General features: G+C 40.9%; 52 protein-coding genes (1 of these 52 running past the window's edge). 24 read left to right on the top strand and 28 right to left on the bottom strand.

Annotation, left to right across the window (positions count from 1 at the left end; genetic code table 11):
• From cpdA to gluQRS, 3 genes are all read left to right on the top strand, one after another.
• On the top strand, positions 1-670 hold the 3' portion of the coding sequence (cpdA, locus tag IAE19_RS13630; protein WP_200461462.1) for a 3',5'-cyclic-AMP phosphodiesterase. 143 nt of this gene lie to the left of the window's left edge; only the last 670 of its 813 coding nucleotides appear in the window; its start codon lies beyond the left edge, outside the window; the stop codon is at positions 668-670.
• Between the two features lie 211 nt (positions 671-881).
• Positions 882-1,415 carry an RNA polymerase-binding protein DksA gene (gene dksA, locus IAE19_RS13625; RefSeq protein ID WP_200461461.1) on the top strand — a complete coding sequence of 178 codons (534 nt, stop codon included), beginning with the start codon at positions 882-884 and terminating at the stop codon, positions 1,413-1,415.
• 2 nt (positions 1,416-1,417) lie between these two features.
• Positions 1,418-2,350, top strand: a complete 933-nt coding sequence (gene gluQRS / locus IAE19_RS13620; RefSeq protein WP_200461460.1) for a tRNA glutamyl-Q(34) synthetase GluQRS — start codon at positions 1,418-1,420, stop codon at positions 2,348-2,350.
• A 54-nt stretch (positions 2,351-2,404) separates the two neighbouring features.
• On the opposite strand, the gene ftsW is transcribed toward gluQRS, so the two are convergent.
• The 5 genes from ftsW to IAE19_RS13595 all read right to left on the bottom strand — a co-directional run bounded on the left by ftsW (position 2,405) and on the right by IAE19_RS13595 (position 7,532).
• The gene (gene ftsW, locus IAE19_RS13615; RefSeq protein WP_200461459.1) at positions 2,405-3,601 is read right to left on the bottom strand and encodes a putative lipid II flippase FtsW; all 1,197 of its coding nucleotides are present in this window, start codon (positions 3,599-3,601) and stop codon (positions 2,405-2,407) included.
• A gap of 26 nt (positions 3,602-3,627) precedes the next feature.
• A complete protein-coding gene (gene murD, locus IAE19_RS13610) occupies positions 3,628-4,974 on the bottom strand; it encodes a UDP-N-acetylmuramoyl-L-alanine--D-glutamate ligase (protein ID WP_200461458.1) in 1,347 nt (448 codons plus the stop codon).
• A gap of 160 nt (positions 4,975-5,134) precedes the next feature.
• Positions 5,135-5,386 (bottom strand): DUF6587 family protein, encoded by a 252-nt coding sequence (locus IAE19_RS13605; RefSeq protein WP_200461457.1) that lies wholly within the window; start codon positions 5,384-5,386, stop codon positions 5,135-5,137.
• Between the two features lie 26 nt (positions 5,387-5,412).
• Positions 5,413-7,269 carry a ferrous iron transporter B gene (gene feoB, locus IAE19_RS13600; RefSeq protein WP_200461456.1) on the bottom strand — a complete coding sequence of 619 codons (1,857 nt, stop codon included), beginning with the start codon at positions 7,267-7,269 and terminating at the stop codon, positions 5,413-5,415.
• Complete coding sequence (locus tag IAE19_RS13595) at positions 7,266-7,532, bottom strand: FeoA family protein (protein WP_120370626.1); 267 nt, start codon at positions 7,530-7,532, stop codon at positions 7,266-7,268. The genes feoB and IAE19_RS13595 overlap by 4 nt, the downstream gene beginning before the upstream one ends.
• Positions 7,533-7,680: 148 nt before the next feature.
• Here IAE19_RS13595 and xerD point away from each other — a divergent pair, with 148 nt between their 5' ends.
• The 4 genes from xerD (at position 7,681) to thrC (ending at position 12,194) form a co-directional block, all read left to right on the top strand.
• The gene (xerD, locus tag IAE19_RS13590) at positions 7,681-8,601 is read left to right on the top strand and encodes a site-specific tyrosine recombinase XerD (RefSeq protein WP_200461485.1); all 921 of its coding nucleotides are present in this window, start codon (positions 7,681-7,683) and stop codon (positions 8,599-8,601) included.
• Positions 8,602-8,740: 139 nt separating this feature from the next.
• Positions 8,741-9,556 (top strand): DsbC family protein, encoded by an 816-nt coding sequence (locus tag IAE19_RS13585; protein ID WP_200461455.1) that lies wholly within the window; start codon positions 8,741-8,743, stop codon positions 9,554-9,556.
• Between the two features lie 136 nt (positions 9,557-9,692).
• Entirely contained in the window at positions 9,693-10,994 is a 1,302-nt protein-coding gene (locus tag IAE19_RS13580; protein ID WP_200461454.1) for a homoserine dehydrogenase, read from the top strand.
• Positions 10,995-11,054: 60 nt separating this feature from the next.
• A complete protein-coding gene (gene thrC / locus IAE19_RS13575) occupies positions 11,055-12,194 on the top strand; it encodes a threonine synthase (RefSeq protein WP_200461453.1) in 1,140 nt (379 codons plus the stop codon).
• Between the two features lie 97 nt (positions 12,195-12,291).
• Here the strand turns inward: thrC and pbpG are convergent, their stop codons facing one another.
• Positions 12,292-13,356 (bottom strand): D-alanyl-D-alanine endopeptidase PBP7/8, encoded by a 1,065-nt coding sequence (pbpG, locus tag IAE19_RS13570; protein WP_200461452.1) that lies wholly within the window; start codon positions 13,354-13,356, stop codon positions 12,292-12,294.
• Positions 13,357-13,568: 212 nt separating this feature from the next.
• Between pbpG and IAE19_RS13565 the strand changes: the two genes are divergently transcribed.
• From IAE19_RS13565 to IAE19_RS13555, 3 genes are read left to right on the top strand one after another with little or no spacing between them, the layout of a single operon-like run.
• On the top strand, positions 13,569-14,204 hold the full coding sequence (locus tag IAE19_RS13565) for a response regulator (protein ID WP_200461451.1): 636 nt from the start codon (positions 13,569-13,571) through the stop codon (positions 14,202-14,204).
• Between the two features lie 28 nt (positions 14,205-14,232).
• On the top strand, positions 14,233-15,801 hold the full coding sequence (locus tag IAE19_RS13560; RefSeq protein WP_200461450.1) for an ATP-binding protein: 1,569 nt from the start codon (positions 14,233-14,235) through the stop codon (positions 15,799-15,801).
• A gap of 19 nt (positions 15,802-15,820) precedes the next feature.
• The gene (locus IAE19_RS13555; protein ID WP_200461484.1) at positions 15,821-17,251 is read left to right on the top strand and encodes a sigma-54-dependent transcriptional regulator; all 1,431 of its coding nucleotides are present in this window, start codon (positions 15,821-15,823) and stop codon (positions 17,249-17,251) included.
• Between the two features lie 19 nt (positions 17,252-17,270).
• On the opposite strand, the gene IAE19_RS13550 is transcribed toward IAE19_RS13555, so the two are convergent.
• The 4 genes from IAE19_RS13550 to lptF form a co-directional block, all read right to left on the bottom strand.
• Positions 17,271-18,449, bottom strand: coding sequence for a S41 family peptidase (locus IAE19_RS13550; protein ID WP_200461449.1), 1,179 nt, complete (start codon positions 18,447-18,449; stop codon positions 17,271-17,273).
• A gap of 19 nt (positions 18,450-18,468) precedes the next feature.
• Positions 18,469-20,016, bottom strand: coding sequence for a 2,3-bisphosphoglycerate-independent phosphoglycerate mutase (gpmI, locus tag IAE19_RS13545; protein ID WP_200461448.1), 1,548 nt, complete (start codon positions 20,014-20,016; stop codon positions 18,469-18,471).
• A gap of 131 nt (positions 20,017-20,147) precedes the next feature.
• On the bottom strand, positions 20,148-21,218 hold the full coding sequence (gene lptG / locus IAE19_RS13540; protein WP_200461447.1) for an LPS export ABC transporter permease LptG: 1,071 nt from the start codon (positions 21,216-21,218) through the stop codon (positions 20,148-20,150).
• Positions 21,218-22,321 carry an LPS export ABC transporter permease LptF gene (gene lptF, locus IAE19_RS13535; RefSeq protein ID WP_200461483.1) on the bottom strand — a complete coding sequence of 368 codons (1,104 nt, stop codon included), beginning with the start codon at positions 22,319-22,321 and terminating at the stop codon, positions 21,218-21,220. The genes lptG and lptF overlap by 1 nt, the downstream gene beginning before the upstream one ends.
• A gap of 159 nt (positions 22,322-22,480) precedes the next feature.
• Here lptF and IAE19_RS13530 point away from each other — a divergent pair, with 159 nt between their 5' ends.
• From IAE19_RS13530 to IAE19_RS13515, 4 genes are all read left to right on the top strand, one after another.
• The gene (locus IAE19_RS13530; protein WP_200461446.1) at positions 22,481-23,929 is read left to right on the top strand and encodes a leucyl aminopeptidase; all 1,449 of its coding nucleotides are present in this window, start codon (positions 22,481-22,483) and stop codon (positions 23,927-23,929) included.
• Complete coding sequence (locus IAE19_RS13525) at positions 23,922-24,329, top strand: DNA polymerase III subunit chi (protein WP_200461445.1); 408 nt, start codon at positions 23,922-23,924, stop codon at positions 24,327-24,329. The genes IAE19_RS13530 and IAE19_RS13525 overlap by 8 nt, the downstream gene beginning before the upstream one ends.
• 29 nt (positions 24,330-24,358) lie before the next feature.
• Positions 24,359-24,970, top strand: coding sequence for a hypothetical protein (locus IAE19_RS13520; protein ID WP_200461444.1), 612 nt, complete (start codon positions 24,359-24,361; stop codon positions 24,968-24,970).
• 138 nt (positions 24,971-25,108) lie between these two features.
• Positions 25,109-25,327, top strand: coding sequence for a hypothetical protein (locus tag IAE19_RS13515; RefSeq protein WP_200461443.1), 219 nt, complete (start codon positions 25,109-25,111; stop codon positions 25,325-25,327).
• A 53-nt stretch (positions 25,328-25,380) separates the two neighbouring features.
• Here IAE19_RS13515 and IAE19_RS13510 read toward each other — a convergent pair whose 3' ends face one another.
• The 6 genes from IAE19_RS13510 to glnK all read right to left on the bottom strand — a co-directional run bounded on the left by IAE19_RS13510 (position 25,381) and on the right by glnK (position 30,845).
• Positions 25,381-26,040: a riboflavin synthase gene (locus tag IAE19_RS13510; protein ID WP_200461442.1), complete on the bottom strand. Its 660-nt coding sequence runs from the start codon at positions 26,038-26,040 to the stop codon at positions 25,381-25,383.
• Between the two features lie 39 nt (positions 26,041-26,079).
• Positions 26,080-27,372, bottom strand: a complete 1,293-nt coding sequence (locus tag IAE19_RS13505) for a DNA adenine methylase (protein ID WP_200461441.1) — start codon at positions 27,370-27,372, stop codon at positions 26,080-26,082.
• The gene (ribD, locus tag IAE19_RS13500; protein WP_200461440.1) at positions 27,369-28,469 is read right to left on the bottom strand and encodes a bifunctional diaminohydroxyphosphoribosylaminopyrimidine deaminase/5-amino-6-(5-phosphoribosylamino)uracil reductase RibD; all 1,101 of its coding nucleotides are present in this window, start codon (positions 28,467-28,469) and stop codon (positions 27,369-27,371) included. Before ribD ends, IAE19_RS13505 begins: the two co-directional genes overlap by 4 nt.
• Complete coding sequence (gene nrdR / locus IAE19_RS13495; protein WP_200461439.1) at positions 28,462-28,929, bottom strand: transcriptional regulator NrdR; 468 nt, start codon at positions 28,927-28,929, stop codon at positions 28,462-28,464. Before nrdR ends, ribD begins: the two co-directional genes overlap by 8 nt.
• 121 nt (positions 28,930-29,050) lie before the next feature.
• Positions 29,051-30,445, bottom strand: a complete 1,395-nt coding sequence (locus IAE19_RS13490) for an ammonium transporter (RefSeq protein ID WP_200461438.1) — start codon at positions 30,443-30,445, stop codon at positions 29,051-29,053.
• A gap of 61 nt (positions 30,446-30,506) precedes the next feature.
• Entirely contained in the window at positions 30,507-30,845 is a 339-nt protein-coding gene (gene glnK, locus IAE19_RS13485) for a P-II family nitrogen regulator (protein WP_004656379.1), read from the bottom strand.
• Between the two features lie 277 nt (positions 30,846-31,122).
• Here glnK and IAE19_RS13480 point away from each other — a divergent pair, with 277 nt between their 5' ends.
• Positions 31,123-31,350 carry an accessory factor UbiK family protein gene (locus IAE19_RS13480; protein ID WP_200461437.1) on the top strand — a complete coding sequence of 76 codons (228 nt, stop codon included), beginning with the start codon at positions 31,123-31,125 and terminating at the stop codon, positions 31,348-31,350.
• 68 nt (positions 31,351-31,418) lie between these two features.
• A complete protein-coding gene (locus IAE19_RS13475) occupies positions 31,419-32,903 on the top strand; it encodes a YifB family Mg chelatase-like AAA ATPase (RefSeq protein ID WP_200461436.1) in 1,485 nt (494 codons plus the stop codon).
• A 50-nt stretch (positions 32,904-32,953) separates the two neighbouring features.
• Here the strand turns inward: IAE19_RS13475 and IAE19_RS13470 are convergent, their stop codons facing one another.
• Positions 32,954-33,766, bottom strand: a complete 813-nt coding sequence (locus tag IAE19_RS13470; protein ID WP_200461435.1) for a TorF family putative porin — start codon at positions 33,764-33,766, stop codon at positions 32,954-32,956.
• A 642-nt stretch (positions 33,767-34,408) separates the two neighbouring features.
• On the opposite strand from IAE19_RS13470, the gene IAE19_RS13465 reads away from it, so the two are divergent.
• Positions 34,409-35,704 carry an OprD family outer membrane porin gene (locus IAE19_RS13465; protein WP_200461434.1) on the top strand — a complete coding sequence of 432 codons (1,296 nt, stop codon included), beginning with the start codon at positions 34,409-34,411 and terminating at the stop codon, positions 35,702-35,704.
• A gap of 76 nt (positions 35,705-35,780) precedes the next feature.
• Here the strand turns inward: IAE19_RS13465 and ppa are convergent, their stop codons facing one another.
• Both ppa and IAE19_RS13455 read right to left on the bottom strand, forming a co-directional pair.
• Positions 35,781-36,308, bottom strand: a complete 528-nt coding sequence (ppa, locus tag IAE19_RS13460; RefSeq protein ID WP_004995387.1) for an inorganic diphosphatase — start codon at positions 36,306-36,308, stop codon at positions 35,781-35,783.
• Between the two features lie 156 nt (positions 36,309-36,464).
• Entirely contained in the window at positions 36,465-36,863 is a 399-nt protein-coding gene (locus IAE19_RS13455) for an MAPEG family protein (RefSeq protein WP_200461433.1), read from the bottom strand.
• 116 nt (positions 36,864-36,979) lie between these two features.
• Between IAE19_RS13455 and IAE19_RS13450 the strand changes: the two genes are divergently transcribed.
• Positions 36,980-37,366: a hypothetical protein gene (locus IAE19_RS13450; protein ID WP_200461432.1), complete on the top strand. Its 387-nt coding sequence runs from the start codon at positions 36,980-36,982 to the stop codon at positions 37,364-37,366.
• Between the two features lie 53 nt (positions 37,367-37,419).
• Here IAE19_RS13450 and IAE19_RS13445 read toward each other — a convergent pair whose 3' ends face one another.
• The 6 genes from IAE19_RS13445 to IAE19_RS13420 form a co-directional block, all read right to left on the bottom strand.
• Positions 37,420-39,099 carry a long-chain-fatty-acid--CoA ligase gene (locus tag IAE19_RS13445; RefSeq protein WP_200461431.1) on the bottom strand — a complete coding sequence of 560 codons (1,680 nt, stop codon included), beginning with the start codon at positions 39,097-39,099 and terminating at the stop codon, positions 37,420-37,422.
• A 144-nt stretch (positions 39,100-39,243) separates the two neighbouring features.
• The gene (gene parC / locus IAE19_RS13440) at positions 39,244-41,463 is read right to left on the bottom strand and encodes a DNA topoisomerase IV subunit A (RefSeq protein WP_200461430.1); all 2,220 of its coding nucleotides are present in this window, start codon (positions 41,461-41,463) and stop codon (positions 39,244-39,246) included.
• 154 nt (positions 41,464-41,617) lie between these two features.
• Entirely contained in the window at positions 41,618-42,937 is a 1,320-nt protein-coding gene (locus IAE19_RS13435) for an MFS transporter (RefSeq protein ID WP_200461429.1), read from the bottom strand.
• Positions 42,938-43,302: 365 nt separating this feature from the next.
• The gene (locus tag IAE19_RS13430; RefSeq protein ID WP_200461428.1) at positions 43,303-43,947 is read right to left on the bottom strand and encodes a trimeric intracellular cation channel family protein; all 645 of its coding nucleotides are present in this window, start codon (positions 43,945-43,947) and stop codon (positions 43,303-43,305) included.
• Positions 43,948-43,996: 49 nt separating this feature from the next.
• Positions 43,997-44,467 carry a YchJ family protein gene (locus IAE19_RS13425; protein WP_200461427.1) on the bottom strand — a complete coding sequence of 157 codons (471 nt, stop codon included), beginning with the start codon at positions 44,465-44,467 and terminating at the stop codon, positions 43,997-43,999.
• 67 nt (positions 44,468-44,534) lie between these two features.
• The gene (locus IAE19_RS13420) at positions 44,535-46,130 is read right to left on the bottom strand and encodes a TerC family protein (protein ID WP_200461426.1); all 1,596 of its coding nucleotides are present in this window, start codon (positions 46,128-46,130) and stop codon (positions 44,535-44,537) included.
• 324 nt (positions 46,131-46,454) lie between these two features.
• Between IAE19_RS13420 and IAE19_RS13415 the strand changes: the two genes are divergently transcribed.
• The 6 genes from IAE19_RS13415 (at position 46,455) to IAE19_RS13390 (ending at position 52,422) form a co-directional block, all read left to right on the top strand.
• On the top strand, positions 46,455-47,072 hold the full coding sequence (locus IAE19_RS13415; RefSeq protein WP_200461425.1) for a TIGR00730 family Rossman fold protein: 618 nt from the start codon (positions 46,455-46,457) through the stop codon (positions 47,070-47,072).
• 165 nt (positions 47,073-47,237) lie between these two features.
• Positions 47,238-48,629, top strand: coding sequence for a multidrug transporter subunit MdtD (gene mdtD / locus IAE19_RS13410; protein ID WP_200461424.1), 1,392 nt, complete (start codon positions 47,238-47,240; stop codon positions 48,627-48,629).
• A gap of 87 nt (positions 48,630-48,716) precedes the next feature.
• A complete protein-coding gene (locus IAE19_RS13405) occupies positions 48,717-49,463 on the top strand; it encodes a GH25 family lysozyme (protein ID WP_200461423.1) in 747 nt (248 codons plus the stop codon).
• A gap of 2 nt (positions 49,464-49,465) precedes the next feature.
• Positions 49,466-50,521: a DNA polymerase IV gene (gene dinB / locus IAE19_RS13400; RefSeq protein WP_200461422.1), complete on the top strand. Its 1,056-nt coding sequence runs from the start codon at positions 49,466-49,468 to the stop codon at positions 50,519-50,521.
• 221 nt (positions 50,522-50,742) lie between these two features.
• Positions 50,743-52,068: a shikimate transporter gene (gene shiA, locus IAE19_RS13395; protein ID WP_200461421.1), complete on the top strand. Its 1,326-nt coding sequence runs from the start codon at positions 50,743-50,745 to the stop codon at positions 52,066-52,068.
• Positions 52,069-52,422 (top strand): RidA family protein, encoded by a 354-nt coding sequence (locus IAE19_RS13390; RefSeq protein ID WP_200461420.1) that lies wholly within the window; start codon positions 52,069-52,071, stop codon positions 52,420-52,422.
• Here IAE19_RS13390 and IAE19_RS13385 read toward each other — a convergent pair.
• From IAE19_RS13385 to IAE19_RS13375, 3 genes are all read right to left on the bottom strand, one after another.
• Positions 52,412-52,939 carry a DUF2726 domain-containing protein gene (locus IAE19_RS13385; protein WP_200461419.1) on the bottom strand — a complete coding sequence of 176 codons (528 nt, stop codon included), beginning with the start codon at positions 52,937-52,939 and terminating at the stop codon, positions 52,412-52,414. The two genes, IAE19_RS13390 and IAE19_RS13385, sit on opposite strands and share 11 nt — an antisense overlap.
• 457 nt (positions 52,940-53,396) lie before the next feature.
• Positions 53,397-55,775, bottom strand: coding sequence for a YgiQ family radical SAM protein (locus IAE19_RS13380; protein WP_200461418.1), 2,379 nt, complete (start codon positions 55,773-55,775; stop codon positions 53,397-53,399).
• Positions 55,776-56,362: 587 nt separating this feature from the next.
• Complete coding sequence (locus IAE19_RS13375) at positions 56,363-57,487, bottom strand: PepSY-associated TM helix domain-containing protein (RefSeq protein ID WP_200461417.1); 1,125 nt, start codon at positions 57,485-57,487, stop codon at positions 56,363-56,365.
• Positions 57,488-57,671 lie beyond the last annotated feature (184 nt).

Below are 57,671 nucleotides of genomic sequence, written 5' to 3'. Positions count from 1 at the left end.
AAAACACTATCCGCATGTCGATACGATTATTCATACTGGTGATCTGGCACAAGCGCCTAAAACTAAAACCTATCAACGTTACCTGCAATTTATGCAGCAGTTCGGGATACCTTTTTTTCAGACACCGGGAAATCATGATGATGAAAAATACTTCCCTTTCCACGAAGAACATCCCCAGCAACCGGTTCTAATTGAGCTAGGCAATTGGCGTATTATTTTACTTAATAGTGCCGTCAGCAATCGAGTCGACGGCTTTATATCGGCACAGCAACTTGAACAATTAGCGCATTTGCTTGAACAACATCAAGCTTATCCCACTATTTTGGCTTGTCACCATCACCCATTTGAAATGCATTCTAAATGGATCGATCAACATAAACTTAAAAACAGTCAAGCGATCTTTGAACTACTAGAACGCTTTAAACAGGTTAAAGCCATTTTGTATGGTCATGTTCACCAAAATTCGAGTAATTTTTGGCAGCATGTTGAATGTCTATCTACGCCATCCACAAGTGTGCAATTTAAACCCTGTAGTGATCAATTTGCACTCGATGCAGTCGCACCTGGGTATCGAGTTCTCAAGCTTAAAATAAATGGTGAGTTTGAAACTCAAGTGCAACGTCTGGAACATATGACTCACCACATAAATACTGAAATATCAGGATACTAACTGTCTCTTTTTTGGGTTTTTCTTTATGCTCATCCTCCTTTAGAAAATCTTTGCAACGAAAAGCCGTCAAAGATGACTATCATCTTGCAAAAAAAATCTATATGATGACGACCCCGATCGAAAATACGCCGACGGGATGGAATAAAAAACACTTGCATACCACCATATTTTTTGCGTATAGATAGTACGTGTATGATGAGGAATGCCCTATATGGCGAATGACAACCAAAACCAGGTCTTGGACGAAAACACCGATGTTTTAGACGGTGATAAAACCGCAGTAAAACGTGCGCGTAAAGCAAAGCCAAAGGCTGCTGACGGGGGCACTACTGCAAGTTTATTTGGTATTGAGCCTTATCAGCCAAAGAAAAACGAAGAATATATGTCGGATGGCCAACTTGAGCACTTCCGTAAAATTCTACAGGCATGGAAAGCTGAATTGATGTCTGAAGTAGATCGCACCCTCAACACTATGCAGGATGAATCTACAGCTTTACCAGACGTAAATGATCGTGCGACACAGGAAGAAGAGTTTGCAATCGAACTGCGTACCCGTGACCGCGAACGTAAATTGATTCGTAAAATCGAGCAATCGCTAGAAGACATCAAATCAGGTGATTACGGTTACTGTGAAACCTGCGGTATTGAAATTGGCTTGCGTCGTCTAGAAGCACGTCCAACTGCAACTCAATGTATTGACTGCAAAACACTTGCTGAAATCAAAGAGAAGCAAAACAACGGTTAATTGTGACTGTTAAGCACTTATCAGCCAAGAATTGCTTGGCTGTTACGCAGCAGCGAAGCGATGTTTCGCTGTCTCGTTATTCAGGTCGTTTTGCGCCCTCTCCTACAGGCCCATTGCATTTTGGCTCACTAATTACTGCTGTCGCCAGTTATTGTGATGCAAAATCACAACAGGGAAGCTGGCGGGTTCGTATCGAAGATACTGATATTCCTCGCATCTATCCAGACAGTGAAGCGCATATTTTAAATAGCATTGCTGCATTTGGTTTTGAAGTAGATGATGAAATCATTTTCCAACGTCAACGTTTATCTATTTATGAAGATGTAATTGAAGAACTCAGACAAAAACATCTGGTTTATGCCTGCCAATGTACCCGAAAAATGCTGGGTTCCAATGCTATTTATCAAGGAACTTGTCGTAATCTCGATCTAGACTTTAACGATCAAGCAATTCGGGTAAAAGTCAGCAATGAACTTATTTGCTTTGAAGACCGTTTACAGGCCCAACATTGTAGTCACCTCCAGCAAGATTTAGGTGATTTTGTTCTAAAACGTCGTGATGGCATTATTAATTATCAGCTTGCGGTTGTGGTAGACGACTATTTGCAAGGCATTACGCATGTAGTACGTGGTTCAGATTTACTCGATAATACTGAGCGTCAAATCTGGTTAGGCCATTTGCTTGGCTATCCGCCTTTAAGTTATATGCATTTGCCTTTGGCAATGAACGCAAATGGTCAAAAGCTTTCCAAACAAAATCTGGCACACGCATTGGATTTAAAACAAGCCCCACTGTTATTGGCCAATGCACTCACTGCGTTACATCAAACTTCCGTTGAACTTGATCTACCACAGAACATGTTAAAACAAGCAATTGCCCAATGGGATATCAATAAAATTCCACATCAAACCGAATTAAATGGCTCTTTTTTCTAATCAATAAAAAACCCAGAGTTTTCATCTGGGTTGATTCATATCGATCTTAGATGTTTAGAAATTTGATTCTTCTCGATCTGGGTTAACTTCTTGAGTAGAAGAGTCAATCTTAAGCACTAAACTAATCATGGCGGCGCACATCATTAACGATGTTCCTCCATAACTAATAAAAGGTAAGGTTAAACCTTTGGTCGGCATCAAACCCATGTTCATGCCTGCATTTACCAGAATTTGAAGCAGAAAAATAATACTAATGCCGTAAGCCAGATAGCCTGCACGCAAAAAGTTATGTTTTAAAGCACGATGACCGATCTTGATACAACACGCCAACATACCAAAAGACAAAATCAAAACTAAAGAAATTCCAACAAAACCAAATTCCTCACCCAACACAGCCAGCATGAAGTCGGTGTGTGCTTCAGGTAAATACGAAAGTTTTTGTACACTATGGCCAAGACCGGTTCCAAACCATTCACCACGCCCAAAAGCCATCAATGCATTAGAAAGCTGATAACCCGTTCCCAATGGATCTGCCCATGGATTAGTGAATGATAAGGCCCGTGCCATTCGATAAGGTTCAAATACAATCAGGAAACCAATACCCATGAGCACTGCACCCAGCATAATCGCAAACTGGGTTGGCGGCGCACCTGCCAAAAAGAAAATTCCGACCATCATGAGAACAATCACTACGGTCGCCCCTAAATCAGGCTCGGCAATAATCAATCCCACAGTAATCGCCATAACACCACTTAGACGTAATAAACCTTTCCAGTGTGTGCGAACTTCTTTGGCACGACGTACCACATAATCTGCGGTAAAAATCGCCATCATCACTTTCGCTACTTCGGTCGGCTGCAAGGTAAATCCTGCCAGTCGAATCCAGCGCTTAGAACCATTTACCTCTGCACCAATGACCAGTACAGCTAGTAACAGTACAATGGTAATTAGCCATAAAGGAAAGGTATTTCTAAACCAAAGATTCAACGGAACTTTGTACACCAGATAGGCGATCACAGCCGCACTGGCAATCGAAATCGCATGACGCACCACATAGTGAAATGGATTTTCATGCATATATTCAGCATAAGGCATGGAAGCTGAGGCCACCATGACCGAACCAATACACAGCAAACAAACCACACAGAAAATTAGCAGATTTCTTGCCGTCATTTCAGCAGGGAACTTGGGTATCCAGCGCTCATAGAGCTGGTTAATTTTTGTTATGGTTGTCTGAGCAAAGCCAGCCATCGCATATTCCTTATTTTTTGTTCTGATTAAACCAGTGCATTAACACAAGCAACAAACTGATGCCCGCGATCTGGATAGCCTTTAAACATATCAAAACTCGCACATGCTGGAGATAATAATACCACGTCATGTTCAGTGGTTTTTTCCTGAGCGAGTTCGACCGCCTGTTTCAAGCTTTGTGCATGGATCAATTCTGTAGCCCCTTGCAAAGCAGTATCCAGTATCGGCGCATCTTCACCAATCAGGATTGCGGCTTTGACATATTTAGCAACTGAATCTTTAAGTAAACTGAAATCCTGACCTTTACCCTGCCCACCTAAAATCACCACGACCTTAGCGTGTTGTGGCTCAATTGCTGCACCTAAGCCATCAATCGCGGCTAGCGTAGCACCTACATTTGTACCTTTGGAATCATTATAATAACGCACTCCATGCACGGTTTTGACATATTCGCAACGATGTTCCAGCCCCTTAAATTGCTTTAAAGTCTCTAACATTGAATCTCGTGGCAAACCAAGGGCTTCGCCTAACGCCAGACAAGCCAAAGCATTAGCAACATTATGTGTGCCTTGAATATAAAGCTCTGAACTTTTGATTAAGCGTTCACGACCTCGTGCTAACCACAAAGTTCCATTGTCTTCACGCAAAATACCATACTGATTGAGATCAGGTGCACTTAAGCCAAAACTTTGCATCGGTGTTTGATCAGGAACCAATGGTCGGGTCAAACTATCATCACGGTTATAAACGACTTTTTTTACACCCTGAAAAATACGATGCTTGGCTTTATGATAACCAAACATATCGCCATGACGATCCAAATGATCTTCACTCATATTCAACACAACGGCTACGGCTGCATTCAGATTAGATGTAGTTTCAAGCTGAAAACTGGATAATTCCAATACAATTAATTCAGGCTGATCTTTCAGTAAATCCAAGGCAGGACGACCTAAATTTCCCCCAACAGCGACTTTTCGACCAGCATCTTGTGCCATTTGTCCAATCAATGTCGTTACAGTACTTTTTGCATTTGAACCCGTAATTGCAACAATCGGTACATCCGTAGCACGGCGAAGCAGTTGAATATCACTGACAACGGGAATCCCTTTATCAATAGCTTGTTGAATCTCGGAAAGTTGTGGAGCTAATCCCGGACTGAGGATGATTTCTTCAGCTTGTAAAAGCAAATCCTGATCCAATTGACCAAAACTTGTTTTGACATCTGATGGAATCTGGTCACAGCCCGGAGGAGTTTCACGTGAATCAGTTACCGCAACCCGATAACCCTGTTCATGTAGAAAATTCACAGCAGAAACACCTGAAACTCCAAGTCCTGCCACGACTTTTAAACCACCCCGTTGTATTAGCATATTTGCCCCGCATTTTACTGCCTGAATCGAATGGCAAAATGTTAGCACTTTCGGGTTTTGAATACTTTTTCTGTTTGCACCTTATTCATCGTTTTTTGTGTCAGCGCGTAAAAAAGCCATCAAATTGATGGCTTTTTAGACAAAACAACTAAAAACAAATTTAATGCCATTTCACCGGCTTTACTTCATTATTTTTTGCTATCGGCTTGTCATCTACTGAACAGCCACAGCCTCCTGCACAACCCACTGACATTTTTGGTTTTAGCCATTTTGCCAATGCTTTCCAGCCCTGTCGCTCGCAAAAGGCCGACAAGGCAACAAATGTCGCATTGGCAGTTTTTGGAAATACTTTTTTGAATACAACTACGGTACTCCAAATTACTAACACCGCAATAATCAAATATTCAATCATTTCAGCCTCCTTAAGCTTTTAAGAGCTTAAACGAAAATACGGGATGCTAACTGATACGTGAAGAACGACATTAAATACGCCAATCCAAACAGATATGCTGTCATAACCGCTACACTTTTCCATGAACCCGTTTCACGACGTACAGTTGCAAGCGTTGCTAAACAGTGAGGTGCATAAATAAACCAAACCAGTAAAGACAGACCTGTTGCCAATGACCAACCTGTATCAGGCGCACTGATTAGCTGAGTCAGGCTTTGCGCTACCGCATCATCTCCACCTGTCGCAGACAGCGCATAAACTGTTCCTAATGCCGCAACCACGACTTCACGTGCCGCCATCGCTGGAATTAGAGCGATACAGATTTGCCAACTAAAGCCTATCGGAGCGAAAATTGGTTGAATCAGATGGCCCAGCATTCCTGCAAAACTATAGTCAATGTCTGGTAGAGTTGCACCTTCTGGCGGTTGTGGAAAAGTACACAAGAACCATAACAACACTGACAACGCGAAAATAATACCACCAACACGTTTCAGGAAAATCTTGGCTCGATCCAGCAAGCCAATACCCACACTCTTAAAGTTTGGGAAACGATAACTTGGTAATTCCATCAGTAAAGCATGCTGTGACTTGTCTTTCTGTAGGAATTTCATCACAAAAGAAACCACCAATGCACTCAAGATTCCCGCCATATAGAGACCAAATAATACCAGCCCCTGCAGGTTAAAAATTCCCCACACCGTCTGACTTGGAATAAATGCTCCAATCAATAAGGCATAAACAGGCAACCGTGCCGAACAAGTCATCAGTGGCGCAACCATAATTGTGGTAAACCGATCACGCGGATCACTAATACTACGTGTCGCCATAATGCCAGGAATAGCGCAGGCAAAACTTGATAAGAGTGGAATAAAAGCTCGTCCACTTAAGCCAGCTTTAAACATAAGTTTATCCAGCAAGAAAGCAGCTCGAGGCAAATATCCAGACTCTTCCAATACCAGAATAAAAAAGAACAGAATTAGAATTTGCGGCAAGAACACTGCAACCGCGCCTGCCCCTGCAATAATTCCATCTACCACCAGACTATGTAGTAAGGGCTGTGAAATAAAGCCCCCTAATGCTTCACCCAACCAACCAAAGAAAGTTTCGATACCATCCATAAATGGTGCAGCCCAAGCAAATACAGCTTGAAATACCACAAACATTAAAATGGCAAGACTGAGTAAACCAAGTACAGGATGTAAAAAGATTTTATCCAGAAAATCTGAACGTTTATCTTCTTGTTCAACATAATGTACAACATCATTCAAAATGGTTTCAATTTTCTGATGATGACTGCCTTTTAGTCCACTTAACTCGGTATGTGGTACACTAAATTTATTCTGATCCAATGCAATTTTGAGCGTTTCAACTCCAGCATTTCGTACAGCAACGGTTTCAACTACAGGGACACCTAAACGCTCAGAGAGTTTTTGGGCATTGACCTGAATCCCGCGACGACGTGCTTCGTCCATCATGTTCAGTACGACTAGCACTGGACGACCAAGTTCCAAAACTTCAAGCACCAAACCCAAATGAAGTTTTAGGTTAGTTGCATCGACTACACATAAAAATGCGTCCTGTTGTTCTTCACCCTCGATTTTACCCACGCAGACATCACGGGTAATGGCTTCATCAGGACTGGTGGCATTTAAACTATAAGTTCCAGGCAAATCAAGTACACGTACTGATCTTTTAGAAGGCAACTCAAAGAAACCAACTTTGCGCTCAACCGTCACTCCTGCGTAGTTGGCCACTTTTTGACGAGTGCCTGTCAACTGGTTGAATAAAGAAGTCTTACCACAGTTCGGATTTCCAACAAGGGCTATACGAAGAGCTTCACTCATGCTGGAACTCCATCGTTCTGGCTAATTTCAATTTTTTCGGCTTCAATTTTACGCAGCGCAAAGCGCGTAAAACCCAACTGAACGAGAATAGGATCCCCTCCAAATACGCCTTTGGTAATGACTTCAACTTTCTCACCGGGAACAAAACCGAGGGTTTCCAAGCGACTTGCGACAAGGTCTTGCTGATCTGCATTGCCATCTACGGTACGATTGACCTTGGTGATGATGGCAGTTTGCTTAACTTTTAACTGTGATAAACGCACCGCATCTGATCCTGAACTCTTTTATATAGTATAACGTCAAATGAGAATAATTAACAAATAAGGAAGAATTACAATTCTCATCACCTAACTGGTCTCGACAGCTCCTTGATTTTCACCTAAAGTGCTGATCATGCAAGAGATAAACAAAATGACCATCACCAAGAAACCACGTATTCCTGCGGCCGTACACATCCCTGAACAATTTAGTTTTTTACAAGGTTTTCGTGATTATCTAGTGGCTCAGAGTGTGAGCCCACATACCCGTAATGCGTATTTGAGTGATTTAATCCAATGTGGCGATTTATCTGCTGTTAATTTGACCGACTGGTCAAGTAATGACGTTTCGGATGTCATGATTGAATTGACTAAGCTCGGTAAAAGCCCGCGTTCTATTGCACGTTGTCTGTCTGCCTTACGTCAATTTTATAAATTTATGCGCGAACAAAAGCTTAGAACCGATAACCCCATGGCAAATCATAAAAGCCCAAAACTTGGGCGAGCTTTACCGAAAGATTTATCCGAACAAGATGTAGAGGCCCTGCTTAATGCACCAGATACCCGCGCTGCATTGGGTTTACGTGACCGTGCCATGCTAGAAGTTTTGTATGCTTGTGGTTTACGTGTATCTGAGTTACTTAATCTACGACTGGATTTAATTAATTTAAAACAGGGTTATTTACGCATTACAGGTAAAGGCAATAAAGAGCGTTTAGTTCCGATGGGACAGTTTGCGACAGATTGGATTGAGCGTTATCTGGAACAATCTCGTCCTGATTTATATAAAAGTAGTACCGACTATCTATTTCTTACTCAACATGGCGGAATTATGAGTCGACAAAACTTTTGGTATGCCATTAAGCGCTATGCGTTACAGGCTAATATTCAAGCAGATTTATCACCTCATACCCTACGCCATGCCTTTGCTACACATTTACTCAATCATGGTGCCGACCTACGTGTAGTACAAATGTTGCTAGGGCACAGTGATTTATCTACCACTCAAATCTATACTCATGTAGCACAAGTTCGTATGCAACAATTACATGCCCAGCATCACCCACGTGGCTAGACAACAACCAAAATAATGTGATCAACTCTACAAAAATACTGATTATTTTTTACAGTTCATCTTGAATAACACACATAGCCCATTCTTTTTTTTGTTATTCTTAGCCCTTTCCACATAGAATTTTAATTAAGGGTTGTCTATGTTGTTTACCCGATCTCATCTTTTTTTAGCATGTACTGTGGCAATGAGTCTCGCCCTTTCCGCCTGCTCTAAAGAAAACTCAGCACAAAAACAAGATACGTTAACGGCCAGTGCGCCTGCGACTGGGGAAGCATCTACCCTAACTGAACGAAATGCCCAGCAGCGTTTAGCAACCACCCTACAACAACAGTTTCAAAAGTCCAATATCAATGCCAAAGTAATAGATATTAAACCAACTGAAGTTCCAAATTTATATTGGGTGAATCTGGAAGGCATGAGTTCGGTCTATGCCACTAGCGATGGCAAATATATCATTCAGGGTGAAGTGATCCGTTTGGGCGATAAAGAACTGACGAATGTCGGTGATGCCCTGCAATCGGCAGAAAATAAAAAGTTATTTGCTGCCCTTAAAACGGAAGATTTGATTGTATACCCTGCAAGCAACGGTAAAGCTAAACATGTGATTTATGTATTTACTGACTCAAGTTGTCCGTATTGTCATAAATTACATGAACATATCAGTGAAATTACCAGCAAAAGCATTGAAGTCCGTTATATCGCTTGGCCACGTGGTGAACAGTTTATGCCGACGATGCAAGCAATCTGGTGTAGTGAAGACCGTAAAGCCGCATTTGACCAATCTGTTCAAGGTTTACCCGTACAGGCACCCCAATGTAAAAATCCCGTTCATGAACAATATCAACTTGGTCTAAATATTGGAGTCAATGGAACACCTGCTATATATAATAGTGAAGGTCAATATCTAGGTGGATATCTCACTCCTGATGAGTTAGTAAAACGACTGGAAAAATAAATATTTCGCTCCATCCTCATAATTTATAAAAATTTGACACTGGGCGAAGATAAAGCACACTTCGCCCTAGAGTCTGACGCTTTTTTTAGCTATGATCTAATCTTGTTTACTTTTTAACGCATGTATGGAGTGTGACGTGAAACCAGTTCGTCTGGCAATACTCGGTCTTGGAACCGTTGGTGGTGGTGCCCTTAAACTATTACAAGAAAACGCTGCTGAAATTAAACGTCGCACCGGTCGTGAAATTCAAATTACCTACGTTGGTACCCGCCGTCTCCGTCCTGATCTTGAGTTAGAAGGCATTAAACAAAGTGCCGACCTACTGGAAATCGTGCGTCAGCCTGATGTCGATATTGTGGTTGAAGTAATGGGTGGCATCCACCCTGCATATGAAGTGATTATGGAAGCCATCAAACATGGCAAACAAGTGGTTACTGCTAATAAAGCACTTCTAGCTGAGCATGGCAACGAGCTCTTTAAAGCTGCTGAAGATAACGCGGTTCAAATCGCTTATGAAGCAGCAGTTGCAGGTGGGATTCCAATTATCAAAGTCATTCGTGAAGGTTTGGCAGCCAATCGAATTGAATGGCTTGCAGGCATCATCAATGGCACAGGCAACTTTATCCTCACCGAAATGCGCGATAAAGGTCGTACCTTTATTGATGTCCTAAAAGAAGCACAGGAATTAGGCTATGCTGAAGCAGATCCTACCTTTGATGTAGAAGGTATTGATGCCGCACACAAACTGACGATTTTGGCCTCCTGCGCATTTGGTATTCCTCTACAATTTGACAAAGTCTATACCGAAGGAATTAGTAAAATTACCGCTCAGGATGTTAAATACGCAGAAGAACTTGGCTTCCGTATCAAACATCTGGGCATTGCACGTCGTGCTGAACACGGCATTGAGCTTCGTGTCCATCCAACGCTTATTCCCGAAGAAGAATTGATTGCAAATGTGAATGGGGTCAAAAATGCAGTGCTGGTACAGGCACATGCAGTTGGCCCAACATTGTATTATGGTGCGGGTGCGGGTGCGGGTCCAACCGCTTCTGCTGTAGTGGCAGATATCGTCGATATCGTACGTGACATTTCCTATACTGAAGATGGCGCAGGAACAATTCCTCAACTCGCGTTTGAAGCATTAACCGACTTACCTATTTTGAAACGCGAAGAGATGACAACAGGTTACTATCTGCGTGTCGATGCCGAAGACCAGACAGGTGTACTTGCAGATATCACTACAATTCTGAGCCGTGCAGGAATCAGTATTGATGCCATCATGCAACAATCTCGTTTGAAAGACTTAATTCCGATCGTAATCTTAACTGATCCAGTGGTGGAGTCAAAAATGGACGAAGCCATTGCTAAAATTCAGGCTTTGCCTGCAATTCGTGGCGAAATCGTACGAATTCGTTTAGAATCGCTGGATAGTTAATCGGGTGGAGAGGGTTACTGCCCTCTCGCCAGCTCTACCTCACACTTGGAACATCATCTCATGTCTAATGCCAATCTTTATACCGGTCTAGTTGATCGTTATCGTGACCGTTTGCCAGTTTCAGCAACGACGCGTGCTATTTCTTTAGGAGAAGGGAACACCCCACTAATTAAACTAGAGAATATTCCACGTCTGATTGGCAAAAATGTTGAAATCTATGTGAAGTACGAAGGTTTAAACCCAACAGGTTCATTCAAAGACCGCGGCATGACTATGGCCGTAACGAAAGCGGTTGAAGAAGGCTCTAAAGCCATTATCTGTGCATCTACAGGTAATACCTCTGCTGCTGCTGCTGCGTATGCGGCACGTGCAGGAATTAAAGCTTTTGTTTTAATTCCAGAAGGCAAAATTGCGATGGGTAAAATGGCACAAGCCATGATGTATGGAGCAATTACCATGCAAATCCGCGGCAACTTTGATGATGGTATGCGTCTAGTTAAAGAAGTAGCAGATCAAGCACCTGTAACCATTGTTAACTCTATCAACCCTTATCGTTTGCAAGGTCAAAAAACTATTGCTTATGAAATTGTAGAAGCTTTAGGCCGTGCACCAGATTATCATTGCTTACCAGTAGGTAATGCTGGAAACATTACTGCACACTGGATGGGTTATACGGAAGCTGTTGCCAATCAAGCAGCTGATCAATTTGAACAGGTCATTTATGATGCTGCAACAGATCAATTTACGGGCCCTAAACCAGAAGGCTTACCGACAATGGTCGGGTATCAAGCGTCTGGTGCTGCTCCTTTCTTGCGTGGTGCACCTGTTGAACAACCTGAAACCATAGCAACTGCGATTCGTATTGGGAATCCACAAAGCTGGAACCATGCTAAAGCAGTCGTTCGAGATTCTAAGGGTTGGTTTGATGAACTTGCTGATGCTGAGATCCTAGAAGCTCAACGTTTGCTTTCTATGTATGAAGGTGTATTTGTAGAACCTGCTTCTGCAGCATCGATTGGTGGTGCCATCCGTGATATCAAAGCGGGTAAAATTGCAGAAGGTTCAGTGATTGTATGTACTGTAACAGGCAATGGCTTAAAAGATCCTGATACTGCAATCAAACAATGTGCCGATGCAGTTATGCTTTCGATCGATGCAACCATGACTCAAGTCAAAGATTCTATTCTGTCAAATATGTAAGTCTAGAACTCACATAAAAAACCAGTTGCTTGCAACTGGTTTTTTTATTGAAATATTGATCGTAAATCTAATCCAATACTGCAATTTTTAAAAATATTTAAAGACGTTTTGGCTGCTGAGATAACCATGTCAATAAATTAGTCGCATCATTCGTACGCGCCTGTGAACTAGAAGCTCCCAATAAAACGACAACTGCGGGACGTGAATTCACTGTAGTATGCATCACCACACAACGCCCTGCTTCATTAATATAACCTGTTTTTGACAGATTGATATTCCAGCCACCGTTTCGTACCAAGGCATTGGTATTGTTTGATTTTAAAACGCGATAGCCTAAATTAAAGTCATACGTCGGCGTGGTTGAAAACTGACGAATCAAACCATACTGTGAGGCTGCACTGACTAAAATTCCAAGATCACGCGCAGAGGCAACATTGTGCGGATCTAAGCCTGTAGATTCCACATAATGTGTAGAGTTCATTCCTAATTGACGTGCTTTAGCATTCATAGCCGCCACAAATGCACTGCGCCCACCTGGATAAGTTCGCGCTAATGCAGCTGCTGCCGGGTTTTCTGATTTCATCAGCGCAAATAACAGCACCTCAGCACGATTCATTGTGTCGCCAGCACGTAACGTCGAGCTTGAATTTTTGCCCCCTGCTCCAGCGAAATCAATCTGCTGTAAGGTGATTTCTTCAGACATATCCAAACGCGCATCGGAGGTCACAACCGCTGTCATAAGCTTAGTCAAAGACGCAATCGGAAAAGCAGTATTGGTATTTTTACTGTATAGCACTTCACCTGTCTGGGCATCCATGACTAGAGCCGCACGAGCATTTACAGACGGCTGCGAACCATAGCCTCCTGTATCACGAATAACGACTTTCGGTGTAGACGAAATTGACGCATTCGTGCTTGGTGCAGTGGCAGCAGCACTACCACTACGCACGGTTGTACTAATACTGGTTGAACCTTGCGGACTGGGTTCAAGCTCGCCATCATCATTTAGAAGTTGGCTGGCTTGATCAGATGACCAATTTAATGATGCAGATCCGTTACCCGTTGAAGGATTAACAATAATCTCAGCATGGCCTGCCGAGCTTAGTGCAAATAAAACAGACATGCTCAAGACATGCATTAATGATTTTTTAGAATTTTTCACGATCAATTACTCAACTCAAGGTATACACAGATTTGCTTATTACCTACATTATGCCTTACATTTGAGATAACGGCATGCAGATAATGACGGCAGCAGTGTGTACAACTATTCTCTCAACTTATGTGAATAGGATTGCTAATTTTGTCATTACAATGCAAGTAAATTTTGCTTTATGTAACAAAAAACATCTTTTTTAGTCCAAGGAGGCCAGCGTGATCACAGTATTAGTGGTTGATGATCATGAATTAGTACGTACAGGGATCTGTCGTATGCTTGAAGATCAAACTGGTGTTGAAGTGATTGGACAGGCAGAATCTGGCGAAGAAGCAATCGCCATTGTACGCCAGCAACATCCACAAGTGGTGTTATTGGATGTCAATATGCCCGGCATAGGTGGAGTAGAAACTACACGACGCTTATTACAGACCGCACCTGAGACCAAAGTCATCGCGGTGAGTGGTCTGGCAGAAGAACCCTATCCTTCTTTGTTATTAAAAGCAGGAGCCAAAGGGTATATCACGAAAGGGGCTCCCATTACGGAGATGGTTAGAGCGATTAATAAAGTTATGCAAGGCGGTAAATATTTTAGTGCTGATATTGCTGAACAACTGGCGAGCTCTTATTTATCCGACACTCAACAATCGCCTTTTGATGCACTTTCAGAACGTGAAATGCAAGTTGCTATGATGGTGGTAAATTGTATTAGCGCACAGGAAATTGCCGATAAACTTTTTGTGAGTGTCAAAACCGTAAATACCTATCGCTATCGTATATTTGAAAAATTAGATATTGATAGTGATGTTAAACTCACTCACCTTGCCATTCGTTATGGATTAATTAAACCTTAATTATTATTCACAAGAGTTCAATACGACAATGCAGGCGCAAACTTCTACGCCACTCGCCTATACGATTTACCGTTTAGGTTTGTGGTATACCCTCTATCGCCTGCTTATTATCACAGGTTTAATTATTATTTTTCAGCTCATTTCTGAGCAACTCAATAACGACTATAATCAACCCGTTTTATATTTTTATACGCTGATTGGATACTGTGTTATTAATCTAATCCAGTTTTTGATCTTTAAGTTTTATCCGCAATACATCAATCGACAGTTGGTTGTACTATTTGTCGTTGATGTAATTGCTCTGGGGTTATTGACTTTTTCTTTGGGTGCACCAAATTTAAATATCAGTTTACTCTACGTGATCACTGTCTTTTCTGCTACGATTTTACTGCCACGTAAAGCATCTTTAGTCATCACGTTATTTGCAGTCATTTCTCTTATTTACCAACAATTTTTTTCAAGCTTTTTTGACTACAATAATTTAAATACGATTGGTAATAGCGCCTTATTGGCCTTTATATTCTTTGTGATTTATGGCATCGGACAAATTGCCGTACAACACTTCAAAATTCTGGAAAATATCAGCTTTCGTCAATCACAGGCACTTTATCAACTTCAAAATATTAATCGTTATATTTTGGAGCAAATTGATGATGGCTATCTGGTAGTGGATGAAAATTACCATGTGGTTCTGAGTAATCCAGCCGCCTGCACTTTGCTAGGGATTCCTCCATTATTTGCCTATGAACACCTTCCTTTGGCAAAAGCTCAGCCTGATCTATTTGAGTTATTACGCTTTGCCCCATTAGATGACGGCGAACAATTTATTTTTGAGTCCCAACTTTCTACTTACAATGTACATATCAAAGTGCAACGTTTAATCGTTCCGCAACAAGCGTTGATTCTATTAAAGTTACAAGACGTTCAAGAGCTTAACCAACAAGTACAACAACTCAAGCTTGCAGCTTTAGGTCAACTTTCTGCCAGTATCGCACATGAAATTCGTAACCCATTGGCAGCGATAGTACAAGCGAATGAATTATATATGGGCAGCGAATCTGAACAGCAACATTTGCTGCAAAAAATGATCAATAAACAATCTCAGCGGATTAATGACATTATTGAAGATACTTTGCGTATGGCGCGCAATGACACTACACATCCACTACTAATCGAACTAGATAGTTTCTTACATCATTTAATGACTGAGGATTTGTCAGATGTTCAGCATCAAATCCAGTTAGACCTAGTTGAGAATATTACAATTCTGTTTGACCCTAAACAATTAACTCAAGTTTTAATCAATCTAATTCGCAATGCGCTGCGTCACAATGACCCGTCTGTAAATCATATTATTTTGTCGGTTAAATTAGTGCGCCCATTTGTGTTTATTGATGTGATTGATTTCGGCAATGGCGTTGAAAAACGTGATATATCGCAACTATTTAAACCATTTTTTAGTACCGAAATCAAAGGAACTGGTTTAGGATTATATTTGTCCCATAGCCTGTGTGAAGCGAATCATGCCAAGCTCAGTTATGTGGAACAAGAAAAAGGGGCATGCTTTAGAATTCAATGCTCAACAAAAGATAAATAATATTGGGTTTCATGGGGTTATGGTGAATAAACAACCGCTAGTTTTACTGGTTGATGATGAAGAAGATCTCTGTGCACTAATGCAAATGACGCTAGCACGTATGGGGATTGCAACGCATTGCGCCTATCGGATTGCACAGGCCAAAGAACTACTGCAAAACAACAGTTATGATGCCTGTTTGACGGATTTAAATTTACCTGACGGTAATGGGCTTGATTTGGTTGATTATGTAACAAAGCAGTTCAGTCATTTGCCTATCGCAGTGTTAACCGCGTATGGTAATATGGATATTGCGATTACTGCACTTAAGGCGGGTGCTTTTGATTTTGTCAGCAAACCTGTCAATCAGATTCATTTAGAACAATTACTACAAAAGGCATTTAATCAACCTCACAGACAAGCAATCAATGATGAAGACAGTCTCGAAAACAAACTGTTAATTGGGCGTTCCGCACCTATTCAGCACTTACGTACTACGTTGAAAAAAATTGCTCGCTCGCAAGCGCCTGTTTTTGTGACGGGAGAATCTGGCACAGGCAAAGAAGTCGTAGCCAATCTAGTACATCGTTTAAGTAACCGTAGTGAAGGTCCTTTTATTGCCATTAACTGTGGTGCAATTCCCAGTGAACTACTGGAAAGTGAGTTATTTGGTCATAAAAAGGGAAGTTTTAGCGGCGCAAGCCAAGACAAACAGGGTCTGATTTTATCGGCACATGGTGGTAGCTTATTTCTGGATGAAATTGCTGAATTACCGTTAAATATGCAGGTCAAACTGTTACGTGCTGTACAAGAAAAAAAGGTTCGTCCAATAGGGTCTGAACATGAAATTGATGTCGATTTCCGCGTGATTAGTGCCAGCCATCAGGATCTGGATGCTTTAGTACAACAAGGTAAATTCCGTCAGGATTTATTTTTCCGTATTCATGTCATGGATCTTGAATTACCGCCCCTGCGTGAGCGTGGGCAGGATATTTTATTACTGGCCAATCACTTCATTCAAAAAGTCTGTTCAGAATGGGCCATTCCTGTCAAAATTCTGTCTGAACGTGCCCAGGCATTTTTATTAGAGCAATACTTTCCAGGAAATGTTCGTGAATTACGCAATATGATGGAACGTGCGATTACTTTGAGTGACGATCAGAGTATTGATTTACCACATTTACAAACTGCGCCTTTTCGTTATGCTCAAGTGACCTCTCCTTCAAATAGCAATTCTAACTATCTCTCAAGTAATGACGCCCCCAACCCGATACCGACTACCTTATCAGTCAATAAGTTGCCAAATGAAGGCCTTGAACAATACTTGGAAAAAATTGAGAAGGAAATTTTATTAAATGCGCTGAATCTAACGCATTGGAATCGCACTTTGGCAGCTAAAAAATTGGGGATGACTTTCCGATCTTTGCGTTATCGCCTGAAAAAATTTGGGCTTGATACAGAGGAAATTTAGATAGCAGAAAAGCTACTGATTATTTTTGCTTCAGTAGCAAGTCGGCTACATTATCCAGATAGGTTTCATCACGCATTTCATTGGGTAAAGGATACACCAGATCAGGTTGTATACCTTTACCTTCAATCATGGAACCATTCGGAGTGTAATAATGTGATACCGTCATTTGTAAAGCTGCGCCATCGGGCAATGGGAATAACTTTTGTACCACGCCTTTACCATAACTTTTTTCACCCACCACCCATGCACGTTTATGTTCTTTCATGGCAGCTGTAAAAACTTCGGCAGCAGAAGCAGAACGGTGATTAATCAGAATGCCTAATTTTACTTTCTGAAATTCACTGCTAGGTAACGCTTGAAATTGTTGATTTCCTTCCGAACGGCTTTTGGTTGAAACAATAACACCTTGATTGAGAAATAAATCGGCTGTTTCTACTGCTGCAGAAAGTAGCCCACCTGGGTTATTACGTAAATCAATCAATACCGCTTTTAGTTTGGATACATCATATTCTTCCAGAAATCGCTTAATTTCATTTGCGGTATCTTGCTGAAAGACTTTAACTTTTAAAACTAGAACCTGATTATGTAGCAATATCGGCTGGATATCAGCTTCCATTTTTTTATTACGCACCAATGTCTGAGGCGTATTCATCAACGATGTTTGGATTTGTACGGTGGAACCGATCGTCCCATATAAAAGTGCATGTACTTGTTCATGACTCAGATTTTGAATACTTTGATCATCAATTTTGACCACGCTCTGACCGCTTCTTAACCCTAGCTTATAAGAATCCGCACCCTCTTTTAAGTCCCGAATTTGCCATTGTTTAGTATGCGGTTCAAACACTAGTACAAAATCAACGGATGCCAGATCGCCTTCAGTATATTGAACCAGTTGCTTATAGTCTTCAGGAGATAAATATCTTGAATAGCGGTCTAATCCACCCACAAGCCCTTTAATGGCTTGTTGAAATAACGCATCATCAGGTTTGACATCGACATAGTTATCTTTGACGATGCCATAAATTTGAACAAATTGCTGAATGGAATCTACTGGAATTTCAACGTAATGCTGTTCAGTATCTTCATCAAAATCCAATCCACTTGCAGCCTCAATAGGTGCTGCAAATGTAGAAAAGCCACTGCAACACATTAAAATACCTGCAAAGATTGCACCCAATTTCATGTGTTGCGTCATTCAGTCACCTTTTATTATATTAGTTTGTCAGGGTCAATAAATTGCGTCCCTGCATATCAGCAGGTACCGGAAGGTGCATCAGATGCAATAATGTTGGAGCAACATCTGCCAAAATACCACCTTCTGCGATAACTGCCTGAGTTGGTCCCACATAAATAAACGGAACCGCTTCAGTGGTATGCTGAGTATGAACCTGACCACTTTGATAATCTTGCATTTGCTCTACATTACCATGATCCGCAGTGATCAGCATATGGCCTTTGTTTGCCATGACTGCTTCATAGACACGGCCCAGACAGGTATCCACTGCTTCCACCGCTTTTACTGCGGCATCAAACACACCCGTATGTCCTACCATATCGCCGTTGGCATAATTTACGACCAATAGATCATATTCACCTGAATTAATGGCGTTGACCAATTCATCTGTAACTTCATAAGCACTCATTTCGGGCTTTAAATCATAAGTTGCGACATTTGGAGATGGGATGAGAATCCGTTTTTCACCCGGATATTCATCTTCGCGGCCACCACTAAAGAAAAAAGTCACATGCGCATATTTTTCAGTTTCCGCGATACGCAATTGGGTTTTGCCTAAATCAGACAGATACTCACCAATTGAGTTTTTCAATGCTTCTGGCATATATGCTACAGGCGCATCAATCGTCGCCTGATAACGGGTCAACATGACAAATTTAGATAATGCAGGAACAACCTTACGCTCAAATCCTGTAAAATCTTTTTCAACGAAGGCACGGGTAATTTCGCGGGCCCGGTCAGCACGGAAATTCATAAAGACCACACTATCGCCATCCTGAACTTTAGCCATCTCACCAATGCGCGTTGCTTTGACAAACTCGTCACTTTCACCCGCAGCATAAGCCTGTTCAAGACCTTCAACCGCACTATTGGCAACACGGATTGCCTCACCTTCAGTCAATAAACGATAAGCTTGTTCAACACGATCCCAACGATTGTCACGATCCATAGCAAAATAACGGCCAATTATCGTTGCAATACGACCTTGAGCTGGATACTTCGCAAATACTTGATCAAGCTTCTCTAAAGAAGGTTGGGCGCTCTTTGGTGGCGTATCACGACCATCTAAAAAAGCATGTAAATAAACTTTGGCCCCACGTTTCAGCGCGAGTTCGCACATCGCAATAATGTGATCTTGATGTGAATGTACGCCACCTTCGGACAATAGACCCATAATATGAACAGCTCCGCCTGCGGCTTTGGCTGTTTCAACAGCATCGACTAACACTTCATGTTCAAAAAATGCGCCATCACGAATTTCTTTAGTAATTCGGGTAAAGTCTTGATATAGAACACGACCTGCACCCAAATTCATGTGTCCGACTTCTGAATTACCCATTTGACCGTCAGGCAAACCAACATCTTCGCCAGAACCAGAAATTAAACCATGCGGATGCTTTTGTTTCATCATGGTGAGATTAGGCGTTTTTGCTGCTAAGAAAGCATTATCTTCGACCGCTTCACGATGACCCACACCATCCATAATCACAAGAACGTGAGGGATTTTGCCAGCAGTTGCATCCGTCATGATTGATACTCTTTTTTGTCTACAATTTCGTCGCACTATCTTACCGAATTTTAGTCCAAGACTCTATGCACAGATGATAACTTTACTCATTTGGCATGATTCATTTAAACGATTCGGCTTGCATTTAAACATTAACGTGCCCGATATAATAAATAACTGCCTGCTCCAAACATCAGTAAGATTGGAATAAAAATAAACCATGCAGGAGAGGGCGAATATACCAAACTGGCATAGCCTAAAAAGTCCTGTAAATAGAAAATACTGAGGCCAACAAACAATGCAATCACCAAACGGAAACCCATCGATTGCTGACGTAGTGGGCCAAAAATAAAGGAACAGGCGATTAACGTCAGAGCAATAAGTGAAAATGGTGAGCCCACTTTTTTCCAAAATGCTAACTGATAAGTTTTAGGTATCTGACTATATTCGCGCATATAGCGCATAAAGCCGACTAACTCACTAGGTGCCAACTCTTCTGGGTCTAACGTGACCATATGTACAAATTTGGGCTGTAATGCTAAAGATAAATCTTTAGTGGCAATATTTTGAAAGCTTGCATCACCATTTTGTAAAATATTCAGTTGCTGATTATTTTTTAAAATCCATTCACCATCTTGAATAAACTGACCCGTTTGCGCTTTCACTACAGAATTTAGGCGATAATCCTGATCAAATGCAGCAACCTGAATACCATTTAGGTTTCCTTTAGAGTTGGCATAATCGATATAGTAAAAATTATTACCTTCTTTGGTCCAATAACCGCGCACCTCACCCAAAGCTGCAACAGTATTTTGATTTTTGACACCCTTTGCTTGCTCTGAAGTTAATGGAATCACCCATTCACTAATACAAAAAGACAAAATTACCAGTAAAAAAGCAGGTCGCATCACCCAGCCAACGATTCGCCATAGGCTTACACCTGAACCACGCATAACGATCAATTCACTATTGGATGCCATTGAACCCAAACCTAATACAGCCCCAATTAAAGCAGCGATAGGAATCAGCTTGATCATATTATGCGGCGAATCCCACATTACATATTTAAAAGCATCCCACGCGCCATAACCCGCTTTAAGTGAACCCAATTCACCCACGTAGGAAAATAAAACAAACAAGAACACCAATACCAACAGAGTTCCCAACATCATTAATGTAGTGGTTTTGGTCACATATCTGGCTAATATCTTTTGGGCTAACATTATGATGATCTCACTTGTTTGATCTTATGCTTGATCTTCGGTGCAAGATTTTGCTTTCTTGAGAACAGCATTGCTGCCACAAAATAAGTCACTAAAATGGCAGGATAAACCCAGATACCAAATTCACCACGACTAATACGGGTTTGAGCTGCAATTAATAATACGATCATGCTGGCAAAAATCATTAATGCAGGGAAAAGCTTGAGATAACGTCCTTGACGTGGCGTGACTTCAGATAATGCTACAGCAAGCGCCAATGCTACAAACATCGAGAATGGAGCAAAAATTCTCCAGCCTAACTGACTAGCAATGACTGGATCGTTACGATTTTCCCAAAGTTTTGACATTTGTAAGGCAGAAACATCATTGGAATCGTAAGTGGCTTCTTTATTATTTTCGATACGAAAGCGCCAAGTCTGAAACTCCGCCTGTACATATTTGGCTGTTCCCGGATAAATTTCATAACGGCGCCCCTGAGTCAGGTCGACTACGCTAGCAGTTTCATCTGCCATTTCCACACGAGTGGCTTCTTTAGCCACCACCAATTGGTCAGGCTTTCCTTCTTTTTCTGCTTTGATATAAACAAAAATATCTTTGAGATTTTTACGATCTTCGGACAATGAACCCGCGTAAATTGTATAAGGTCCCGAAGAGATAAATTCTTTCGGACGGACTAAATCGAACCCTGTACGTAAGGCTTGTGTAGATGATAATTCATTAAACTGGCGTAATCCCCAAGGTGAGACCCAAACCATCAAGAGCATTTCAACGATCACAAAGACCAATGTCATTGGCAACATTAAGCGCGCAAGTTTATGTTTACTCACGCCACTGCTGTTGAGTACCGCCATTTCATGTTCGACGTACAAACGACCAAATACCAGCATCAAACCTATAAAAAAACTGAGGGGTAATAACAAGATCAGAAATTCAGGTAACCGATAACCAATAATGCTAAATAGAACGCTGACATCCAGTCGCCCTTGTGCAGCGACTCCAAAGTATTTGATTAGTCTTGCACCTAGTACAATCAGCGTCAAAATACTGACCACCACGAGACTAGTTGACACGACTTGCTTGACGAGATAACGCCGAATAATCAAAGTAAATTCTTCCAAAATGGACAAACGGAATATGTCATAGTTTACCCGAATGTTAAAAATATAAAACCTATCATGCGCTTGCCAATTGAAACTGGTGTCAGGAAAGTGTTTCAATGGTAGATATCAATGAACATATTTAAATAGGCATCCAGACCGCATATGAAATATACGATTAATTCCTCATTGCCACAAAATACCGCTTCTGAATCTTTGGTGATTTTGATCGATAACACCAACATTCAAAATGCTGAAAAAACATATCAAATCAATGAATTAGAAAAATTATTTGAGCAGACGCATTACAAAGCCAACTTCAATGAAAGCTTGCCTCTTATCGGAAAATTAGCCGCAAATCCTAATACCACTCTTTTTGGTTTAGGCAATGCGAATGAGCTTAAAACAGCAAAAATAGCAAAACTGGCTCAAGGCATCATTAAAGCTGCACAAACCAAATTCAAACAAATTCATATCGATATTTCAGCTCTCCCAGTAGAGTTGCACTATATTTTTGCATTGAGCCTGTCACAAGCTACTTATGGTTTTGATGAATTTAAATCGAAAAAGAATGAATTTATCCTTGAAACTGTCAACTTGATCAGTACACAGAGCAGCTTAGATACTCAACAATTACAATTGATTGAAGCATTACAATCTGGCCAAGCACTGGCTCGTGATCTAGGAAACCGTCCAGGAAATATTTGTTTTCCAGAATATCTGGCAGATCAAGCTAAGGCTCTTGCTCACGAATTTCCAGATTTGCTCAAAGTCACCGTATTAGATGAACAGCAAATGGCGGATTTGGGCATGAATGCTTTTCTCGCTGTGAGCAAAGGTTCTGCACGCCCAGGACGTATGATCACACTGGAATATAATGCCAAACTAGATCAAGCACCTGTTGTTTTGGTTGGTAAAGGGGTGACATTTGATACGGGTGGGATTTCGATCAAACCTGCACAAACTATGGATGAAATGAAGTTTGATATGTGTGGGGCTGCTTCAGTTTTAGGTACGATTCGCACGCTGTGCGAGGCGCGTTTACCTATTCATGTGGTCGGTGCGATTGCTGCTGCAGAGAATATGCCATCTGCACAAGCCACCCGTCCAGGCGACATTGTCACCACTATGAGCGGTCAAACTGTAGAAATCCTAAATACCGATGCAGAAGGTCGTTTGGTACTATGTGATACGCTCACTTATATTCAGCGTTTCAACCCTGAACTGGTCATTGATATTGCAACCTTAACAGGTGCGTGTGTGGTCGCTTTGGGCAAAGTCTTAAGTGGTTTATTTTCACCAGATGATGAACTCGCCAATGAGTTATTGCAGGCAGGCGAACAGTCCTTTGACCGAGTGTGGCGTATGCCTGTGAGTGACGATTATCAGGAATTACTTGATTCACCATTTGCCGATATCGCTAATATTGGCGGACCTTATGGCGGGGCAATTACTGCAGCCTGCTTCCTGCAACGCTTTACTCGCGACTATCGTTGGGCCCATTTGGACGTCGCTGGAACTGCTTGGTTATCTGGACCAAACAAAGGTTCAACAGGACGCCCTGTACCACTTTTAGTACAGTTCCTAGCAAATCGCGTTAAAGCGCATGGCTAATATTAGTTTTTATTTATTTGAAACTAGTCAAGAACGGCAAGTCGAAAGTGCTTGCCGTTTATGTCGTAAATTGTTGAGAAAACACAGTAAAATCTGGTGGTATTGTGTTGATCAGCAATTACAGCGTGAGCTCGATGATGCGCTCTGGTCCTTTGATCCACATAGTTTTATCGCTCATGGTATAGATCAAATCCATGCGCCAGTATGTATCTCTGCTCAATTACCTGAACAATCAGACTGGTTTGTGTTTAATTTTAACAATCAGGCACTTGAACAAATTGGCCAGTTTAGTCACATTATTGAGATCATTGAAAATAATGAAGCTGCAAAGCAACTGGGTCGAGAAAAATTTAGATTTTATCGTCGTTTAGGAATCGAACCCCGTACTTTTAAACTGTAAAAGTCCATTAAAATGTAAGGAGATGGCGAGTGGCACTCAATGTCGGTCAAGATTTTAAAAAACGCTGGTTAAATGCACCAGAAATGGTTCGTCAAACCTATCAGGATGATCTTGCCCGAATTTGTGATTTATTACAGCCACAAACTACGATTGAAACATGGGTGATACAGAATCAGAAAGCTCAAGAAGCTTCTTTTGATAAAATCAAACAAGCGTATGCTGATCTAAAGGCAGAACTGATTGAACGAGCACGTATTCGTAGACAGCAAGCCCTAGAACAGTCTTTAGCACAAAAACGCGAACAGCAAGCCCAATATGCCGCCTCATTGCAAGCCGATGAAATACATCAGTTTCAGCAACAAACACATGAACTGATAGCTCTACGCAGCTCGATTCAGGAAGAAATTGAAAGCCATACGGCCCGTTACCATCAAAATCCGGATCATGTGGCAATTGATTATTCACATGCCCGTCATCAAATGTCAGATGACCAGATTCAATCTGAACTGGAAAGTCTACGCTTACGCCTGGAACTAGAGGCAGATAGCTTGATTGAGCAAGCAGTAACAGTATTTAGAGCCAAACTATATACCGCTGCCCAAGAGGAAATCGAATATATTCTAAAAAGCTCAGATCTTTAGAATCTATATTTTATTCAACTCTTTATTTTTTCCAGAGTGTCATGAAAGTGACATATTCTTGTCACATGATAGTCATATCGCTTCGGCGATTTAACTTTAAAATACTGTTAAATATTTGACTCATTTCTGGAAAAATTCATGAATATACTTAGCAATATCTCCGAACAGATTGCCCAGTTAAATACAGGCGAGACATGGACTTTATCTGCTCAGGATTTATATATGAGTCGTAATAATTTCAGTTCCCTTTCAATTTTTTTGAAAAATGAATCCCAAAATGGAACGTTTTCGGTGAATATACCCGAAACATTAAAATCAGGCTTGGGTTCAACTTCTCTGACGGTAACCAAACACTAATAAAAATGCCCAGTTTTAAACTGGGCATTTTCTCAAAATTGGACAAGTTGCTTTTATTTTAAAAAACCATTTTCAGCAAGAAATGACATACTAATATCAGAAGATTGACCCTGATCCGCCGCTTTATCTCCCAATAATAACCGTTCAATATATCGAGCTAGTACATCCACTTCCAGATTCACTTTTGCCCCAGTTTTCCATGTGGAAATATTCGTGCGTTCAGCCGTATGCGGGATGAGATTCAAACTTAAAATATTGCCTCGTAAGTGATTAATAGTCAGGCTAATGCCATCTACAGTAATCGAACCTTTTTCTGCCAGATATTTAGCAATTTCAGCAGGAGCAGTAACTTCATAATAAATGGAACGTGCGTCTTCACGAACAACGGTAATCTCCCCCACCGCATCGACATGACCACTGACAATATGCCCACCAAAACGTGTGGTTGGAAGCATCGCCTTTTCAACATTGACAGGCTGACCCACTCTCCAATGCCCAAGCGTAGTTCGGTTTAAGCTTTCGCGTGACACATCAGCAGCATACCAATTGCTACCCCACTCAATCACCGTCAGACAAATACCATTGGTCGCAATCGAGTCGCCCAAATGTACATCAGACATATCAAGATCGGTCTGGATGCGTAAACGTACATCACCACCTACATTTTGCAGGCTTTCAACTTTGCCCAAACTTTCAATAATGCCTGTAAACATGATGATGCTCCAAATATTAATTTTGCATAAATGCATTACTTACCAAAGCGCAAGTTGAGTGCTTGGCCCTGAAGTATCTACGCCACCCAGCTCGGCAAAGTGATAAAGTTGTCCTAAAAGCTGACGCAATGGCGGCCCTGATTTGGCATGCGTATCTGTAATCACGATGAACTCGAGTACGCGCGCCCGTTCAGACTGACGTTGTTTGCTCACCCGATAACGCGGGACATCTTGTGTTAATAGGGTCACTTTGCCGCGTTTCAAATTTGCCGTCAGTAAATCTTTCGGATCAATATTACCATCCGTAGAATAACTGGTTAGGATATAACGCGCGTTGATCGTTGCCAGTAATTTTTCATAAGCATCTTTGGCGTGTTTAGAAGAATTATAAGGACTCGGTCGTTCTTTACGCCAAGCTCGATCAATCCCACTCTTATATCCTTTGGTATCTGGTGGAGGCAAATCTACCTGATCCCAAAGAGTTAATGCGTTTAAGACATGATAATTACTACTATACGCATGCTGATTATAAGGAGGGTCGAGATACGCTACATCGACATCAAAGCCACTCATTTGATTAGCGAGATGCTGTGCATCAACACACCACATTTCAGCAGCAGGTCGTTTTACATCGCCAATTTCACAAAAACGACTGGGCGTGAGCCACAGTAAAGATTCAATGCGTTCAAGTGCGGTCTGGGTTTTCCCCCCCCATCCTTGATGGAAACTCTTAAATACACCACTCGTGTTGCTGACAAAACTGGCTGAATAAAGCAACGGCGCCAACAATGCACTCATTTCTACATCATTAATGGCACCTTGCGCCTGCCATGTCGCAATCTGCTGACGAATAGCATCGATACGCATACCATTTCGACGTTTGAAAAACAATCTGTCACGACTTGGATCATAAATGTCATCATTACGTGGACAAAGATTATGAGTGACCCAACCCTTTACTTCAGGCAAACGGTTCAAATAATCAATGGCTTTCTGATAACCACCCAACTCTTTAAATGCTGGAGCTTCAACACAAGCCAGTATCGCATGGTTTAAGGCATGGCTATACGGTTCCCAGTCATTACCAATAACACGATAACCATTTTGTCGAGCTAGACGAGAAACAACGCCACTGCCTGCAAAAAAGTCAGCAAAAATTGGCGGATTCTTTTTTTTGCTATTTAACGTTCCGGTAATTTCCAGTGCTTCTAAAATCAGATGTAATAATCTGCGTTTGTTGCCTAGATAAGGCACCAACTGGTGAAATAGATATTCATCTGTGGTCCGTGCCGCATGACGGCGTTTATGGTAAACCGAAGCCTCTGAATTCATACTGTCTCTTGAATCGGGATAAGTCTTAAGCGAATGTCCTGACCAATTTGAGTCACATCAAACAGCTTAAAGCGGAGTTGCTCTGACATTTTATATAAGTCAGCGCTAAACATGGCACATGCCGATTGCCCCAATAATGTTGGAGCAATATAGCTGATCATTTCGTCGACCAATTTTTCCTGTAAAAATGCAGTCGCTAGAGTGGTTCCGGCTTCGACCATCACATCATATAAATGATATTCTTTGGCCAGCGTCGCAAGAAGTTCACGTAGTGATTGGACCGGCAATTGTATCACACCTAGGTCTGCAAGTTCCTGACGAAATGGCCCCATTACCATCAGGGTTTCAGGTAAATGCAAAATATTTGCAGTCAATGGCAAACGACCTTGTCGATCCAGAACTAAACGCTTAGGCTGAACAATATCTGTAATATCATCCACCTCGGCAAGTGCTCGCACATTCAACTGACAATCATCGGCAAGTACGGTTTGTATACCCGTCATTACCACAGCTGAACGTGCGCGCCAATATTGCACATCTAAACGCGCATCTACGCCTGTAATCCATTTGGACTCACCTGACGCCATTGCGGTTCGCCCATCCAGACTGGAGGCCACTTTGAGCCGTACATAAGGTAAACCACCTGCCATCACTTTTAAAAAGCCACGGTTTAGTTCAATGGCTTCCTGTTCTAGCACCCCAACTTGCGTAGTAATCCCTGCATTATTTAAAATTTTTTGTCCTTTTCCTGCAACCAATGGATTTGGATCAAGCGTTGCAATTACTACACGTGCAACATTGGCACGTACTAATGCTTCTGCACAGGGCGGCGTTCGACCAAAATGAGCACAGGGCTCCAAGGTCACATATGCCGTTGCGCCTTCAGCTCGATCACCTGCTTCACGCAATGCAAATACTTCTGCATGAGAACCACCCACAGGTGCAGTCGCGCCCCGACCTATAATCTTCTCATCTTTCACAATGACACAGCCAACAGCAGGATTTGGGCGTGTGCGATATAATGCAGTTTTTGCCTCAGCCAAAGCCTGCATCATCCAGTAATGATCCTGAGGCTCTATGTAATTCACCTTATTCATGTTCTTGTTCACGATATTGCATTTGTTCAATTTGACGGCGAAATGCCTCGACATCCTGAAAGTCCTGATACACGGAAGCAAAACGTACATAAGCCACATGATCCAGCGAAAATAATGCCTGCATGACGATTTCACCAATCATACGAGACTTTACATCACGCTCACCTAATCGGCGGATTTGTAGCTGAATATCGCTGAGTACCGTTTCAATTTGCTCTTGGGTCACGGGGCGTTTTTGTAGGGCATGCATAAGTGAGCGGCGCAATTTAGCCTCATCAAAAGGCTCATTTTTACCATTCGATTTAATCACACGCGGCATGACCACTTCATAACTTTCAAAAGTCGTAAAACGTTCACCACAATTCAGGCATTCACGTCTACGACGGATTTGACAACCTTCAGCAGCAAGACGTGAATCGATGACTTTACTGTCTGCGGCGTTGCAGTAAGGACAATGCATAGCAGCTCAAAATGAATTCATTCTTATAGTTAGTGTAGCAAATATTGGACAAAGACTAAATCATCTCTCCATAAACAAAAAAACAGCCGCTTAGGGCTGTTTTTTTCTCATCCAGTTTTTATTATTCAATACGTTCGCCATGTTGGCTCAAATCTAGACCCATACGTTCATCATCAGCCGAAACACGAATTCCGATAATAAGATCAATAACTTTAAGAATGATAAATGTTAACACTGCACTATAGGCAATTGTTGCCAACACGCCTTCAACTTGAATCCAAAGTTGATGAACCATATCTGTAGGCGCTTTATCACCCATAATGAATGAGCTTGCAAACACAGCAGTTAGAATTGCACCCACTATACCGCCGACAGCATGTAAGCCAAAAGCATCCAAAGAATCGTCTGCTTTTAAGATACGTTTGAGGCCAGAAATACCCCAGAAACAAACCACACCACCAATTAAGCCCATCACAAGCGCACCGCCAACGGTTACAAAACCTGCCGCCGGAGTAATCACCACCAAACCAGCTACTGCACCAGATGCACCACCTAAAACAGATGCTTTACCACGTACAATTTTTTCAACAATCAGCCATGAGATTGTTGCTGCCGCTGCTGCCACTTGAGTCGTAACTAGAGCATAACCTGCAGCACCATTTGCACCTAACGCAGAACCACCGTTGAATCCGAACCAACCCACCCAGAGTAAGCTTGCACCAATCACCGTTAAGGTTAAGTTATGTGGAGCCATAGACTCTTTTCCAAGTCCTATACGTTTACCTAACATGTAAGCCGCAACTAGACCTGCCACACCCGAGTTGATATGAACAACTGTACCACCAGCAAAGTCAAGAGCACCATCACTGCCTAACCAGCCGCCACCCCATACCCAGTGAGTAATTGGCGCATATACCACAATCACCCACACGGTAATAAAAGCAACAAAAGCACTAAACTTCATACGCTCTGCAACCGAACCACTAATAATGGCCACAGTAATGATTGCAAAAGTCATTTGGAATATAACAAAGAGAATTTCTGGAATCGTACCACTTAGCGCTTCTGTGGTAATCCCAGACAACATAAATTTATCCAGACCACCCACGAAGGCATTGCCACTACCAAAGGCCAGTGTATAGCCAATAATCACCCAGACTAGGCTGACAATAGCTGCCGCAACGAAACTATGCGCCATAGTTCCTAACACGTTTTTCTTACGAACCATACCACCATAGAACAAGGCGAGTCCTGGAATCGTCATAAGGAGCACTAAACCTGTCGAGATAAGGATCCATGCGGTATCACCTGTATCAAGCTTCGGTTCAGCTTTAGGAGCTTCTGCTGCAGGGGCAGGTTCAACTGCAACGACAGTTGTCTCTGCCACAGGAGTATCTGTTGTAGTCACAACAGTCGTTGTTTCAGTTACTGGTGTCGATGCGGCTTCTTCAGCCCATGCGGCCGTTCCACCAAGAAGCGCACTAGATAAACCTAGTGCTAAAAGCATTTTTTTCATTTGTATCCCCCAACCTAAATTTTGTGAGTTATGCCATACTCAGCAAACTTTGTGCCAACACTTAAACAGCGTCTGGTCCAGTTTCGCCTGTACGGATACGGATCACTTGTTCCAGATTAGTTACAAAGATCTTTCCGTCACCAATTTTTCCTGTGCTAGCAACGCGAGTAATCGATTCGATTACCGCATCGACCATTTCATCGCTGATCGCGATTTCAATTTTGACTTTAGGAAGAAAGTCAACGACATACTCTGCACCACGATACAGTTCTGTATGACCCTTTTGACGGCCAAAACCTTTCACTTCAGTGACAGTAATCCCCTGAACACCAATTTCAGAAAGTGCTTCACGCACATCGTCCAATTTAAATGGTTTTACAATAGCAGTTACGAGCTTCATGTTTGTTTTCCTTCGGCTTATTTCACCAGTAAGGTTTTATGTTCAATTTTCATGCCAATATTTCTTAGGTTGAGGGAAAAAGAAATCGTTGGCCTGATAGTTGTCTTTATAACCTATTTGTGACGCAAGATGTAGCATCCACCTTTAATTTAAACATTTTTATACTTTGTTTAGGCAGTTTGGTTATAAAAATGCGTTGATTAATCGGAGAGCACTAGGGGCAATACAAAACCAGTGGTAAACTGCACGCGGATCATATTATTTACACGGATATCTCATGATTGAAACATTATTACAGGCGATCCTAGAACAAGTCGACCAACCTAAAAAAGACCTTGAAAATAACTTAAGAGCGTTGCTCAATGAAGCTGTGGAAAAACTGGATTTAGTTTCCAAGCAAGAAATTGATCGTCAGCGCCTCGCACTTCAACACGCCAACCAACGTCTAAGTCAGTTACAGGAACAGATGAATATTTTAGAGAGCATGATTCAGAACAAAAAATAAGCACCAATTTAGCGCATAAACAATTTAAAACGATTAAAAATAAAGCACCATAATGGAACATCATAAAAATGTCTTTTGCAAAAATTTTGACACGTGGCGTATTAGGATTACACGCCCCATTTATTGAAGTTGAGGTTCATTTAAGTCAGGGACTTCCCTCTCTCACCATTGTTGGACTTGCTGAAGCAGCTGTACGTGAAAGTAAAGATCGGGTGCGTTCTGCCATTATTAATAGTGAGTTTCAGTTTCCAACTAAACGTCTGACGATTAATCTTGCTCCTGCAGATTTGCCAAAAGACGGATCACGTCTGGATTTAGCGATTGCTTTAGGAATTTTGATTGCTTCTGGACAATTACCCGAAGGTTGTACCGATGGTTTTGAATTTATTGGAGAATTAGCATTAGATGGGCATTTACGTTCTGTCACCAGTGCCTTGACAATTGCCATGGCTTGTCAGCAAGCCGACCACCAACTTTTTATTCCCCAAGACAATATTAAACAGGTTGAACAACTTTCTGGGTTTAAGCTTTACGCAGCCAGCCATTTAAAACAAGTCTGTGAACATTTTCTGGGCGTCCAATCGATTGCCCCACATACCACAAAAAATATCGATAATATTCAACCTTATAAATATGATTTAGCCGATGTTAAAGGTCAGTTACGTCCACGACGTGCACTTGAGATAGCAGCTGCAGGTGGTCATTCGTTATTATTTAAAGGCCCACCTGGCACAGGTAAAACTTTATTAGCTTCACGCTTACCCAGCATTTTGCCGCCTTTATCAACACAGGAAAATCTTGAGGTCGCCAGTATTTATTCGATTGCAAACAATCAGCATCAGTTTGGCTTACGACCGTTCAGAGCGCCGCACCATACTGCTTCTGCGATTGCATTGGTGGGCGGCGGCTCACATCCTAAACCAGGAGAAATTACACTGGCACATTTAGGCGTTTTATTTTTAGATGAACTACCTGAGTTTGATCGAAAAGTTCTGGAAGTTTTACGTCAACCCCTAGAGTCTAAGGAAATTGTGATTTCGCGTGCATCCAGACAAATTACCTTTCCGGCAAATTTTCAGCTGATTGCTGCGATGAATCCCTGCCCCTGTGGTTATGCATTTAATCAGGATAGCCGTTGTCAATGTTCGCCTGAAGCCATTAAACGTTATCAAAATCGAATTTCTGGGCCCTTGCTGGATCGCATAGATTTACACATTGATGTCCCACCATTACAGATCAATGAATTACAAGACACAACAGCTGTTGAGGATTCCATGACCGTCCGTAGCCGTGTAATTGCTGCTTATGAGACTCAAATCAATCGCCAGCAAAAAGCCAATTTTTCTCTTTCACCACAAGAATTGGAACAACATGCTGCACTAGATTCTACTACACAGAAAATGATGGAAGTGGCTCAACAACGTATGAATTTATCGGCGCGTTCTTATCATCGTATTTTACGTGTTGCGCGAACGATTGCAGATTTATCGCAAAGCTCCAATATTCAAAGTGTACATTTATCTGAAGCCTTGTCTTATCGACAAACCATTTAAGTTGGATAAAAAAATGCCTCAAAATTGAGGCATTTTTTAAGATAGAAAGCTTAGAAAGATTTAGATAAGGTCAATACTGCACCTAAATCATATGGCTTTTTACCTGCATCGGTCATGCCTGATGTACTTACGTCAGTACCTACACCTGCGAGTTCAGCAGTAACTCCCAAAATATTGTATTGCACCCCAAATTTATAATCGATATAGCTGTCGTCTTTACCTGGACCGCCTGCAACCACACTTAAAGAGTCTTTATTTTTGAGTTTGTTATAACCAACAGAAGCAATTCCGGTAAAACCTGTATCAGCAATTGGTGCGCTATAACCTAGATTAAAATACCAGAAATCGTCGGTGCGGCCCCAATAATCAGGTGAATAAGTAACCATGGTGGTAATGCTGTCACCTTTAAATAATGAATCGGCGAAAATTAATTTTGCATAAAATTCAGTAAAGTTTAAGCCTGTTTTATCATTATAAGGATTGGTAAAGTTAGATTTTGCACCAATATAACCATAATACGTCACACCCACATCATAACCAATGCTGTAATTTGGGGTTGCGTTGAAAGAGCTGGCATAGCCTAGACTTGCATCAGTTTCAGTAGAGTTACCATCAATCCCAAAGTCAACGCTTGAACCGAAAAGCGCAAGATAAGCACCAGATTCGTGGTTAATCGTGAACCCACCTTGAATTGCTGGATTGTTTGAACTTTGAGTTACACCACGGAAACGATAATCTGTAGTGGCCGCAACATTACCAGCAACAGAAAAACCTGCGATCGATGGTTTATCTTCAGCCATTGCAGCAGTTGAACCTACAGCAATAACACTTAAAGCAACGGCTTTACATGCAAATTTTTTCATTCTGATCTCCCCCATAATCGGATCACTCCGACGGATATGTGTTTTAAATTGCATCGGTGTAGATTTAGCAAATGCTATGCCAACTTTTGTACATCCCATCTTTTTTATGAATTCATCATTAAACTTTAGATCATGACTCCATTTTTATAATGGTAAAATTCAATAGATTTCATGTAGATAAAAAGCAAATCCCAAACTACGAGCCAGCACGCATAAATAAGTATAGGAAAAAGGAGCGTAAAATTTCTATTTACGTTGATGTGATCGTCGTCATTTTTGCATAAAGGTTTCTAAGATAACTAATGATAAGTAAATAGGGATGCGGTTCAGAACTTGAAAGCCATATCGCCTTGCAGCGGCATGTAACAAAAAATATGGAATAGCGCTGTTTTGGGTCTTTTTAGAAAACTGTGTAATTATTATGCATAGTTTAAGTGCAGATTTTTTTGTTTAATACCACTAAATAAAACATCAATATCTATAAAAAAATTTAACTAAAAACATGCTATTTCTAAATTGGATATATACATTAGTAAAATAATTTAATGAAAATGATATCTTTTCTATAGATTATCTATACAATTTGCTCATTTTCTGAGTCTTGCTCAGGAACCCATTTAGATTTATGTTTTGAGGTATTCAATGCTAAAAGCACATAAGCTTACTTTAGCAGTTTTGATTAACGCTGCCCTTATTTCTTCAGCGTATGCAAGTGAACAAAGCGAGTCAAAAGGTTTTGTTGAAGGTGCCAGTGCATCGGTTCTATTGCGCAATGGTTTTATTCAACGTGATAAGAAAGATGGTGTGCATGATACCAACTCATGGCTTCAATCAGTTATGTTGAATCTTGAGTCAGGTTTTACACAGGGTCCTGTCGGTTTTGCAGCGGGTGTTGTTGGTGATTTTTCTTTCAAATTAGGCGATAACTATCATGCGGGTAACAGCATGATCGCCCTAAAAAATGATGGTCAAAAAGATGCCAATGGTCGTGTTGATCCATATGATCAATGGACTCGTGGTGGTGGCTATGTCAAAGCTCGCGCATCCAACACAACCTTAACTTATGGTACACAAATTCTTGATTTACCTGTACTTGCGAGTATGACGACACGTAACGTGCCTGAATACTTTGAAGGAACATTAATCACAAGCCATGAAATTAAAAATCTGGAAGTGGTTGCGGGTAAATTTACCAAAAACCAATTGCCTGAGCACATCGCATCTGACCAAAACCATTTGGATCGTGCTTATGTTTGGGGCGCAAAATACCAATTTAATGACCAGTTAAAAGCATCTTATTATGGTGCTGATCTTAAAGACAAACTTGAACGTCATTATGCCAATGTTAATTATAAGCAAACGCTTGCCAATAAAGACTCATTGACGTATGACTTCAGTGGCTACCATACCAAGTTTGAACCGGGTACAACATATTCTGCAACAGGCCCAGCAGATGAAGACAAGAAAAATAATATCTGGGCTGTGTCTGCCACCTATAACACTGGACCACATACAGCCATGTTAGCTTACCAGCAAAATACAGGTAATGTCGGCTATGACTATGGTCAAAATGGCGATGGTGGTCAAAGTATTTACCTACCAAACTCATATTTGTCTGACTTTATTGGTAACCATGAAAAATCGGTACAGCTCCAATACACTTATGACTTTGGTGCATTAGCCATTCCTGGCCTTTCATGGACAACTGCTTATGTTTATGGTTGGGACATCCGTGTAAATAACTTGACTGATGATGCTAAAGAGCGCGAGTTCTTCAATCAGGTTTCTTATAAAGTCCAAACTGGCCCTGCTAAAGATTTAAATATCCGTGTACGTAATTCAATTTATCGTGCCAGCGATGAATACCAAACTAATGCCTACATCGGTGATACCAATGAATGGCGTATCTTTGTTGATTTCCCAATTAAATTTTTCTAATCGGTTAAAATCAAGCAGATATAAAAAACCCTACATCTAAATGTAGGGTTTTTTGTTTTATCACGCAGCATAAAACTTATTTTTTTGCAGCTTCAATTGCTTTTATAACTTCTGCTTTGGCAACATCCGCACCTTCCCAGCCACTGATTTTTACCCATTTTCCTGGTTCTAAATCTTTATAGTGAGCAAAGAAATGTTCAACTTGATTAATCAAAAGCTGTGGAAGATCCGTATATTCTTTTACGTCTTTATAAAGTGGTGACAATTTTTCATGTGGAACAGCGATGAGTTTCGCATCAATTCCCCCATCATCTTCCATGTTCAATTTACCAACAGGACGGCAACGGATAACAGAACCTGCTGCAACTGGATAAGGAGTCACGACTAAGACATCTAGCGGATCACCATCTTCTGACAATGTATTTGGCACATAACCATAGTTCGCTGGGTAAAACATAGCTGTGCCCATAAAACGATCTACAAATAATGCATCTGAATCTTTATCGATTTCGTATTTGATTGGCGCAGCATTTGCTGGAATTTCAATGATAACGTAAATATCATTCGGTGCATCTTTGCCCGCAGGGATATTGTTGTAGCTCATAGCAACACTCTTTTAACGGTTAAACCAGATTTAAATCGCGACGATTATAACGGTTTTCTGGGTGAAACTGCGTCGTTTATACAATTTGGTAAAGGATTTTTTCATGTTCCCGACCAAGTTGAAGCCTAGATCTGTCCAGTACATTATTTATGGTTTTTATAATAATCGAATAATCAAAATCAATAGCGAAATTGGACACAGCATAGACAATAGCCAGATAATTGAGCGCAGGGTTGCCCAATTAATGAAATAACAAATCCCATAAAGAATGCGTAAAACCAAATAGGCCAAACCGAACGTCATAATAATATTTTGCGGTATGACCATATATTCTGCCATGAGTATGGCTGCGATAAACAGTGGTAAACTCTCAAAACTATTTTGCTGTGCAGCATTCGCACGTGCAGCAATACCTGTACTCTGTGCCAAAAATTGACGAGGGTTTTGATTATCTTTTGCCTTAAATCCCCCACTTAATTTGGCAATAATGGTAAACACATAAGGTAGTAAACATGCTGCCAAAATCAGATAAATAATGCCACTGATGCCCTGCATAATCTCGTTCTCAAGATGTATTTATTTAAATTGCCTTATCATAGCATGGTGTTTTGTGGGGAAATTCGCTTAAATAGTGTGTTTTTTATAAATAAGACCATCAAGTGAGGCCCTACATGAGCAATTCTGATCAGGATCAACTGTTCAGCGAACTGGACAAACAGCGCCAAAACCAATTGAAAGTTGATCGCATCCTCAAGATTGTTCTTCCTCTCACGGCATTTTTGATCAGTGTTATTTGTGCCAACCTCAACTGGCAGTCAACCTTAGGAACATTTGTGATTTTAACGATTGCCTTTATTGCAGTCGGTATTAAACGTCAAACTTTATGGTATTGGTTAATAATTTTAGTCGTGTATTGCACAATAGATAATTATCTAAGTTTTGGACAATTTAATTTAAGCGCACTTCGTTTACAACTCGGTGCAATGTTGCTATTTACCGTAATGATTGGAATCGGTCGGCCGTATATTGACCGTTGGTTTATCAAGTCTGCACCATAATTTTAAAAATAAAAAAATGCCTGAAAGCTCAGGCATTTTTTTCAACGATTAATTTATGCCGTTTTACGCAAATCTTTCCGTAAGATTTTACCTACATTAGATTTTGGTAATTCATCCATAAACTCCACATAGCGTGGGCGTTTATAACCTGTTAAATTTTCTTTGGCAAAGCTTAGAACCTCTTCAGTTGTGAGTGAAGGATCTTTCTTCACAACAAATAGTTTTGGCACTTCACCTGATTTTTCATCCGGTACACCAATGGCCGCAACTTCCAGAACTTTTGGATGTTTTGCGACAACTTCTTCAATTTCACTTGGATAAACGTTAAAACCAGAGACCAAAATCATGTCTTTTTTACGATCTACAATTTTGACATAACCACGGTTATCCATCACGCCAATATCACCTGTACGGAAGTAACCATCCGCCGTCATGACTTTGGCAGTTTCATCGGGACGATTCCAGTAACCTTTCATTACTTGTGGACCGCGAATCGAAATTTCACCTTGTTCGCCCAAAGCGACTTCATTGCCATCGTCATCTAAAATTGCAACATCAGTCAACGGTAATGGAATACCAATCGTGCCACTAAATTCTTGTGATGCAGGTGGATTTGCTGTCGCGACTGGAGAAGTCTCAGACAAGCCATAACCTTCGATAATATTAGTGCCTGTGATCTTTTTCCACGCTTCAGCAGTTGACGGAAGTACGGCCATACCCCCACCCATTGCCATCTTCAGCTTACTGTGATCAAGCTGTTTAAACTCTTCATTATGTACTAGCGCATTGAATAAAGTATTTACAGCCGGGAAGAACGATGGCTGATATTTACGTAGTTCTTTAATCACGCCCGGTAAATCACGTGGGTTAGGAATAAGAACGTTAGCTTGTCCTTTATACATACCATACATGGCACACACCATGAATGCGAAGATATGATAAAGCGGTAGCGCACAGAAAATGCGATCATTCTTATCGCCATCTTTGGCGCCAAATTTACTCTGGAAAATGCCGTCGCACTGCAATAAATTCGCAACCAAATTACGATGCGTAAGTTCAGCGCCTTTAGAGACACCTGTTGTACCACCCGTATATTGCAACACAGCGGTATCACTTAAGCTTAAAGATGGACGTTTATAACTGTTTGGACTGATTTTATTTAATGCCGTATTAAACTTAATATGACCAGGAATATTCCAGTCAGGAATTTGTTTACGAACTTTGCGCAATACAAAATTGACCAAAGTTCCTTTTAAAGTCCCTAACATATCGCCCACTGAAGCAACAACCACGTGCTTAACAGGCGTTTTACCAATAATGCTTTGATAAACACTCGCGAAATTTTCAATAATTACCAGTACTTCTGTACCAGAGTCATTCAACTGATGTTCAAGCTCACGTGCTGTATAAAGTGGATTGACATTGACCAGTACCAGACCAGCGCGGAATACACCCAAAGCAACCACTGGGTATTGCAATACGTTTGGCATCATGACCGCTACACGCGAGCCCTTGGCCAAACCCAAGCTTTGTAAATAGGCAGCAAATTTACGGCTTGCTTCTTCCAGCTCACTGAAAGTCATGACTTTATCCATAAAAATAAAGGCATCGCGTGAACCAAACTTCTGAAAATTACGCTCAAATACATCATTTAATGACGTATTTTCTGCAGGTAATTCTACTGTTTCTGGAATCCCTGTTCTGTGGTATTCAGCAAACCATAATTTTTCCATAAAGCCATTATCTCCAATCAGTAATCCTTAAATTAAACTGCTTATCAATGTGAGAGTCTTGTTTGACTTGTTTGCCCTACACACTGCATTCATTTCCGCGAATATAGACTATATATAGCCTATATAATGCAGCAGATGCCAGAATTATCTCTGAATCAACAGTCTATTTGCTTTTTGATATCCTCGTGGTAAGAGTTGCCCTTTTGTCGCTCGTTTGCCCACGTATTTGAGGAGATCATCACCTTTTAATTTTAATTGTTGCTGTCCCGCAACCACCTGAATTATTTCATTTAAATTCAGAGCTGTCATGGATAAAATTTGTTCTTTGGTATCAAGTTGTATCAACTTGTTACCCTTGCCTTTATTAAGTATTGGTAATTCTGACATTTCGATAATCAATAAACGACCTGCGGAACTGAGTATCGCAACATGGGTAGCGTCTTGTACTGGCAATAGCGGTAATGCCTCAGCTTTTTCAGGTACGCTCAAGAATGCTTTTCCTGCTTTGGCATTGGTATCGAGTTGTTTTGCCTGACTTCTAAAGCCATAACCTGTGTTACTGGCAGCGATTAGCTCCTGTTCATCATCCGCAATATACACCTGAATAAACGAGACCCCATTGGCTGGAGATAATTTAGAGCTTAAAGGTTCGCCAGAACCTCTGGCAGACGGTAAATTACTAATCGGTAGCGCATAACTTCTTCCCGTTTCATCGAGTATATAAGCACGTTGGTTAGATTTCCCTATTGCATGACTTAAGTATTGATCACCCGCACGATAGTTTAAATTCTCTGTATCAACTTCTGCACCTTTGGCACAGCGAATCCAGCCAGCTTCAGATAAAACCACTGTCACTGTTTCGGCAGGCATGAGATCCTGTTCGCGGATCTGTACTGCGTCTTCACGTTCTACAATCGGAGAACGGCGATCATCTCCAAATTTTTTCGCGTCTTCTTTAAGTTCATTAATAATCAGATTTTTTAGGGATTCTGGATTACCCAATTGTTCACGAATAACTTCGGCTTTTGCTTCAAGCTCTTCTTGTTCACGCCGAATTTCCATTTCTTCAAGTTTAGCCAAATGCCGTAACTTCAACTCTAAAATCGCTTCGGCCTGTATTTCATCAATCCCAAAGTGTGCCATTAACTCTTGTTTAGGTTGATCTTCTTCGCGAATGATACGAATCACCGTATCAATATCCAGATAGGCAATGAGTAAACCAGCCAAAATATGTAAGCGTTTTTCGATTTTATTTAAATGATATTGCAAACGACGCGTAACTGTTTGCTTTCGGATTTCAATCCACTCCAGCAAAATGCGACGAATCGATTTAACTTGAGGCCGACCATCCGCGCCAATCATATTCAGGTTTACACGATAGCTAGATTCAAGATCCGTTGTCGCAAACAGGTGGCTCATCACCGTTTCTGCATCTACACGATTGGAACGCAATACAATGACCAGACGTGTGGGATTGGTATGATCAGACTCATCACGAATATCACTGACCAAGGGCAGTTTTTTGGCCTGCATCTGGTCTGCGATCTGCGTAATTACTTTGGAACCAGATACTTGATAAGGTAAGTCAGTAATGACAATTTCACCTTTTTCAATATGATAAATTGCACGTACTCTATAGCTACCACGTCCTGTAGTTTGAATTTTGAGGAGTTCCTCACGCGGGGTAATAATTTCAGCTTTGGTTGGTAAATCTGGCGCGGGAATATACTCAGCCAGTTTTTGATCCGAGGTTTCAGGATTACGAATCAGCGCAATAGTGCCTTTGATAACTTCACGTAAATTATGTGGAGGAATGTCCGTAGCCATTCCAACTGCAATGCCTGTGGTGCCATTTAATAAAATATTAGGTACTCGTGCAGGTAAATTGACAGGTTCTTTCATTGAACCATCAAAGTTATCCTGCCAATCACACGTCCCCTGCCCTAATTCATTGAGTAATAATTCACTAAATGCAGAGAGCTTAGCTTCGGTATAACGCATAGCTGCAAAAGATTTCGGATCATCAGGAGAACCCCAGTTGCCTTGCCCCTCAATCAAGGGATAGCGATAACTGAAGGGTTGTGCCATCAGCACCATCGCTTCATAACACGCCGAATCACCATGTGGATGATATTTACCGAGTACATCACCCACTGTACGTGCTGATTTTTTTGGTTTACCACTGTGTTTTAGACCCAGCTCACTCATGGCATACACAATGCGTCGCTGCACGGGCTTTAAACCATCACTAATATGTGGCAAAGCACGATCCATAATCACGTACATAGCGTAATTCAGATAGGCTTGTTCAGTAAATTCAGCAACGGAACGGTTTTCTGTCGCATGGTGCGCAAGGCTGGACATATTCGAGAATGATCCTAATCAATTTTTCTATTCATGGTTATGCTAAGTGGCAGTGCATAAGGATACAAGACCCTACTATCATGCACTGCGTCAAATTATGTCTTATGAGCTAAAACTATCCATTTTATGAGGCATGTTCAACCTCTTTTTATGATTAAAGGCCAATCGACTCCAATGTTTTACCCTGTGTTTCCTCTCCCAGAATCAGAACGACCACAGCCACTGCAAATAAAACCGCAGTAAACATCATAAATACGTGATGAAAGCCATTTTGTGCCACCATCATGTGTGTCACCACTAAAGGTGCTGCAATCCCTCCAATTCGACCAATCGCCGATGCCCAGCCTGAACCAAATGCACGAATGTTGGCGGGATACTGTTCAGGGGTATAGGTGTAAAGTACCCCCCATGCACCCAGATTAAAAAATGACATCAAACAGCCCCAAAACATAATCGTATTGACACCTTGCGCTTGCCCGAAAAAGTAGGCTGCAATCGCGCATCCTCCAATAAAGCCTGCGAGTGTCATTTTACGCCCCAGACGTTCTACCAACCATGCAGCTGCGATATATCCTGGAAGTTGAGCCAGTATCATAAATAAAACATATTCAAATGACTGCACAACACTATAGCCTTGTTTAACCAATAAACTGGGGAGCCATGTAAAAATCCCGTAGTAGGAATAAACGATACCGAACCAGATTAACCATAACATTAAGGTTCGTCGTGCAAAGGGTGACGACCATAGCTGAAGAAATGATACTTTTCGTTGTTCTGAGACAGGTTTTACTTCGATTTTTTCCACTACAGCAACGCCGGCTTGTTGTTCAAGCTGCTGAACCAATTCATGCGCTTCATCAATACGGCCACGATTGATCAGATAAGGAATTGATTCGGGAACTTTTTTTATAATGACAAACACATATAACGCAGGTAAACCACCCAGTAAAAATGCCATATGCCAACCAAATTTAGGAATGACAAAATAAGAAATCAGCGCGGCAACCAGCCAACCTACTCCCCAGAAACTTTCAAGCAAGACAATAAAACGACCACGGACCTGCGCAGGAACATATTCACTGACTAAGGTTACAGCAACAGGTAGTTGTCCACCTAATCCAAGCCCAACGACAAAACGACAAATCAATAAAGATGTCAAATTTGGCGCAAATGCGCAGGCAGCAGTAGCAAGACTATAAAGCATCAAAGTGCAAGCAAAAATGGTCTTGCGTCCAAAGCGATCTGCCAAACCACCAGAAAATACCGCACCAATCGCCATACCAATAAAACCAATACTTACAATCCAACCGCTTTCGGCAGGTGTTAGCGCCCAGTCTTTGACTAGGGTTGTCATGATAAAAGCAATGATACCTGTATCCATGGCATCAAACATCCATCCTAGCCCTACCACACAGAGCAAGGTATAGTGGAATCTGCCAATGGGTAGGTTTTGAACACGAGAGACTAAATCCATAGACCAGCTAACCCTTTACCATTTGATTAATTTTTTATTGATTGTTGAAATGATCCAAAGAGCAGTTAACCTAATCGAAGTCAAAATATGATTTTTAATTTGGATAACTTACTTAAATCCCCTTGTTTCGTTTAAGCCTGCAATCAGTACCCTTTTATTTAAATAGTTTTAATCACGGTATTCATGCTTCACTAAATGTAGCACAGTTAAATCTTTCAACAAGGGCTGGCCTACATCAGATGCCCAACCCTGATGATTCTTATTACGATAAGAAAAATTAACCAATTCAACAATACTAGAGAGGTGTTACTCAGTTGCTTCAATCAACATACACGATGCCCATCCATATAAATTCACAACCGCTTTTAATGCCGATCTGTAGAAGAAGCAGAGTCGCTGTCATCATCCTGATAAATAAATTTCGGCATTTCCAGACCAAAATAAATCGCAATACAGCGTAGTGCAAAACCAAAGAACAAGGTAAAAATCACGGTCAACTCAAGTGACATGCCAATTTCCAGACAAACCCAGTAACAGATCACTGCGACAAAAGAAATACTGGCATAAAGTTCACGACGAAACACCAATGGCACATCATTACACAGAATATCCCGCAAAATACCACCAGATACTCCCGTCAACACGCCTGCCACCGCAGAGACAATAAAACCGTGTCCCATTTGCAATGCAATCTGACAACCAATAATAGTAAAACCGATGAGCCCCAATGCATCCAGCAATAAAAAGATATTGCGTAAATGACGCATCCATTTAGCAATTAAAATGGTAAAAAACGCTGCCGCACAGGTCAACATGAGATATTCAGGATGCTTCACCCAAGTAAGCGGATAATGTCCTAGCAGTACATCACGTACCGAACCACCGCCTAATGCGGTAACACAGGCAATCAACATTACCCCAAACCAGTCCATACTACGCCGACCTGCCGACAACGCTCCCGTCATCGCCTCAGCCGTAATTGCAATAATATAAATAATGGTGAGTAACATTGCCCTTCATCCATATCGGGGAAAATATGGCGGTTATTCTACGGTAAACTTATAGAAATTGCGCACAGCACTGCTTAAATTTTTTACCCGAACCACAAATACAAGGTTGTTTCATCGTGAAGTGCTGATCTACAGTCGGATCAAGAAAGTACCATTGCATCTGGTGTTGGACAAAATAAGAAAGTTCATGATGTACTTGTACTGTCTTACCGTCATGATAATGTGCTTTAAACTCAACCGATGCATGGTTTTTACCTATTTTTGGCTGATGTTGTAGCACTTCCAGTTTTAGCCATTGATTCTGACGACTCCAATCAGCAATAGCCGCGCGATCTAAAAAGGGTTGCTGCCCCAATGCTGTCGTTTCGATCAAATAATCAATTTTTTGTAATGCAAAAGCACTATAACGCGAACGCATCAACTGTTCGGCTGAATGTACCACTGCTGTTTTTAAATGTAAGGGTTCACAACAGCTCACGTAATCGCCCTGACCACAAGGACAACGATTTTCTAAATTCATCTTTATTTCTGCCATTGAAAAAATAGCCCTTAAACAGGGCTATTAAAATAATGAATGACTTGAAAAACTAGTCATTTTTCTGTGGCTGCTTTTCATCAACAATCACGTGGACTTTTTCAATTTTGTGTCCATCCATAGTGACGACTTCAAAAATATAGCCATCAGCATGTACCTTCTGACCATTTTCAGGTAACCGTCCCAAATGAAATAGGATATAACCCGATAAGGTTGAATATTCTTCAGTTTCATTGACCAAGTCGCGATTCAGCAATAAGGACACATGACGAATATCAGTTGATCCTTCCAGCATAAGTGAGCCATCTTCCAGACTTTCTGCTACCGCCTCCAGCTCATCTTCATCTGGAAATTCACCCGCAATTGCTTCAAGTACATCAATTGGAGTCACGATACCTTCAATCGAACCATATTCATTTAACACAATTGCCATTTGCAAAGGCGCCTGACGCAATTGTTCCATCACCATCAATACCTGTGCATTTTCATGCACAATCACAGGTTCACGTAAATGATGACTAAAATTAATTGTACCTGTCTCAATATATTCATTTAAGACTTTGTGAGTTAAAGCAATCCCTTCAATATTATCCAACTCGCCTCTGGCTACAATGAGACGTGAATGAGTCATAGAAAGTAAGCGCTGTTTTAAGGCTTCTGGTTGTTCTTCCAGATCAATCCACTCCAGCTCAGGTCGTGGTGTCATCACAGATTTTGCAGGTCGTTCAGATAGCCCTAAAACACCTTGCACCATTACACTATGATAAGCACCATTTTCTTCATCAAACATTTCATCGGCAAACGCTTGCGTTGCCAATACATCTTCATTTTCATTTTGTTGATTATCACTACTGCCAGCACTATTTTTACCGCCTAGCATTTTTAATACAGCAGACGCTGTTCGATAGCGTAAATCCGTGGTAGTCACCGCTTTTTCCTGATTATGGCGCATCGCCTGATTCGCCATTTCGATCAGCACAGCAAAACCAATTGCAGCATATAAATAGCCTTTCGGGATATGGAATCCGAAACCTTCCACGACCAGTGAGAAACCAATCATCATTAAAAATGCTAGACATAGAATGACTACTGTCGGATGTTTATTGACAAACTCCATAAGCGGCTTGGATGCCCAAAGCATAATCCCAACAGCGATAATGACTGCAATCATCATTACTGAAAGATGTTTGACCATACCGACAGCAGTAATCACACTATCGAGTGAAAATACTGCATCCAACACGACAATCTGTACAATCACCATCCAAAACGTAGCATGTACTGGATTTTCTTCTTTTTGAAACTGCTGACCTTCTAAACGTTCATGCAATTCCATCGTGCCTTTAAATAATAAGAACACACCGCCGAACAATAAAATCAGATCACGCCCTGAGAAAGGGTGATCAAAAATATGAAAGAGTGGACTGGTTAAAGTTACCACCCACGCGATTGAAGCCAGCAAAATCAGACGCATTCCTAGCGCCAGAATCAAGCCTAACACACGTGCTGTATTGCGCTGCTCAGGCGGTAACTTTTCCGCAAGAATAGCAATAAAGACCAGATTATCGATACCAAGAACGATTTCTAGAATAACCAGCGTCGCAAGACCAATCCATGCAGAAGGATCAGACATCCATTCAAAAATCATTGACTGGTCTCCTCCTGCGATTTGTTATTGTTCTTATTCATATGCAGCGAGATACTTTGCTCGCTAAAAATAAGGCGAAAATTTTGTTGTATAGACAAAGAAAAAACGAAGTGACGACAACCACTACCCATGGGCATAAATTTGTTGTTAAACAGGGTTTCAGTATAGGCAAGATTTTTTAAAAATTCATCTCTTTTTAAATCAGACGCAGATGTACGTCACTAAGCCAATACAAAGTTTATGCGACATACGCATAAAGTTGTCATATTTCTTGCTTAATGTAGTGAAGTAGAAATGAACGTGATAAGGTAAAACGAAAACGAGATGAATAGCGTAGTAGAAATGACACCAGATATGAATGTAACTGTAAAAACAACTCAACCTTTAATTGCTTTATATTGTGGATCACGTAGCGGAAACAAACCGATTTATCGAGAAAAAGCCATCGAACTGGCTCAAGGCATTGCAGAACAGGGTTTTGGTATAGTTTATGGCGGTGCTAGCATTGGCCTCATGGGACAAGTGGCCGATACTGTACTTGAACATCATGGTGAAGTAGTTGGTGTTATTCCAGAGTTTATGCTGGATTATGAAGTAGCGCATGCAAAACTTACCGAATTGCATATTGTACGCACTATGCATGAACGTAAATCTATGATGGCAGATCGTGCTAGTGCTTTTGTTGCCCTGCCAGGTGGATTAGGAACTTTTGAGGAAATTTTGGAAATTGCCACTTGGGGGCAATTAAATCAACACCAGAAACCTATGATTTTATATAACGTTAATGGTTTTTATGATGCCCTAATTGCACAACTAGATCATGCTGTTCAAGAAGGTTTTTTACCCCCGCAACATCGTGCCAAGTTGATTGTCTGCCATTGTATCGAAGAAATTTACACCACTATTAAAAACTTGAACCAGCCTAGTCATTTTGTGGTTTAACTTTCCCAAATCCATCGCAAATATCCATGCGGATTTTTTAAATCCGCATTTTATTTTTAACAAGAAAAAATAAAGAAATTGCTGGACTTCAACAGCAGTCAAATAACCTTTTATCTGATTTTATGCTACTTTTAAGTAAAGCCCTCAGGATTTATTTTCACTTCTATGAATGCCGCGCCCACGCATCAAAAATTACAGCCCGAATTTCGATTATTGGTATTTTTAGTGTCTATTGGCTTTTTTATGCAGGCACTCGATACCACGATCGTGAATACGGCTATTCCAACGATGGCGCATCATTTAAATGAAGATCCTCTACGCATGCATGGCGTAGTCGTTGCGTATGTACTCACTGTGGCTGCCTTTATCCCTTTAAGTGGCTGGTTGGCAGACCGTTTTGGAGTAAGAAATACATACTTTGCTGCAATTATTATTTTTACAGCCGCCTCTTTAGGCTGTGGACTTTCTCAAAACCTCAACCAATTAATTTTATTCCGGGTTATTCAAGGTATCGGTGGTGCATTATTATTGCCTGTCGGACGACTCGCCATGCTCAAGCTTATTCCTCGTACCCAATTTCTGGCAGCCATGAGCTTAATGAGTCTTGCTGGACTCATTGGCCCATTAATTGGCCCGACATTGGGAGGTTGGTTAGTTGAGGTTGCGACATGGCACTGGGTGTTCCTGATTAATATTCCAATGGGTTTATTAGGCATTCTGGTTACCTTTAAAGCTATGCCGAATGCAACCGAACCTTCTGTCAAAGCATTTGACTTAAGTGGCTTTGTATTATTGATCGTGGCAATGGTGGGTTTATCTTTAGGTATTGAACATTTGGCAAGTCGTGAGTATTCCAAATGGCTTAGTATCAGTTTACTCAGTGCAGGAGTATTTGCTGCCTTCGTTTATGCCTATCACGCACATAATCATCAAAATGCATTATTTCGCAGTGATTTATTTAAAAATAGAATTTATGCGATTGGAGTATTGGGCAACTTTTTTGCACGTTTTGGTGGCAATGCAGTGCCCTTTATTTTACCGTTGATGTTACAAGTTGCGTTTGGATTTGAACCTTTTTATACAGGTTTAATGATGATTCCCTTGGTGCTAGGATCTTTATTTTCTAAACCAATTATCCGCCCCATTATTCAAAAGTTTGGCTATCGAACAGTTTTATTGACCAATACGATCTTAGTAGGTGCAGGCATTGCCAGTTTTGCCCTGATGACAGCAGATACACTTTGGTGGATTCGTGCGATTCACTTTTTTATTTTTGGGATCCTTAACTCCTTACAATTTGTATCCATGAATACTCTGACCCTTAAGGATCTATCACAACATGATGCCAGTAGTGGCAATAGTTTTTTATCTATGATCATGATGTTGTCAATGAGTATTGGAGTAGCGCTAGCAGGAACTTTAATCAATTTTTTTACCCAACATTTTGGTACTCAACATCTCACAACTGCCTTTCATGCATCGCTAATTTGTCTAGGCTGTATCAATATTATTACGGCAATCGTGTTTTCGCGGATTCCACGCAATATGCCAGTTTAATGGCGTTGCATTTTCATCATGGTATGTTTTTTTAGTTCAGGATAAGATGTAAATTCATCTATCAATATCAGTGCTATGCCAAAAACCATGTCTTCTCGATCAACCCCCTATATCCCCTATTTTGGTGGAGGAATAGTCGCAGTCGTCATGGCATTATTGCTTTATTTTGGGGTGTTTTATCATCGTCAAGCCTCAGCACAGGATTATCCTGTACAAGGTTTTGATTTATCACATCATCAGGGTGATATTCAGTGGTCAAAGATTTCTCCTGAAAAATTTCAATTTGTGTATTTAAAAGCAACCGAAGGCGGTGACTTTAAAGATTCAAAATTTCAGGACAATTGGCTTAAAGCTAGAGAACGTGGGTTTCATGTTGGCGCTTATCATTTTTATCGCCTATGCCGCGATGGTCAAATTCAGGCACAAAACTTTATTGAAACTGTTCCCAAAAAGCTCGATGCACTTCCACCTGTGATTGATCTGGAATACGACAGTAATTGTATTAATACGTATACCAAAGAGCAGTTACTTCAGGAAATCAAAGTGATGCACGATCTGTTAAAACGGCATTACGCTAAGCAACCGATATTTTATGTCTCTAAGAGTTTCTATCACATCGTATTGGTGGGAAGTTTTAAAGATACGCCGCTTTGGATTCGTGATTATCAGGAAAAACCTCAATTGAAGGATCAACGAGACTGGATGTTTTGGCAATATACCAATCAGGGTAACATTCAAGGAATTGCCAAACCTGTCGATTTGAATGTGTTTTCAGGCTCACCGCGACAATGGCAAAAGTTCATTGAGCAAAATAAACAAACAACTAAACCATGATCATGCGTAAAATCATTCATATTGATATGGATGCGTTCTATGCCTCAGTCGAGTTACGTGAACATCCAGAACTTAAACATTTACCTGTGGTGATATCATCGCATCATCCTCGTGCGGTCATTGCAGCAGCCTCGTACCCCGCGCGTGAATTTGGTTTACGTTCTGCAATGTCGATGGGACAAGCCCGTAAGCTTTGTCCAGAGGTGGTGGTGATTGAACCTAATTTTGAAAAATATCGTGCAGTTTCCGCACAAATCCACCAGATTTTTCAACAATACACGTCGATCATTGAACCTTTATCTCTAGATGAAGCTTATCTGGATGTCACTGAAAATTTAAAAAACCTACCCAGCGCTACAGATGTTGCTATTCAAATTCGTCAGGATATTTTTAACGTTACAGGACTCACCGCTTCAGCAGGTGTCGCGCCGAATAAGTTTTTAGCCAAGATTGCCTCTGACTGGAACAAACCTGATGGTTTATGTGTAATTAAACCAAACCAAGTACAAGCTTTTATCCAACATTTGCCCTTAAAAAAAATCCCAGGGGTTGGACGAGTGACTCAGGAAAAATTACAACAGCTTAAGCTTGAAACGCTAGGTGATTTACAACAAATTGAAGAAAATATACTTATCCATCATTTTGGTAAATATGGAAAACAATTGTTTCTTTATGCCCAAGGAATTGATCATCGAATAGTTCAAGCCGAACGAGAACGCCAGCAAATTTCCAAGGAAACCACCTTTGATGGTGATTTATATCTCAGTGAATGTTTAGCCTATTGGCCACCACTCGCTGAAAAAGTCTGGAATAATTTACAGTATAAGCAACTGACTGCACGCGGTGTAACGATTAAACTGAAACTCAAAAATTTTCAGATTTATCAACACAGTAAAAGTTTTAAACGTCCTATTCAGTCACTGACCGAACTACTCGATATTTTACAAATACTGCTCAATGAAATGCATTTGCCTACCGAATTTCAGTATCGTCTTATTGGTATGGGGGTATATCAACTAGCTCCCCAAGCCGATGAAAATCAATTATCGCTTTGGTGATCTGCCGATTTTTTATTCAAATGCGCAAAAAACCAACCTTTTTACATTTCACTTCTGTTTTATTTTAGAGTAATCTAGCCTCGCAAATGCATTTACCCATGTATCTGCGGTTATGCTAAAACCTTACCTTTATTTTTAGCATGCTGTCCTGTAGTTAGCGTGACGAAAAAATCCGAATATTACAGGGCAACTGGTTCTTAAAAACATGGGATTCCTCTTGCATGCCCCCTTCTCCTCCTGTCTCGCAAGCGCAGCGCGCTCGTAAAGCCGCATTTAGTAGTTTCATTGGTGCTGTTGTCGATTGGTACGACTTTCTTCTCTACGGTATTGTTGCTGCACTGGTTTTTAATCATCAGTTTTTCCCTAATGTTAATCCTGCGATTGGTACACTGGCTGCATTTGCTACCTTTGGTGTAGGTTTTTTATTTCGCCCATTGGGTGGCATTGTCTTTGGTCATTTTGGTGACCGTCTAGGTCGTAAAAAAATGCTGTTCCTGACCGTATTTTTAATGGGGACAGCAACTGTTCTGATTGGTTTACTTCCCAATTTTGCAAGTATTGGCTGGTGGGCGCCAGTTTTGTTGGTTTTACTTCGTGCTATTCAAGGCTTTGCTGTGGGTGGTGAGTGGGGTGGAGCAGCTCTCATGGCTGTAGAAAGTGCACCCGCGGGACGTAAGGCTTTCTACAGCAGTGGTGTACAGATCGGTTACGGGGTTGGATTGATGCTAGCAACAGGTAGTGTCTCATTGGTCATCTATCTGTGGGGTCAGGAGGCTTTTGCTGATTGGGCATGGCGCATTCCCTTCCTAGCCAGCGTGGTTCTGGTTTTATTTGCGTTATGGGTAAGGGGTGGACAAGAAGAATCACAAGAATTCGTAGCAAATGTTGTTAAAGCTAAGCAACAACCTGCCAAAGTACCTTTGTTTGAAGCTGTTCGACAAAATCCCAAAGGCTTTTTTTATATTATCGCCTTACGTTTGGCCGAATTACTTACCATGTATCTGGTCACAACCTTTGCTTTAAATTATTCCACTAAAAATTTAGGCATGTCTTCTAGTTTATTTTTAAATATTGGTCTGATGGTCGGTGCGATTAGCTGTTTCACTATTCCTTTTTTTGCTCATATTTCTGACCGTTTTGGCCGTCGTCGGATGTGTGTTGTAGGTGGCTTGATTGGTGCGGTCTGCGCTTTTCCATTTTTCTTTGCCTTAGAAAGTGGCTCAACAATCTGGATTATTCTATTTGCGATTTTATTGGCTAACCTTTCCCACGATATGGTGGTCAGTGTACATCAGCCTATTTTTACCGAGTTATTTGGTACAGCCTATCGCTATAGCGGTGCTGGTGTCGGTTATCAGGTAGCTAGTATTGTTGGTGGAGGTTTCACTCCTTTTATCGCTGCAGCATTGGTAACATTGGCAAATGGGCAATGGCACTATGTTGCTATTTATTTAACCATTGGATGTTTACTTACCACTTTAGTTGCAGCGCGAATGAAAGCACACGTACAATCAGAAACATCTTCTGAATATGTACAGGCAAAATAAATGAGCGTTCAACGTTTACATATTACCAAACGTTTTTCTGAAATCGCGATTTCGGGCAATCTGGTACATCTTGCGGGCCAGCTTGCTGAAGATTTCACGTTGGATATTCGCGGTCAGACCCAACAAACACTAGATTTGATAGATCGATTTCTGGCAGATGCAGGGACAGATAAAAGTCATATTCTCTCAGTGATGATCTTTCTTAAAGATATTGAAAATGACTACGCAGGCATGAATGACGTCTGGGATGCATGGTGTGCAGATATACAGGCACTTCCACGCACCTGTGTTGAAGCGAAAATGTATCGCCCAGACGTATTGGTTGAAATGACAGTGGTCGCAGTTAAACCTTAAGATTACTGACCGTATCGAGCTTAAATACCCGACTTTGCGCTGGAAAAGTGATCTGAGAAGGTTGAGCATTGACTGAAATCAGATCATTTTCAAACTGTTCTCTTAAATCCTCAAGCTCAGGCACCACATCGTAACGAATCACTCGGTATCCCGCTAGTTCCAATAAACGATCCTGATAATAATCAGGATGAATTCGTCTAGCATGACTCAGATCGGCAAAAGCAACGATCGCAAAGACCTGATAATTTTGATCCAATACTACAAAGTCAGCCACCATTGACTGATACTTATGGCGTGTTCTTAAAAATTTGGTAGTGAGTAAGGCATCAAATGAAACCCGTGCCAAGACGGTGAACTCTGGGAATATTTGTTTTAAGCGTGTGAAAAATAATTGTTCATGACTACTCATCACAGCACGACGTTTTAACGCACTATCATAAAGTTGCTCACGCTTCAGACCTTTATAGGCCATGAATGAGATCAGCATCAAAATGCTAATCGCTAAAAAATAATACATCTGAATCAATCCTTTAATATTTTTTATATTTCGGTTTCAAGACCGATTTGTTCTACTTCACCTGCTTATTTTTCATTTTACAGGTTTCCATTTAATCTAAATTAAAAGTCTATGTCCTTTCAATCAAGTTAGACCAAAGTCTAGAACACCATTCCATGGCTCTTTTCATCATAATAAATTAAAGCAAAGATGCAAGTGTTGTATATCGGATTTTATCTATATTAAGGTTGCAACATCGCAGATAAACTGATGTATTTATTTTATTTTTATCTGACCGACTTAGCCTAAATCCAATAAGTAATGTTTTGTATATTTCAGATTTGGTTTGAGACGATTCAGACTTAAAAAAACAAATTATCTGATCGGCTGCATAATTAACATATTGCCTTTAGAATAATAGAATTCAAGTTTTGAAAAAAACACCTCGGTTATCCAAGGTGTTTTTTTAAACAATCAATTAGGCACGTGTTTTATTTTTTGGCTTAGCCCTTGGTTTTACTGCATCAAAAGGGCGTTTTTGACCTGTTTCACGCGGTGGTAAACCTGTATGCTGCGTCAATATTTGGCCTTTTTGTGGATGTTTTGGCTGCTGATTTGACTGCGCATTACGTTTGACTGAATCCCCCGCACTACTCGAATTTTTCTTACGGGCAGATTTATATTCACCTTCAACCGCTTTGGGTTGATACGTTGGAATCAAATGCTGTTTAGAGTTCCCAATCAAATCAGCTCGGCCCATTTCCTTTAACGCTTCACGTAATAAAGGCCAGTTGTTGGGATCGTGATAACGTAAGAAAGCCTTATGTAAACGACGACGTTTTTCGCCTTTAACAATATCTACATTTTCCGTATATCGCGCTACTTTGGAAAGTGGATTTTTGCCTGAATAATACATGGTCGTGGCGGTTGCCATCGGTGATGGATAAAAAGTCTGAACCTGATCAGCACGGAAACCATTTTTTTTGAGCCAGACCGCTAGATTCATCATATCGTAATCAGTGGTACCCGGATGTGCAGCAATAAAGTAAGGAATCAAATATTGCTCTTTGCCTACTTCCTTACTGAAACGTTCAAACATCTGTTTAAAACGATCATATGTTCCAATGCCCGGTTTCATCATTTTTGATAATGGGCCTTGCTCAGTATGTTCAGGCGCAATTTTCAAATAGCCGCCCACATGATGCTGTACCAGTTCCTTAACGTATTCAGGATTCAATACTGCCAAGTCATAACGTAGCCCTGAACCAATGAGAATCTTTTTTACACCTTTAATCTGACGTGCTTTACGATAAAGTTGAACTAATGGAGTATGGTCAGTATGCAGATTTTGGCATACGCCCGGATATACGCAGGAAGGTTTACGGCAATTCTTTTCAATCTCAGGATCTTTACAAGCCAAACGGTACATATTGGCAGTCGGACCACCCAGATCAGAAATAATGCCTGTAAATTGTGGTGCGGTATCACGAATCTTTTCAATTTCACGCAAAATCGATTCTTCCGAACGGTTTTGAATGATTCGTCCTTCATGTTCAGTGATCGAACAGAAAGTACAGCCACCAAAGCAGCCGCGCATGATATTGACCGAAAATTTGATCATATCAAAAGCAGGAAAACGCGCGTCACCATACGCAGGATGTGGCAATCGTGCATAAGGAAAATCAAATACATAATCCATTTCTTCTGTGGTCAGAGGAATTGGAGGTGGATTAATCCAGACATCACGTTCACCATGACGTTGTACTAAAGCCCGAGCATTACCCGGATTCGTTTCCAGATGTAAAATTCGGTTGGCATGTGCGTATAACACATGGTCATTGACCACCTGCTCAAAAGAAGGCAAACGAATCACCGCCAATTCACGTGGAGGTAATTTATGTTTAATCGCCTTTGATGGCGCAAGTTTTAATTGTACGATTTGGGTGTTTTCATCGAGGTGATCACCTTCCCGAACAATTGGATTGCTAACGATTTCTTTTTGGAAATTTTGGTATTGTGCTAAAGAATTACCTTTTTCTTTTTCAACTTCGCAACCATCAATATCCTCGGTCATCACATAGGGATTGATAATAGGATCGACTCGACCAATACTATCCACATCATTACTGGCAATTTCGACAAATTGTGCTTTTGAAGCTTTATTGTGTTTATTAATAATAAATGCAGTACCGCGTACGTCGGTAATCTCGTGAATTTTTTCGCCTTTGGCGAGCCGATGCATCACATCGATAATGGCACGCTCACCATTACCATATATTAATAGATCTGCTTTAGAATCCATCAAAATCGAGCGACGGACTTTATCTGACCAATAATCATAATGCGCGATTCGACGTAAACTACCTTCAATACCACCTAATAAAACAGGCACATCAGGAAAAGCCTCTCGACAGCGTTGACAATATACTGTTGCAGCACGGTCGGGACGCTTATTGGCTTCATTGTTTGGAGAATAAGCATCATCTGAACGGATTTTACGATCTGCGGTATAACGATTGATCATCGAATCCATATTGCCCGCTGTTACCCCCCAAGCAATAGTGGGCTTGCCTAATATCCGAAAGCTCTCAACATTGGTCCAGTCTGGCTGTGCAATAATTCCGACACGGAAACCTTGCGCTTCCAATACACGGCCGATAACCCCAGAAACAAAAGATGGGTGATCAATATAGGCATCCCCACACACCAAAATAAAATCGCAAGCATCCCAGCCAAGCTGATCCATTTCTTCGCGTGACATCGGCAAAAATGGCGCTGGTTCAAAACACGACGCCCAATATTTGTCGTAATCAAACAACGCTTTGGGCGCGGTCTGCATAGTGTAGGCAGTAGACATAGCTTGCGATTCTCGGCTTGCTGAAAAGAGGGATGGCATCAAAGATGAAAGCTGATCATTTTAACATGAATTTCATTCACTTTTTAGAATTATAAAAATTGAATAAACAAGGAGATAACAATTATTTTGACTATTTTTTATACACAAGCTACATTCTGGCTGACGATTAAAAATAAATAGGCATTTTTGTTATTGCACACTATCAAGCGAAAGATAAAAAAATAAGCAGTAATTCAGCACAGAACATCCTGTGTCTATTTTGAAATTTAGAATCAGATCTACGCTATAAAAATGCAATTCATCAATAATTAAATGTATGAAAATTTAATGATTTACAATTTATTTTTACGTTACTTAGGTTCAGATTATTTTCAAACTTCTTCTTCAAACCAAAATTATTTATCACGTATTTTGATCAAAGTAGAGGCTCTAAAAATAGCAGCCCATAATGGTAAACTGGCTGTTAATAAAAAAATATAATCCCAAAATCCATCCAATATTAACATCAATATTATACTGGTTAGACTAATCATGGATAAAATAACGATTATAGTCAGGCTATTCCATTTCACTATATGATACATATACTAACGGATCCTTTTACGTTTGGCCCACCATAACCATGCACCATTTACAGTGATGAATAAGGTTAATAAAGTACATAGCGCCCATAATAACTTTAACCAGATTCCACCATAATCTCCAAAATGCAAAGGTTGTGAAAGCAGGATCATTTTCAAATACAAAGGCAATTGCATGACACGAACAACTTGCCCTGTATTTGCCTCAACCAAAGCAATTTGCAGCATTTTTGCATTGAGCCCGTCACTCCCCTGCAATAACACCAGATAATGATGAGCCGTAGAATACTCTGTATTTGGATAAAATACCGTGGTCGGTTTCCAGCCTTGGGCAACGTGTGCCGCAGCAGCATACACCTGATCAATAGGTAACATAGACGTTACAGGTATAGTGGAATAATAATATTGCTGGAGGTGGTGCAATTCTGTTAATTGCCATAAGCCAATCGCTACGGTACCAAAACCCAGCAAAAAGCCCGTAATTGTCACAACCAAAGCCCAGCCTAATACTACTGATCCCATAAGATTATGTAAATCTAGCTGGAATATACGTTTACCTTTATCCCTGCGAATAATGCCAAATAAAAAGCGTTTTACATAAGGAGCATAAACGACTAGCCCAGAAATAAGAGAAAGAAAAACCAGTAAGGCAATCAATGCGCCAACTAACTCACCAATAGGCCCTAAAAACCAGTTGGCATGTAATTCTAACAAGAACCCTGTAAATGTATCTGTTGGTTCGGGACGTGCAATCAACTTGGCTTGGTGAATATCAATATACGACCAATGCGCCTGATTTACCCCTTCATTTTCTTTCGCCATACCTACCAATAAAATACCAGGAAAATGTTCATCATCTAATGCTGTGCTGACGATATGGTCTTTTGGATAAATCTTCTGAAGAGCACTCAGGGCACGTGACAACGGATATTGAGTAGTTTGCTGACTGTATTGCACTTCAGGATGAATGCCTAAAGCACGATCAATTTCCTCATGAAAAATTAGAATCACACCTGTTATACACAATATTGCGAATGGAATAACTACAACTAGACTCACCCAGCGATGAATCCATAAGTTGATGCGATACCATTTCGATTGTTTTTGTTTACTGGTATTTAATTGTTTCACTAAATTGATCAACCTATATATAGGTATAAATAAATGTACATCTCAATAATGAAAATGATTATTATTAATAATAATCAAAAAAACAAGCTTTTATTCTTAAATTCCTGAGATATTTCATAGTACGTTGTAAAAGAAGAAGCCCCGCCACTGGCTAGTGACGGGGCTTATATTTAAAAGCTGGCGA

It is taken from the genome of Acinetobacter sp. S40 (assembly GCF_016624705.1).
Lineage (GTDB): Bacteria > Pseudomonadota > Gammaproteobacteria > Pseudomonadales > Moraxellaceae > Acinetobacter.
The sequence above is the reverse complement of the archived record's forward strand: the minus strand, read 5'-3'. Positions and strand labels throughout refer to the sequence as shown.

Bases quoted from the DNA above. Each gene is read 5' to 3' on its own strand.
- dksA (WP_200461461.1), top strand. From the start codon at position 882: ATGGCGAATGACAACCAAAACCAGGTCTTGGACGAAAACACCGATGTT.
- ftsW (WP_200461459.1), bottom strand. From the start codon at position 3,601: ATGGCTGGCTTTGCTCAGACAACCATAACAAAAATTAACCAGCTCTAT.
- murD (WP_200461458.1), bottom strand. From the start codon at position 4,974: ATGCTAATACAACGGGGTGGTTTAAAAGTCGTGGCAGGACTTGGAGTT.
- IAE19_RS13605 (WP_200461457.1), bottom strand. From the start codon at position 5,386: ATGATTGAATATTTGATTATTGCGGTGTTAGTAATTTGGAGTACCGTA.
- feoB (WP_200461456.1), bottom strand. From the start codon at position 7,269: ATGAGTGAAGCTCTTCGTATAGCCCTTGTTGGAAATCCGAACTGTGGT.
- xerD (WP_200461485.1), top strand. From the start codon at position 7,681: ATGACCATCACCAAGAAACCACGTATTCCTGCGGCCGTACACATCCCT.
- IAE19_RS13585 (WP_200461455.1), top strand. From the start codon at position 8,741: ATGTTGTTTACCCGATCTCATCTTTTTTTAGCATGTACTGTGGCAATG.
- thrC (WP_200461453.1), top strand. From the start codon at position 11,055: ATGTCTAATGCCAATCTTTATACCGGTCTAGTTGATCGTTATCGTGAC.
- IAE19_RS13560 (WP_200461450.1), top strand. From the start codon at position 14,233: ATGCAGGCGCAAACTTCTACGCCACTCGCCTATACGATTTACCGTTTA.
- IAE19_RS13555 (WP_200461484.1), top strand. From the start codon at position 15,821: ATGGTGAATAAACAACCGCTAGTTTTACTGGTTGATGATGAAGAAGAT.
- IAE19_RS13550 (WP_200461449.1), bottom strand. From the start codon at position 18,449: ATGACGCAACACATGAAATTGGGTGCAATCTTTGCAGGTATTTTAATG.
- gpmI (WP_200461448.1), bottom strand. From the start codon at position 20,016: ATGACGGATGCAACTGCTGGCAAAATCCCTCACGTTCTTGTGATTATG.
- lptG (WP_200461447.1), bottom strand. From the start codon at position 21,218: ATGTTAGCCCAAAAGATATTAGCCAGATATGTGACCAAAACCACTACA.
- IAE19_RS13530 (WP_200461446.1), top strand. From the start codon at position 22,481: ATGAAATATACGATTAATTCCTCATTGCCACAAAATACCGCTTCTGAA.
- IAE19_RS13525 (WP_200461445.1), top strand. From the start codon at position 23,922: ATGGCTAATATTAGTTTTTATTTATTTGAAACTAGTCAAGAACGGCAA.
- IAE19_RS13515 (WP_200461443.1), top strand. From the start codon at position 25,109: ATGAATATACTTAGCAATATCTCCGAACAGATTGCCCAGTTAAATACA.
- IAE19_RS13510 (WP_200461442.1), bottom strand. From the start codon at position 26,040: ATGTTTACAGGCATTATTGAAAGTTTGGGCAAAGTTGAAAGCCTGCAA.
- IAE19_RS13505 (WP_200461441.1), bottom strand. From the start codon at position 27,372: ATGAATTCAGAGGCTTCGGTTTACCATAAACGCCGTCATGCGGCACGG.
- ribD (WP_200461440.1), bottom strand. From the start codon at position 28,469: ATGAATAAGGTGAATTACATAGAGCCTCAGGATCATTACTGGATGATG.
- nrdR (WP_200461439.1), bottom strand. From the start codon at position 28,929: ATGCATTGTCCTTACTGCAACGCCGCAGACAGTAAAGTCATCGATTCA.
- IAE19_RS13490 (WP_200461438.1), bottom strand. From the start codon at position 30,445: ATGAAAAAAATGCTTTTAGCACTAGGTTTATCTAGTGCGCTTCTTGGT.
- glnK (WP_004656379.1), bottom strand. From the start codon at position 30,845: ATGAAGCTCGTAACTGCTATTGTAAAACCATTTAAATTGGACGATGTG.
- IAE19_RS13480 (WP_200461437.1), top strand. From the start codon at position 31,123: ATGATTGAAACATTATTACAGGCGATCCTAGAACAAGTCGACCAACCT.
- IAE19_RS13475 (WP_200461436.1), top strand. From the start codon at position 31,419: ATGTCTTTTGCAAAAATTTTGACACGTGGCGTATTAGGATTACACGCC.
- IAE19_RS13470 (WP_200461435.1), bottom strand. From the start codon at position 33,766: ATGAAAAAATTTGCATGTAAAGCCGTTGCTTTAAGTGTTATTGCTGTA.
- IAE19_RS13465 (WP_200461434.1), top strand. From the start codon at position 34,409: ATGCTAAAAGCACATAAGCTTACTTTAGCAGTTTTGATTAACGCTGCC.
- ppa (WP_004995387.1), bottom strand. From the start codon at position 36,308: ATGAGCTACAACAATATCCCTGCGGGCAAAGATGCACCGAATGATATT.
- IAE19_RS13455 (WP_200461433.1), bottom strand. From the start codon at position 36,863: ATGCAGGGCATCAGTGGCATTATTTATCTGATTTTGGCAGCATGTTTA.
- IAE19_RS13450 (WP_200461432.1), top strand. From the start codon at position 36,980: ATGAGCAATTCTGATCAGGATCAACTGTTCAGCGAACTGGACAAACAG.
- IAE19_RS13445 (WP_200461431.1), bottom strand. From the start codon at position 39,099: ATGGAAAAATTATGGTTTGCTGAATACCACAGAACAGGGATTCCAGAA.
- parC (WP_200461430.1), bottom strand. From the start codon at position 41,463: ATGTCCAGCCTTGCGCACCATGCGACAGAAAACCGTTCCGTTGCTGAA.
- IAE19_RS13435 (WP_200461429.1), bottom strand. From the start codon at position 42,937: ATGGATTTAGTCTCTCGTGTTCAAAACCTACCCATTGGCAGATTCCAC.
- IAE19_RS13430 (WP_200461428.1), bottom strand. From the start codon at position 43,947: ATGTTACTCACCATTATTTATATTATTGCAATTACGGCTGAGGCGATG.
- IAE19_RS13425 (WP_200461427.1), bottom strand. From the start codon at position 44,467: ATGAATTTAGAAAATCGTTGTCCTTGTGGTCAGGGCGATTACGTGAGC.
- IAE19_RS13420 (WP_200461426.1), bottom strand. From the start codon at position 46,130: ATGATTTTTGAATGGATGTCTGATCCTTCTGCATGGATTGGTCTTGCG.
- IAE19_RS13415 (WP_200461425.1), top strand. From the start codon at position 46,455: ATGAATAGCGTAGTAGAAATGACACCAGATATGAATGTAACTGTAAAA.
- mdtD (WP_200461424.1), top strand. From the start codon at position 47,238: ATGAATGCCGCGCCCACGCATCAAAAATTACAGCCCGAATTTCGATTA.
- IAE19_RS13405 (WP_200461423.1), top strand. From the start codon at position 48,717: ATGTCTTCTCGATCAACCCCCTATATCCCCTATTTTGGTGGAGGAATA.
- dinB (WP_200461422.1), top strand. From the start codon at position 49,466: ATGCGTAAAATCATTCATATTGATATGGATGCGTTCTATGCCTCAGTC.
- shiA (WP_200461421.1), top strand. From the start codon at position 50,743: ATGCCCCCTTCTCCTCCTGTCTCGCAAGCGCAGCGCGCTCGTAAAGCC.
- IAE19_RS13390 (WP_200461420.1), top strand. From the start codon at position 52,069: ATGAGCGTTCAACGTTTACATATTACCAAACGTTTTTCTGAAATCGCG.
- IAE19_RS13385 (WP_200461419.1), bottom strand. From the start codon at position 52,939: ATGTATTATTTTTTAGCGATTAGCATTTTGATGCTGATCTCATTCATG.
- IAE19_RS13380 (WP_200461418.1), bottom strand. From the start codon at position 55,775: ATGTCTACTGCCTACACTATGCAGACCGCGCCCAAAGCGTTGTTTGAT.